The organism is Winogradskyella psychrotolerans (genome assembly GCF_018860565.1).
Classification (GTDB): domain Bacteria; phylum Bacteroidota; class Bacteroidia; order Flavobacteriales; family Flavobacteriaceae; genus Winogradskyella; species Winogradskyella damuponensis.
This window is the reverse complement of sequence record NZ_JAHKPS010000013.1, coordinates 295,426-353,096: the sequence shown is the minus strand read 5'-3', so window position 1 is coordinate 353,096 and position 57,671 is coordinate 295,426. Positions and strand designations below refer to the sequence as shown.

At 32.5% G+C, this 57,671-nt stretch carries 44 protein-coding genes (2 of these 44 only partly in view); 10 read left to right on the top strand and 34 right to left on the bottom strand.

Annotated elements, in window-relative coordinates:
- The 6 genes from KO504_RS06130 to KO504_RS06105 form a co-directional block, all read right to left on the bottom strand.
- Positions 1–4,777, bottom strand: the 5' portion of a protein-coding gene (locus tag KO504_RS06130) for a T9SS type B sorting domain-containing protein (protein ID WP_215925444.1). Its footprint begins 1,724 nt before the window's first position; the window shows 4,777 of its 6,501 coding nt (coding positions 1–4,777); the start codon lies at positions 4,775–4,777; the stop codon falls past the left edge of the window.
- Between the two features lie 165 nt (positions 4,778–4,942).
- Positions 4,943–9,784, bottom strand: coding sequence for a T9SS type B sorting domain-containing protein (locus KO504_RS06125; protein WP_215925443.1), 4,842 nt, complete (start codon positions 9,782–9,784; stop codon positions 4,943–4,945).
- Positions 9,785–10,243: 459 nt separating this feature from the next.
- Complete coding sequence (locus KO504_RS06120; protein WP_252723626.1) at positions 10,244–12,082, bottom strand: gliding motility-associated C-terminal domain-containing protein; 1,839 nt, start codon at positions 12,080–12,082, stop codon at positions 10,244–10,246.
- 37 nt (positions 12,083–12,119) lie between these two features.
- Positions 12,120–15,566: a T9SS type B sorting domain-containing protein gene (locus tag KO504_RS06115; protein ID WP_215925442.1), complete on the bottom strand. Its 3,447-nt coding sequence runs from the start codon at positions 15,564–15,566 to the stop codon at positions 12,120–12,122.
- A 108-nt stretch (positions 15,567–15,674) separates the two neighbouring features.
- Positions 15,675–16,499: an ABC transporter permease subunit gene (locus KO504_RS06110; protein WP_215925441.1), complete on the bottom strand. Its 825-nt coding sequence runs from the start codon at positions 16,497–16,499 to the stop codon at positions 15,675–15,677.
- Positions 16,500–16,563: 64 nt separating this feature from the next.
- Positions 16,564–17,457 (bottom strand): ABC transporter ATP-binding protein, encoded by an 894-nt coding sequence (locus KO504_RS06105; protein ID WP_215925440.1) that lies wholly within the window; start codon positions 17,455–17,457, stop codon positions 16,564–16,566.
- A gap of 182 nt (positions 17,458–17,639) precedes the next feature.
- Between KO504_RS06105 and KO504_RS06100 the strand changes: the two genes are divergently transcribed.
- Positions 17,640–18,701, top strand: coding sequence for a hypothetical protein (locus KO504_RS06100; RefSeq protein WP_215925439.1), 1,062 nt, complete (start codon positions 17,640–17,642; stop codon positions 18,699–18,701).
- 13 nt (positions 18,702–18,714) lie between these two features.
- On the opposite strand, the gene KO504_RS06095 is transcribed toward KO504_RS06100, so the two are convergent.
- The 9 genes from KO504_RS06095 to KO504_RS06055 all read right to left on the bottom strand — a co-directional run bounded on the left by KO504_RS06095 (position 18,715) and on the right by KO504_RS06055 (position 27,732).
- A complete protein-coding gene (locus tag KO504_RS06095) occupies positions 18,715–19,236 on the bottom strand; it encodes a plasmid pRiA4b ORF-3 family protein (protein WP_215925438.1) in 522 nt (173 codons plus the stop codon).
- A 25-nt stretch (positions 19,237–19,261) separates the two neighbouring features.
- On the bottom strand, positions 19,262–20,287 hold the full coding sequence (locus KO504_RS06090) for a COX15/CtaA family protein (protein WP_215925437.1): 1,026 nt from the start codon (positions 20,285–20,287) through the stop codon (positions 19,262–19,264).
- A 50-nt stretch (positions 20,288–20,337) separates the two neighbouring features.
- Positions 20,338–21,762: a CCA tRNA nucleotidyltransferase gene (locus tag KO504_RS06085; RefSeq protein ID WP_215925436.1), complete on the bottom strand. Its 1,425-nt coding sequence runs from the start codon at positions 21,760–21,762 to the stop codon at positions 20,338–20,340.
- 125 nt (positions 21,763–21,887) lie between these two features.
- On the bottom strand, positions 21,888–22,571 hold the full coding sequence (locus tag KO504_RS06080; protein ID WP_215925435.1) for a cytidylyltransferase domain-containing protein: 684 nt from the start codon (positions 22,569–22,571) through the stop codon (positions 21,888–21,890).
- Position 22,572: 1 nt separating this feature from the next.
- Positions 22,573–23,277 (bottom strand): nucleotidyltransferase family protein, encoded by a 705-nt coding sequence (locus KO504_RS06075; RefSeq protein WP_215925434.1) that lies wholly within the window; start codon positions 23,275–23,277, stop codon positions 22,573–22,575.
- Positions 23,278–23,280: 3 nt separating this feature from the next.
- On the bottom strand, positions 23,281–24,495 hold the full coding sequence (locus KO504_RS06070; protein ID WP_215925433.1) for a UDP-N-acetylglucosamine 4,6-dehydratase: 1,215 nt from the start codon (positions 24,493–24,495) through the stop codon (positions 23,281–23,283).
- 58 nt (positions 24,496–24,553) lie between these two features.
- Positions 24,554–25,729: a glycosyltransferase family 4 protein gene (locus KO504_RS06065; RefSeq protein WP_215925432.1), complete on the bottom strand. Its 1,176-nt coding sequence runs from the start codon at positions 25,727–25,729 to the stop codon at positions 24,554–24,556.
- A gap of 2 nt (positions 25,730–25,731) precedes the next feature.
- The gene (locus KO504_RS06060) at positions 25,732–26,838 is read right to left on the bottom strand and encodes a glycosyltransferase family 4 protein (protein WP_215925431.1); all 1,107 of its coding nucleotides are present in this window, start codon (positions 26,836–26,838) and stop codon (positions 25,732–25,734) included.
- 42 nt (positions 26,839–26,880) lie between these two features.
- Positions 26,881–27,732: a glycosyltransferase gene (locus KO504_RS06055; protein WP_215925430.1), complete on the bottom strand. Its 852-nt coding sequence runs from the start codon at positions 27,730–27,732 to the stop codon at positions 26,881–26,883.
- Positions 27,733–27,862: 130 nt separating this feature from the next.
- On the opposite strand from KO504_RS06055, the gene KO504_RS06050 reads away from it, so the two are divergent.
- Entirely contained in the window at positions 27,863–28,636 is a 774-nt protein-coding gene (locus KO504_RS06050; RefSeq protein ID WP_215925429.1) for a lipopolysaccharide kinase InaA family protein, read from the top strand.
- On the opposite strand, the gene KO504_RS06045 is transcribed toward KO504_RS06050, so the two are convergent.
- Positions 28,633–29,391, bottom strand: coding sequence for a glycosyltransferase family 2 protein (locus KO504_RS06045; protein WP_215925428.1), 759 nt, complete (start codon positions 29,389–29,391; stop codon positions 28,633–28,635). The genes KO504_RS06050 and KO504_RS06045 overlap by 4 nt on opposite strands.
- Before the next feature lie 40 nt (positions 29,392–29,431).
- Here KO504_RS06045 and KO504_RS06040 point away from each other — a divergent pair, with 40 nt between their 5' ends.
- Positions 29,432–30,256, top strand: coding sequence for a glycosyltransferase family 2 protein (locus KO504_RS06040; protein WP_215925427.1), 825 nt, complete (start codon positions 29,432–29,434; stop codon positions 30,254–30,256).
- A gap of 3 nt (positions 30,257–30,259) precedes the next feature.
- Positions 30,260–31,081, top strand: a complete 822-nt coding sequence (locus tag KO504_RS06035) for a glycosyltransferase family 2 protein (protein ID WP_215925426.1) — start codon at positions 30,260–30,262, stop codon at positions 31,079–31,081.
- Here KO504_RS06035 and KO504_RS06030 read toward each other — a convergent pair.
- Positions 31,078–32,145: a glycosyltransferase family 9 protein gene (locus tag KO504_RS06030; RefSeq protein WP_215925425.1), complete on the bottom strand. Its 1,068-nt coding sequence runs from the start codon at positions 32,143–32,145 to the stop codon at positions 31,078–31,080. The two genes, KO504_RS06035 and KO504_RS06030, sit on opposite strands and share 4 nt — an antisense overlap.
- Before the next feature lie 88 nt (positions 32,146–32,233).
- On the bottom strand, positions 32,234–33,049 hold the full coding sequence (locus KO504_RS06025) for a 2,3,4,5-tetrahydropyridine-2,6-dicarboxylate N-succinyltransferase (RefSeq protein WP_215925424.1): 816 nt from the start codon (positions 33,047–33,049) through the stop codon (positions 32,234–32,236).
- A gap of 462 nt (positions 33,050–33,511) precedes the next feature.
- Here KO504_RS06025 and ruvX point away from each other — a divergent pair, with 462 nt between their 5' ends.
- The 4 genes from ruvX to mazG all read left to right on the top strand — a co-directional run bounded on the left by ruvX (position 33,512) and on the right by mazG (position 35,861).
- Complete coding sequence (gene ruvX, locus KO504_RS06020; protein ID WP_215925423.1) at positions 33,512–33,922, top strand: Holliday junction resolvase RuvX; 411 nt, start codon at positions 33,512–33,514, stop codon at positions 33,920–33,922.
- A gap of 130 nt (positions 33,923–34,052) precedes the next feature.
- Positions 34,053–34,643: a peptide deformylase gene (def, locus tag KO504_RS06015; protein ID WP_215925422.1), complete on the top strand. Its 591-nt coding sequence runs from the start codon at positions 34,053–34,055 to the stop codon at positions 34,641–34,643.
- Between the two features lie 10 nt (positions 34,644–34,653).
- On the top strand, positions 34,654–35,085 hold the full coding sequence (locus tag KO504_RS06010; RefSeq protein WP_215925421.1) for a DUF5606 family protein: 432 nt from the start codon (positions 34,654–34,656) through the stop codon (positions 35,083–35,085).
- Between the two features lie 2 nt (positions 35,086–35,087).
- Positions 35,088–35,861: a nucleoside triphosphate pyrophosphohydrolase gene (gene mazG, locus KO504_RS06005; protein WP_215925420.1), complete on the top strand. Its 774-nt coding sequence runs from the start codon at positions 35,088–35,090 to the stop codon at positions 35,859–35,861.
- 373 nt (positions 35,862–36,234) lie between these two features.
- Here the strand turns inward: mazG and KO504_RS06000 are convergent, their stop codons facing one another.
- The 15 genes from KO504_RS06000 to KO504_RS05930 form a co-directional block, all read right to left on the bottom strand.
- Positions 36,235–37,110: a T9SS type A sorting domain-containing protein gene (locus tag KO504_RS06000; protein ID WP_215925419.1), complete on the bottom strand. Its 876-nt coding sequence runs from the start codon at positions 37,108–37,110 to the stop codon at positions 36,235–36,237.
- A gap of 160 nt (positions 37,111–37,270) precedes the next feature.
- A complete protein-coding gene (locus KO504_RS05995; RefSeq protein WP_215925418.1) occupies positions 37,271–39,223 on the bottom strand; it encodes a DUF349 domain-containing protein in 1,953 nt (650 codons plus the stop codon).
- 90 nt (positions 39,224–39,313) lie between these two features.
- Positions 39,314–40,075, bottom strand: coding sequence for a shikimate dehydrogenase family protein (locus KO504_RS05990; RefSeq protein WP_215925417.1), 762 nt, complete (start codon positions 40,073–40,075; stop codon positions 39,314–39,316).
- Positions 40,044–41,063 carry a DUF368 domain-containing protein gene (locus KO504_RS05985; protein WP_215925416.1) on the bottom strand — a complete coding sequence of 340 codons (1,020 nt, stop codon included), beginning with the start codon at positions 41,061–41,063 and terminating at the stop codon, positions 40,044–40,046. The genes KO504_RS05990 and KO504_RS05985 overlap by 32 nt, the downstream gene beginning before the upstream one ends.
- Positions 41,063–42,031 carry a DUF368 domain-containing protein gene (locus tag KO504_RS05980; RefSeq protein WP_215925415.1) on the bottom strand — a complete coding sequence of 323 codons (969 nt, stop codon included), beginning with the start codon at positions 42,029–42,031 and terminating at the stop codon, positions 41,063–41,065. The genes KO504_RS05985 and KO504_RS05980 overlap by 1 nt, the downstream gene beginning before the upstream one ends.
- A 38-nt stretch (positions 42,032–42,069) precedes the next feature.
- On the bottom strand, positions 42,070–43,476 hold the full coding sequence (locus tag KO504_RS05975) for a tetratricopeptide repeat protein (protein WP_215925414.1): 1,407 nt from the start codon (positions 43,474–43,476) through the stop codon (positions 42,070–42,072).
- A 161-nt stretch (positions 43,477–43,637) separates the two neighbouring features.
- On the bottom strand, positions 43,638–44,813 hold the full coding sequence (locus KO504_RS05970; RefSeq protein WP_215925413.1) for an aspartate aminotransferase family protein: 1,176 nt from the start codon (positions 44,811–44,813) through the stop codon (positions 43,638–43,640).
- Entirely contained in the window at positions 44,814–46,610 is a 1,797-nt protein-coding gene (locus KO504_RS05965) for an OstA-like protein (RefSeq protein ID WP_215925412.1), read from the bottom strand. It abuts the gene before it with no gap.
- 191 nt (positions 46,611–46,801) lie between these two features.
- On the bottom strand, positions 46,802–48,082 hold the full coding sequence (locus KO504_RS05960; RefSeq protein WP_215925411.1) for an adenylosuccinate synthase: 1,281 nt from the start codon (positions 48,080–48,082) through the stop codon (positions 46,802–46,804).
- A 12-nt stretch (positions 48,083–48,094) separates the two neighbouring features.
- Positions 48,095–48,547, bottom strand: a complete 453-nt coding sequence (locus KO504_RS05955; protein ID WP_215925410.1) for a Fur family transcriptional regulator — start codon at positions 48,545–48,547, stop codon at positions 48,095–48,097.
- Between the two features lie 115 nt (positions 48,548–48,662).
- Positions 48,663–50,870, bottom strand: a complete 2,208-nt coding sequence (locus tag KO504_RS05950) for a RelA/SpoT family protein (RefSeq protein ID WP_215925409.1) — start codon at positions 50,868–50,870, stop codon at positions 48,663–48,665.
- Between the two features lie 295 nt (positions 50,871–51,165).
- Positions 51,166–51,885, bottom strand: a complete 720-nt coding sequence (locus KO504_RS05945; protein ID WP_215925408.1) for a 3-ketoacyl-ACP reductase — start codon at positions 51,883–51,885, stop codon at positions 51,166–51,168.
- A gap of 143 nt (positions 51,886–52,028) precedes the next feature.
- Positions 52,029–52,478 (bottom strand): SET domain-containing protein-lysine N-methyltransferase, encoded by a 450-nt coding sequence (locus tag KO504_RS05940; protein WP_215925407.1) that lies wholly within the window; start codon positions 52,476–52,478, stop codon positions 52,029–52,031.
- Between the two features lie 24 nt (positions 52,479–52,502).
- Complete coding sequence (locus KO504_RS05935) at positions 52,503–53,759, bottom strand: M48 family metallopeptidase (RefSeq protein ID WP_215925406.1); 1,257 nt, start codon at positions 53,757–53,759, stop codon at positions 52,503–52,505.
- A gap of 91 nt (positions 53,760–53,850) precedes the next feature.
- Positions 53,851–54,648: a TrmH family RNA methyltransferase gene (locus tag KO504_RS05930; RefSeq protein WP_215925405.1), complete on the bottom strand. Its 798-nt coding sequence runs from the start codon at positions 54,646–54,648 to the stop codon at positions 53,851–53,853.
- A 47-nt stretch (positions 54,649–54,695) separates the two neighbouring features.
- Between KO504_RS05930 and KO504_RS05925 the strand changes: the two genes are divergently transcribed.
- Together KO504_RS05925 and KO504_RS05920 are read left to right on the top strand one after the other, a co-directional pair.
- On the top strand, positions 54,696–56,462 hold the full coding sequence (locus tag KO504_RS05925; RefSeq protein WP_215925404.1) for a T9SS type A sorting domain-containing protein: 1,767 nt from the start codon (positions 54,696–54,698) through the stop codon (positions 56,460–56,462).
- 105 nt (positions 56,463–56,567) lie between these two features.
- Positions 56,568–57,365 (top strand): DUF6503 family protein, encoded by a 798-nt coding sequence (locus tag KO504_RS05920; RefSeq protein WP_215925403.1) that lies wholly within the window; start codon positions 56,568–56,570, stop codon positions 57,363–57,365.
- 104 nt (positions 57,366–57,469) lie between these two features.
- Here the strand turns inward: KO504_RS05920 and KO504_RS05915 are convergent, their stop codons facing one another.
- Positions 57,470–57,671: the 3' end of an amidohydrolase family protein gene (locus KO504_RS05915; RefSeq protein WP_215925402.1), read on the bottom strand. 1,109 nt of this gene lie beyond the right edge of the window; the window shows 202 of its 1,311 coding nt (coding positions 1,110–1,311); its start codon lies off the right edge, out of view — the gene reads right to left on this strand; its stop codon occupies positions 57,470–57,472.

The window sequence follows — 57,671 nt, the reverse complement described above, 5'->3', positions numbered from 1 at the left end:
TGGTTTGCGCTTCCAAATCAAAAGAAGCTAATCCATCATTAGAGTCGTCATCACAAGCTTCGATGTCGTTGGGTTGATTAGCAATAGGAAGTGGGTTAACCTGAAGGATAAAGTCATAAACATAAAAACAACCTGTATTAGGATCTTCTACACGAATAAAAATATTGTCGTTTATGCTTTGAAATGTGTAGTTCGTAGCTAATGGACTCGTATTGTTTTCTGCATTATTATAAGTTTCAAAATATGAAAGTAAGGCTTGCGTTTCAGGATTTATAATGGCGAATTCTACTTCAGAGAGGTCAAAATTATTTGTTGGGTTATCGCAAATTTCAAACACTTCAAAATCATTGATTGGTGGTGGTAAATTAGTGTTTATTTCTAATGGAACCGTTGTGTAGCAATTAGCAGCATTGTTAAAAACTCTAATGTATAAGGTTTGTGGGTTGCTGAGGTTGGTGTAATTTGTTGGAGACGAAATTTGATTTGTGTTTGCTTCTAAATCGTCTAGTGTTTCAAAATAAGAAATTGAAATGTTACTTGGTATTGTGGGAAATAAATCAGATTCTGCCGTTGTAAGATTAAAGGTGTTTATACCATCATAATTTGTGTCGCAAATAGTTATTGGAGTTGCACTTGAAGGAGCAGGATATACGATGGCATTAAAATTGGTTATAGAAAAACATCCTGTATCTATGTTTGTGACTCTAGCAAAAATGGTTTCATTGTTTTGAGCATTGTAATCTTCTGGTAATGCGTTTTCTCCATTTTCAGCATCTTCTATAGAATTATGATAACTGACTATAAATACAGTTGAGTTTTGCCCTTGAAGAATTGTACTGTTTTGTGTAGTTAAATTAAAAACTTCAAAGGTGTCGTTAGAAGTATCATCACAAGTTTCAATATCATTAGGTTGATTTGCGATAGGTAATGGGTTAATCACAAGTTCAAAAGGATAAGTAATGTAACAACCGGTTGTACTGTAAGCTAATCGTACAACAATATTATGAGATGCTGCCGTATATATATAATTAGTGTCTATTGGGTTTATATTCGCAATAGCGTCTGCATTTGTATTATGATAGCTAAATACGATATTTGTTGTATCATCTACAATCATATGGTTTACTGATAGTAAGTCAAAACTAGACGTGGGATTATCACATATTTCAACGATTTCAAAGTCATTAATTGGTGGCGGTAAATTAATAATTAAATCTAGAGGAACAGTTACAAAACAGTTGCTAATAGTGTTATTTACTTTTATATAAACAGTTTGCGGATTTGTGATATTGGTATAGTTTTCAGGATCTAAAATAGGATTTAAATCGGCTTCTAAATCTTCAATAGTTTCAAAATAAGAAACGACTATATTATCTTGTCTTACATCTAATATGTCTTCTTCTGCAATTGTAATATCCCAAGTTAAAATCCCATCATGGTTATCGTCGCAACGTTCAATAGGTGTTGAAGGATATACAACAGGAGCAGAAATGATATTAATTTCAAAAGCATTAATTCCTTTACAATAATTGCCATTATCTACTCTAGCAAAAAGCTGTTGTGGGTTTGTAGAATTGGTATAAATTAAAGGCACTGCATTAAGGTTGTTATTTGCGTCAAATTCTGAAGGGTGAAATGTAATGGTTAAAGTTTCTGGACTATTCGCTATCATTTCTGCAATGGTTTCATTAAGATCAACGGTTACAAAACCATCATTACTAATATCATCACAAAGGGTAATTGTTTCAGCGGGATTAAAAATAGGAATTGATCCCACTTCTAATTGAAATGAAGAAGTGCCAAAACAATCTGGATCGGATAAGTTTTCTACTCTAACATATATAATTTGAGCGCTAGTAGTATTTTGGTAAACGGAATATTTATCAATAGCATTAATACCAGCAATAGCATCAGCCTCCGTTTCAAAATATAAGACTTGTTTGTTGGGTTGTCCGTTTAGTATTTCAGCATCTTTTAAATAAAAATAAAAGTCAGCAACACCACTAATATCTGCTTCGCAATTTTCGAAATTTGTAATTGGTATAAATTGTGGTATCGTATTAATGTAGACATAAAATCCTGAAAGACTATAACAGCCTGTTGTTTCATTTTCTACTCTTGCATAAATATATTCTGTTAATGTTGTGTAATTGGCTGGATTAGCAATTTCATTTTCTCCTGCAATTGCAAAACTATAATCATTATAAAATGTAATGTCAAAACCAGCTGTTGTGGTTGTGATTTCTGGTATTTTAGAAACTAAATCTACGGTAGAAATACCATCGTCATCGTCGTCGCAAACAATTATAGACTCAGGATACATGATAGTTGGAGCACTAACAACGTTGACTTCTAAGGTAGAAATGTCATAGCATCCTGTTTGTGAATTGGTAACTCTTATATGAAATAATTGCGGATTAGATGTGTTGTAATAATAATTAGGAAGTATATTTTCATTGTTTATGGCGTCTTCCTCTGTAATATAATATTTTACATTTACAGCTGGTACACCTTGAGCAGCAACACTATTAAAAGTTTCCATAATTAAAGTGGTAAACCCATCATTGTCTTCATCACAATAATCTGTACTTTGAGGTGTTAAAACTATTGCTGGAGAAATTTGTAGTACAACATCTACATATTCTATACACTCGCCGTCTACAACAGTTGCATATATTATTGTGCCATTATCTGTAACATTAAAAGGGACGGTTTTATTTAAAACATTTATAGCGTTTTCTCTGTCATTTTCAGTTTCAAAAAAGGTGATTTCAAATTCGTCATAACCATCAGCGAGATCTGTTTCAACGTCATTTAGGTCAAAATCAGCGATACCATCATTAGATTCGTCATCACAAACTATAACGGCTTCATTGGATATCCCTGTTTGAATAATATTAGCATGCAATTCAAGATTGGTAACCGTATAACAACCTGTGGTAGGATCTAAAACACGTATATAAATTAATTGAAAAACAGGTGTTGTATTTTGATAGTTTTCAGGATCAGGTATTGGGTTTAAATTGTTGTGAGCATCGTAAAACGTGGTGTGGTAACTAACGTCTAAGCCAGTAACTCCTTGTAAAACATTGTCGATAACACTAGTTAAATCAAAATCTTCAAAGCCATCTTCGTCTTGCTCACAAGCGTTAATCCACTGATCGTTTAAGTTAATCGGTGGACTATCTTGAAACTCTACAGCAATTGATGTTGTAGAATAACAACCTGTTTCAGCATTGTAAATTCTAACATATAGAGTTTGATTTGTGTTAAAATTTGCATAAGGTGAAAAAATAGGGTAATAACCTAAATCTGCTTCGGGTTGGGAGTAATGATAAGAAATGTATAAATCATTTGCACCATTTAAAATCTGATCATTTGCAATGTTCAAATCCACAAACGTATAGCCATCTAATGTGGGATCTGCACAGGCTATTATGGTATCTGGTTCTACATATTCGGGTTTTTCATTGACAACAATATTAAATGTAGAAAAAGCCAAACATCCGTTTATTGTATCTTCTATGAGGACAAAAATAGCTTGAGGTGAAGTTGTATTTTGTATTGTGCCAATAATTGGGTTGACACCATTTTCAGAATCTTCAAGTGTATAATGATAGCTTATATCATAGTTGGATGGAGGTACAGATGCTAGTACCTCATTGTTTTTTGTAGTGAGATCAAAATCTTCTATACCATCACCATTATCATCGCAAAGAATATAATCTGAAATTTGAGTTGAAGCCTGTTCAGAATCTAGTGTAATTTCTACTGTATCTTCAATAACACAAGAGGTTTCATTGAGCTGAATGGTAATTTCAACTTTATAAGTTCCTGAAGAAACCGCTTGTAAAATAGGATTGTTTTCACCTGTTATAGGAATATCATTTTGAAACCACTGATATGTGGCTTGTGAGTTTTGAATATCACCATTTAAAGTTACAGAATCTCCACAAGTGCTAATATCAGGACCTAAATTTACATTGGCATTAAAACTATTCCCTTCAATAAACACTGCTGAATCAAAATTTTGATCATCTTGATCTGCTATAATAAGTTTTATTTCATATTCTACATTTGGTAGAATTGTAGCAGTAGCAGAAAGTACAACTGTACGACCGTTATAATTTGTATCTCCAACGTTGTAGCCTTCAAAAAAGGTTTCGTTTTCGGCAGCACAAGATCCCGGAATTATAGGATGTATGGTGTTGGTATTTACAGGTATTGAGGTGCCAGGAATTACAGCAATATTTGTAAATGGATCAGAAGAACCCGCTTCTTTTATTAAAAAAGCAAATCCATCAGAATAAAAACAAGGATATTCTTGTTGGTACTCTTCGGACGCTAAAATATAATTGAACTGAATTTGATTAGCGACAGACACAAAGTTAAATTGTACAGAAGTCGCATTTAGGGTTTCATTTATGCCTAATGCATTTTCTAAATCGGTGTCAGTTCCCCAAGATTCATCTCCTTCATTTAAGGGGTTTGTATTCAATACATTTCCTGCGGAATTTACATTTCCTGTAGTTAATAAGATGCCATTTTCAAATGGAAAACTAGAATTGCTACGTTCAAAATAGCCATAACTATTGATGCCATTTAAACCTCCGTTTACATTGGTTGAAATATTTGAAATTTCAACACAATTTTGTCCCAAGTTTTGTTGAATAAGTTGCTCTAAGGGTAGTGAGTCGTCTGTGGTTATTTGCTGAGCATAGAAAGGAATAATACTAATTAAACAAATAAAGGTGGTTAGGGTATACTTTAATTTCATTGCAATATTTTGAGAAATATGCCCTAGCTAAATGAGCAAAATTTAATTGAAAGCAATTTAGGTGAAGAAAAAGTAATTAAAAATCCCCAGTATTGGGGATTTTTTAAGGTAAGTTACTTGTTTAATTGGATGAATGACAATTGTTTAAAATATTTTTTTGAAAATTTATCGTTTTAGGGTGAAATGTCCTTTAACTTGAAATGCAATAGAGCCACGCTGAACATCTGCTACATACCAATAATCATTTGTAGGCATTTTTTCACCATTATAGTTACCATTCCAACCAGGCGTGTTAGAACTCAATTGGGTGATAAGTTTACCATAGCGGTCAAAAACACTAATAGTTGTACCAGGTAAAGTTTCTATTCCTACGATATGCCAAGTGTCATTAGTGCCATCATTGTTAGGTGTAAAGAATTTTGGAATATCAACAACCAAGACTTCTTTAGTAACATTAGAACAACCATTTAGGTCTATAATAGTTACAGTATGATAACCCATAGGTACATTGTCAAAAACATTAGATTCTTGAGGATCTAAATCGTCTAATTGGTATAGGTAATCACCAATTCCGCTAATAGTTACTGTAATATTATTGGGATCTGAAAAATCAATAATTTCAGTGGTTTCAATAGTTGCAGATTCAGATTCAGAAACACCAAAATAACGTGTGTTTTCGCAACCAAATTCTGAGGTTACTTTTACCCAATAACTACCAATATTTGTGATTTCAATTTCTGGTGTAGTTTCTCCAGTTGACCATAAATAAGTGTCTGTAGGGTAATTAGTATTTGCAGAAACTAATAATGGCCCACTATCTAAACAAATTACTTGATCTCTAATATCTATAATAGGAAGTGGGTTTACTATGATAGAAAATTGACCAATACTATAACAACCTGTGGTATTGTTTTCTACACGCGTGTAAATTACTTCACCATCATAAGCCATATAATTGGTGTCTAAAGCAAAATTGTTTTCATTGGCTTTAAGTTCCGTATTATGATAAGTTACTGTAAATAAATTAGGATCTTGACCACCTAAGATACTAGCATTTTGTTGTGATAAATCGAATTCCAAAATACCATCAAAGTCATCATCACAATCTATTAAATCACTTGCTTGATTAGCAATTGGTAAAGGCTGTACTTTTAAATTAAATTGATAATAGGTTGAACAATGCGTAGTGCTATATTCTGTTCTTACAAATAAAGTGTCATAATTTGTCTGATAAGTATAATTTGTGTCTAAAGCATTTGTATTGGCAATGGCATCTGCTTCATTAGAAAAATAACTAAATAGTACATTATAATTAACGTCAGTAGTAATCTCATTGATCTCTGTTAAATCTACACTATTGGTATCATTAGCACATATGATGTATTCTTCAAAATCATTAATAAGTGGAGGTTGATTTACTATTAACTCTATAGGTTGTGTTGTATAACAGTTAGATATAGTATTAGTTACTTTAATGTAAACTGTTTGCGGGTTAGAGGTATTTGTATAGCTTTCAGGATTACTAATTTCGTTGGCATTCGCTTCTGCATCTTCAAAATTCTCATAGTAGTTAATAACAAGATCTTCCTGTCTAATATCTAAAATATTATCTTCTGCACTTGTTAAATCAAATTGAAGTGAGCCATCTGTATCATCATCACATTCTATTATAGGATCTGTAGTTGAAACATTTGGCGTGCTAATTACATTAACAACAAATGATGTAATAGACTGGCAAATAGTACCATTATCTATTTGTACATATATTTGTTGCGGATTTACTGTATTTGTAAATACTAGTGGAATTTCATTAGTGTTATTTATAGCGTCTTCTTCCGATGTGAAGAATTTTACAGTTTGTATATCTGGAATGCCAGCAGACACTTCATCAATTTTACTTGAAAAATCGAATGTTACTGAACCATCAACAGTACTGTCATCACATACAAATATATCTGTAGGTTCATTGTATTCAGGATTGGTACCAACTTCAATAGTAAAAGAAGATGTTGTATAACAAGATTCATCTGTAATATTATCAATTCTTACATAGATTTCTTGTGGATTACTAATGTTTTCATAAACACTTGTTTTGTCTATTGCATTTGTTTTATTATCTGCATCTGCTTGAGTTAGATAATAAGACACTTCTTTTCCAGTTTGCCCACTTAAGGCTTCTGTATCTTTATTTTGGAAAATAAATTCTCCTATACCATCTGAGTTATCTTCACAAAAATTATATTCGTTAACATAATTAGATAAATCTCCAACAAAAGGTAATTTGTTTACTATAATATCTAACTCTTCTATAGAATAACAACCCGTGTTTGTGTTTTCAACACGCATATAAACAATTTCTGTTTGTGCTGAATAATTAAACAAGTCAGTTATTGGGTTTTCATCTAATTGTGCATCACTTAGACTATTGTGAAAAGTAACAGATCTATTAGGTGTTGCTAAAATTGAGTTAGGAATACTGTTATTTAAATTAATAGGAGAAAAACCATCTCTATCTGCATCACAAATGATGATATCTAAAGGTTTTTCGCTTTCGGGTGCTGGTAATACAGTAACCTCAAAAGAGTTGTAGTCGTAACATCCTGTTTGAGTAAATGTAATTCTAGGGAATAAGGTAAACGGATTGGTTAAGTTTGTATATAAGTTAGGTAATGGATTTGTATTATCAATCGCATCTTGTTCTGTTAAAAAGTAAGTTACTCCAAAACCTTCTTGTCCATTGGTAACGTCTGCATTTAAACTTGATAAATCTGTTGTTGTTAATCCGTCTTGGTCCGTGTCACAAACAATTAGGCTTACAACAGATTCAAAAGTTACGATAGGGAATAATATTAAATTAAATTCAGCGACTTCAAAACAAGTTGGGCTTTCTAAAGTTATATATATTGTTTGTGGATTGCTTTGCGAGTTATAGACAACGCTTTTATCAATAGGATTGATTTGATTGTCTCTGTCTGATTCAGTTTCGTAAAAAACAACTTCAACATCTTCTAAATCATTAACAATACCTACTTCAATATTTTCAAAATCAAATTCTTCTGTACCATCATCATCAATATCACATAAGGTGACGTCTCTAATATTTGTGGCGGTTAAAAGTAAATTTGTATGGAGTTCAATAGGAGTAGTAGAAGCACAGCCAGAAGTTCCATTTTCTACTCTAATATATACGATTTGTTCTTCGCTAATAATATTTTGATAGTTTGTATCATTTGCAATAGGGTTAGCACCAGAAAGTGCGTCTTCAGGAGAAACATGAAATGTTACATTAACACCTGTTATGCCTTCTAATACATCAGGAATAATTGCTGTTAAATCAAAATTAGCAAAACCATCATGATCTGCGTCACAGGCATCTATAAGATGAGGTTCCATATTAATTATAGGACTCTCTATAACACTTATATCTAATGTTGTTATTCTAATACAGCCTGTTTCAGGGTTTTGAACACTAACAAATAATTGCTCACTTGGGTTAGTGTTGGTATAAGGCATTGGGTAAGCGTTAATACCAATAGCAGCATCACTTGCAGAGCTATGATAAGTTACTACAAGATTAGTTTGTCCAAGAGTAATTTCGTTATCTTTGAGAAAATTTAAGTCCATTGCAGTACTTCCGTCTGCTATTTGATCATCACAAACTTCTAAAGGTGATGGGTCAGTTATTATTGGTAAACTATTAACGATTAAGTTAAACGTAGAAAATGCTAAACAACCATTAATAGTATCTTCAATTCTTACATGAATGGCTTGTGGGTTTCCTGTATTTTGAATAGGATTTGTTATAGCGTTACTATTACTAACAGCATCTGAGTTGGTGTAATGATATGAAATGGTATAACTAGAAGCAGGCACAGAAGCCAATACTTCTGCATCTTTATTAGATAAGTCAAATGTTTCAATACCATCGCCATTTAAATCATCACATAAGAGATAGTCTGTAATAGGATCTGATGTTTGTGTAGAACTTAAAGTGATATTAATTTCATCTTCGATAACACAAGAGCTTCCTGCTAAAGGAAGTTCGATTTCTACTCTATAATTTCCTGATTGTGATGCTGTTAATGTCGATTGGTTTTCTGAAGGAATTAAAGCATCATCTAAATACCAAGAATATGTTGCGTTTATGTTATCTATATTTCCATCTAGTACAGTACTAGTGGCACATGTTGTAAAATCTTCACCTAAATCTACAGAAGCATCAAAACTATTACCTTCAATAAATACAGCTGAATCATAATTTTTATCATTTTGATCAGCAATTACCAGTTTGATTTGATATTGCACATTAGGTTGAATAGTAGCTGTTGCAGAGAGTACCGTTGTTCTACCATTATAATTTGTGTCACCAAGGTTATAACCTTGAAAATACTCTTCGTTTGAAGCAGGACAAAAGCCTACAATTTCATCGTGAACTGTATTTGTGTTTACAGGAATTGTTGTACCTGGTATTAAAGCAATATTGGTATAAGGGTCGCTCGTTCCAGCTTCTTTAATTAAAAAGGCGAATCCATCAGAATATTCACATGGAAAGTTTCCAAAGTATTCTTCAGAAGCGAGGATATAATTAAATTGTATTTGATTTGAAATAGAAGTAAATTCAAATTCTATAGATGTTGCATTTACTGTTCCTGAGATACCTAAAGCAGTTTCAAGGTCACTGTCTGTGAGCCAGGTAGCATCTCCTTCGTTTAATATGGTATTGTTTTGTCCATTACCGGCTGAGTTGGCATTACCTGTGGTTAAAACAATTCCGTTTTCGAAAGGGAAATTTGAAGCAGCGCGTTCAAAATATCCAAAACTGCCTATGCCAATAGACGATCCGTTTGAGGGTGATGAAATATTTGAGACTTCTACACAGCCTTGAATTAGTGTGTTTTGTATTAAGTCTTGGGGTGAAACTGAATTATTTACGGTAACTTGTTGTGCAAATGAAAAACTACAAATTAAGCCTATAAATAAGCAGAGGGAGCGGTTAAAATAAGTCATTAGTTTCGGTTGAGTTTAAATTTTTAGTGTAGGGTAGATTTGGGGCTAACGCTAACACGTACTTTAATATGGGCGAAATGTAAAGTTAAAAAAGTTGAAATGCAATAAAATACGTTGAAATGCACAAAATGTTAACATTTTGTGCGTATAAACTTACTTTTAAAAATAAGAAAGGCCTCTAAAGAGGCCCTTCTTCCCAAATTGAATTAAAAAATTCTAACCGTAATGTATTAGAAGTAGCTTAACCCGAAACTCTTATGACTATGGTTTTACCTAATTAAAAAATCTAACTTATAGACTTTTAATTTAAGTACTATTATCGAGGGAAATATTAATAAAATGAAGAGGGAATTAACAGTGAAACTTGTTAACGGATATAAAATTAAATGAAGTAATTCGTTATTGCAAAAAAATAAGACGAAAGGGCTAAAACTTTAACAAATTAAAAAAAGGCACATTTTAGTAGTTTACATAGACCCAACCCATAAACGGTTGGTAGTTAGAATCATTCAAGTTTAAGAGGTAGAAATAGGTGCCAACAGGCACTTTATTACCTATATTATTAAGACCTCTATTTATCTTTCCAAACCAAGGTTTACTATTATTACCTTCATAAATAAGAACTCCGTAGCGGTTATATATTTTTAAGTTGTGTTCTGTAAATATATCGTATAAGCCTTGAATATTAAACCAATCGTTATGCATGTCGTTATTAGGTGAAAAGCCTTGAGGTATAAAAGGTGGACAGTTTTCGGTGTTTAAATTAAACTGAAAAATTTCATAACAGGGCAGACTTACCATACGCATGTAAATAGTTTGAGAGTTTGACGTATTAGTATAGTTACTAGGTATTAATATAGGGCTAGATTCTGTTTCTAAATCTTCTAAAGAGTGGTAAAAAGCTACATTTTCTTCAGTATAACTTAAAGTATTAAGTGCCTCATATAAATTATAAGTAGATTTTTTAAAACCCTCATTACATCCTAAAAGACTAGGGAGAATTGTTGTTTCAGGAATGAGCAGCAATTCAATATCAATAAATGTACTATTGTTATTTTCATTAGTTTCAGTAACAATTCCATCTAATGTACCATCATCATCTACGATTGCTAAAATGTTTACATTAGGATTTGTGCTTTCAGGAATATTAAGCATAATGGAATTACTTTCACTAGCATTTATTGCGATATCATTTATAGTTTGGCTTTCACCAATAAGTAGACCATCACTATAAAAGGCTATAGGAGTATTAGCAGGTAAAATGTCTGTAGAGTTAAAGTTGTTTACGGTATAATTGACTTCAATATTAAAATCATTACAATAGACGAAATAATTATCTAAGGTAATTGTAGCATCTGGTAACTGACTATTGAGAACAGTGATGATATTATTGATAATAATGAGGTCGGCTTGAAATAGACCATTTGTATCATAATCACCAGTAGTAAGTTTAATAGAAACAGAAGTGTCTCCAATAGCAATATTGTTTTCTATGCTATAAACATCTAAATCTCCATTGAAAAAAGTGTTAGAATTGGTAAATGTATTAGTACCATTAAAAGCATTGTCGGCAAGATTTAATGGAGGATTAGAAATTAAATTATTATTAATAGAAAGTGATTCGCCATAATTTAAAGCGTTATCTCCTTCCCACGCTAGAAAACCTATTCTTGCTCCATCATTATCTAAAACATTAATATCTGATAATGTCATATCCAGTTCGGGGACATTTCTACTAATAATTTCTAGACCTTGAAATAAACTAATTTGATTTAAAGGTAGAGTATTGTCTTCATATATGACATAAATGCTCCAACCTCCAAAATTGGTTCTGTTTCCGCAATATCCAGGATTTGATAAGATTGAAGTATTAATATCTGCATTAGCAAATTGATAGTTTACATTACCTTCTGTTATAATTTGTTCTGTGATATCGGCATAGCATGAAAAGTAACTAAGTTCACCAAAAGTTGTATCATCGTAAAACACATTATAGGTATGGTCTGCAATAATTGCTGTGTCATTTAAAGTTACTTCTGTATCTCCAAGTCCAGATCCTGCCCAATAAAGGTAGGCTTTAACAACCGTAAAATTAGGGTCTAAAGCTAGTGTTGCACTGGAGGTGTCTAAAATACTGCAAAACGAAGACGTATTATTTTCGCTTGGATTTAGCGTATTACCAATAGCCGTATAATCATATCTACCATTGAATTGCTGAAATAATGAAATATCTTGTGCAACTAATGGAAATGATATACTTAATAGAAATAAGTATAATATATAATATGTGCTTTTCAAGGTATTAGATTGGTAGGACTAAAATACAATAATTAAATTACCGTTTCAAAGTAAAATGACTAGTAAAGGTTCTGCCATCTTCTAAAGTTACTTTAAACCAGTAATCGTTAGTAGGCATATTTTCACCGTTATACCTGCCATCCCAACCAATACTTAAGGGATCGAGTTCTTTTAGTAGCTTACCGTATCTATCAAAAATATAGATTGTTGAATTGGCCTGAAACGCTTCCGTAATCCCACGAACTTGCCAATAATTATTGTCATAATCATCATTAGGTGTGAAAAATTTAGGGAAACCTATAACCGAAATTAAATCTTCTACAATACCACATTCGTTTTTATCGCGTACGTAAACGGTGTATAATCCTGGTTGAACATTACTAAATGTGTTAGAGTCTTGGTAAGGACCATAAATATCATCTAATGCATATTCGTAATCTCCTTCACCTGTCACAAATACTGAAATTGAATTGTTTTGTGTAGCATCAATGACTTCAATATTTAAAACTGTTGCGATATTAGATGGTAACACGGTAATGGTTCGGTCTTTAAAGCAACCGTTGGTGTTTGTCACTCTTACGTTGTAGGTGCCTGGAGTGTTAATTTCTATTTCTGTAGTATTTTCACCTGTAGACCATTCGTAATAATAGTTACTTGGAGAATCACTTATAACTCCACCATTTAATATAAGTGTTTCAGGGAATGAGTTTAAACAATATAGTGTTTCAAATGTTGTTTCAATATTGGGTAACTCTAAAACAGTGAGTTCAATTTCGCTTATGCCATAACATGCGCTTGCGTTTTCTACACGTCCGTAAATTGTTTGGTTATACGGAATGGTATTGGTAAATGTAGTCCCAATAGGATTTGTTTCTACCAAAGCATCTTCATAGGTTTCGTAATAAATTAAATCTAAACCACTAGGTGTATTGGCTAAAATGATGTCATTGGTTTCTGTTAAGTCAAAGGTCATAAAACCATCTTCAGTTCCATCTGTATCACACAATGCTATGCTTGCGTTGTTAGAAGAAGTAGTGCTTACTTCTAAAGAAATTTCACTATAATTATAACAGGCAGAATCTGTATTTGTTACTCTTGCATATATGATTTGAGGATTGAAGAAATTATTGAAAGCATCACCATTTATTTCATTTTCTTGATTTTCAGCATCTAATAACGATAAATAAAATTCAATGCTATTATTTGAGATGTCATCTGTAATATCTTCTAAATAATTATTAATATTAAAGGTGGTAAAGCCTTCAGGAATACCGTCTTCGTCACATTGTAAAATAGAAATGTTATTTGCAACAGGAATAGGATTTACTACGAATTCAAAACTAGCTGTAGTAAAACAATCTGTATTTGCTGTATTTTCAATTCGGGTAAAGATAGTTTCATTAAAAGCATCACTGTTTGTATAGCTTAATGGTAAAGGGTTTAAATTATCATTTGCATCGTCTTGTGAGGTATGAAACGTAATGCTCGTTTCATTTTCATCTTGTGTTCCTCTTATTGTTGGTTTTAAATCTTCTAAATTTACTGTAGCAATACCATCTAATTCATCACCTAGGTTATCGCAAATCTCAATAGTGTTTAATACGGGGACTTGTGGTGTTGAAAAGACTTCAAGCTCAAAGGAGTTAATGTCGTAACAATTGGTGTTTTCAATGTTATTTACACGAACAAAAATCCTTTGTGGATTACTAATATTGGTGTAAGGAAACGCAATTTTATTGTCACCAGAATTGGCATCAGCTAGTGTTTCAAAATAATTAACCTCATACAGTAAGGGATCTTGAGTTAAAAGGGCTTCAGAGTTCTTATCTGTAAAATCGAAAGAAAATAGACCATCATTATCAGTGGTATCACAAACCTCTACTCTTGCAAGTGAATTTGCTACAGGAATATCAAAAATACCAACAACAGCAGTTCCTTCTATTGGGCAATCACCATTATTAGGTTCTATGTACACTTCGTAAAATCCAGGAGTATCTACAAACAATTGTGATGAGGTTTCAGGTATAATTAAGCCATTATAAGACCAAACATAATCTGCACCAACAATATCTGTAGCTTGCAGCGTGTAATTGTCTCCTGTACAAAGTTTTAGTTCTGAGGTGCTAATACCATTTTGAATAATATCAATTTCAGAATTAAACAAAGATTGAATAAAAGGAGGTAAGCCTATCTGACTTCTATTAGTTGGTGGTCCGCCGACATCAAGAAGCACACCTTGTGCGTCGTAAATAACATCTTGCCAATCTGCTTCTGGGTTGGTAATAACTCCGAGATATGTGCCTGAATTACTTTGATTATTAAAATCAAATTGTGCTCTGTAAATTTTTCCATCAATTCCTAGTTGAATGGCTGCTGCACTATATTGATTAGCGTTTGGAGTACTAATGGTTCCTCTAGAGTTGGTGATGTGGTCATTATCGCCATCTAAATCCCATTGCATGATTTCACTTGAGCCAGAACCGGCAGCTCCTATACCAATGGTGGCATATACTTTTTTATTATTTGCAGAAAACTCAACACCATACGGACTATTGCCTTCAGAAGGACTGTAAAGTTCTAAAGGATTAGAGATTAAGCCAGAATCGTTGTCAAAATCAAATAAATAAACACCGCCAGGCGCATCATTTCCCGCTTGCGTATCTTCAAAACCATGATGTGCAACAACTAATTTAGTGCCATCAGGCGAGGCTTTTATATAGCCTAATGCATTTTTGCGATAGCCACTAGCGGGTACAATAAGATTATCACCATCACTAGTGTCAAATGTAGAAATTACAGGACCTATATTTACACCATTTTCGTCAATAGAAACACCATTTTCAGTAACCTTAAAGGCATAAAAAGAATCTACAAAATGTGTAATTACCCAAAAAGAGGTACAATCATCTGCTTTTACGGCTGTAATTTTTTCTGAACATTTAAGTTCCGATTCTAATGGATTTGTAGGGTCATAAGTTATAAGTGGTACGTTTTTCTCAATAGCATCAACAGCTCCTAAACCACCATCTTCATTCATATTTATTTTGGTATACATTAAACCATCATTTACGCCATCTCCATCTGTTTGTCCTGAAAAAGCAGGATTAGACGTGTTAAAATGATGTGGCTCATCTACCGTAAAAATGTAATAAATATTAGGGTCTTGTGGTTTGGGTACAATTAAACCAGAAGAGGTACTAGATGGGTCTCCTTTTAAACCTGTACCATTTTGCATTATAGCATGCTGACTGTTCCAAACAGTTATACCGTCAGAATAGAATAATAAGTTGCCATCAGTATCGGATATTGAAGTACAGCCTTCTAAAGTATTAATTTCTCCGTCATTTACAGCTGTAACAGTATTACTAGAGGCATCAAAACGCAAACCCGCATTTCTTCCAAAATACCAAAATGAGGCTTCATTTTGTGCAAAAAGTTGGATACTTGTACATAGTAAGAGGATAATAAAAAGAGTCTTTTTCATAATAACTTTGGTGTATTGCTAACACACTAATCAATACTATATAACAATTAGAACTGTAAAAGCCCTAGTATAGTGTTGAGTTTATTATAGCAATTGCTATCAAAGGTATTATAAATCTCTCTTTTTTAGTAATCGGTATGATAAAAAGATAAAAATGGCAGTCCAACCTAGTACGATAGCTATTTCATACCAATGCACAGCGTAATCATACATAATGTCTGCTTTTTCTGGGAACTTTGTCATTACAATTCTCTGAATAGGTTGGTTAATCAAATTCCACATAGATTGTAAAGGCATGAAATTGTAAATTCCATCTGCAACGGTTTCATTAAGTTTCCATTTCATTAAGCCATAAGTAATACTTTCTGTAATAAATAGTAGGAATAAGAATCCTAATGCAAATGCAGATCGTTTTAATAGCATACCTAAGAATAAACACAAACTAAAGAACCCAACAAGTTTTACAAAATAAGCAAGTAAAAATTCTACTTCTCTAAAAATAATGGAAGCTTCTGTATAACTTGAATAATATAAGCCAATTAAGAATGTTGCTAAGCCAATTAATAGCGTAGCACACAATGAGAAAAATACAATAGTATAAAATTTAGATAGTATAAATTCCTTTTTACTAAGCCCATCAATAAGGTTTTGTTTTAGCGTTTTGTTACTGTATTCATTACCAATCATGCTTACGACAACTATAGCAAAGAAAAATTTGAATTGTGCCGCAAAGAAGGTTGTAATATGCCAAATTATTGGGAAATTAAAAATACCTAACTCACCTAATTCTAAAGTAAAAAAACCAAAGAAGTTAATTTTTATTGAAGACAAAATTAATACCGTAAATGGTAAAATAAATGAGATAATTATTAAAACTCTACTCGCTTTATTAAGCCAAAGTTTTTGTAATTCGAGTTGTATAAGACGTAACATATATTGGTTGGTTTTACATCCTTCTTAAAAGATAAGAAGGGTGCTGTTTTTTTTGATTGATTTATTAATGGTCTGTTAATTGTAAAAATTGTTCTTCTAAACTTTCTTTTCGTTTTACAAGATGTGATAGAAAAATACCTTTTTCAAACATTAATTTATTAAAATCAGAAGCAGACATTGGTTCGTTTAAAAAAGCCGTAATCAATTCGTCCTCTACTGTTACGTTGCCAATGTTGGGGTGTGATTCTAATATGGCTATTAACTCTTGGTGTTTTTCGGCCTTTAATTCAAAAAAACCATGACTGTTAATCATTTCATCTACACGACCAGAATACAATTTTTCTCCTTTACGTAAAACAACCACATGCGAGCAAACTTTTTCAACTTCGTCTAAAAGATGCGAAGCTAAAAGAATGGTAGTGCCTTTGGCTGCAATTTCTTTTATAATTTGACGTATTTGATGAATTCCTTGAGGATCTAAACCATTAGTAGGTTCATCTAATATTAAAATTTCAGGATCGTTAAGTAGGGCAGAAGCAATGGCTAAACGTTGTTTCATTCCTAAAGAATAAGTTCTAAACTTATGGTTTTTTCTATCTAATAAACCAACGACTTCAAGTTTTTCGTCTATTTTACTATGCTCAACTCCTTTTATTTTACAAACGAGCTTTAAGTTTTGTTCTGCCGTCATATAAGGATAAAAGTTTGGTCGCTCAATAATAGCTCCAACTTGTTTTAAAGCATTGTGTGTAGTGGTATTGCCATCAAACCAATGAAAATCGCCTTGTGTTTTGTTTACTACATTTAAAACAATACCTAATGTGGTAGATTTACCACTTCCATTTGGTCCTAAAATGCCATAAACATTGCCTTTGTTAATTGTGAAACTCAAATTTTTCACAGCTGTTAAATGACCAAATTTTTTTGTGAGATTATTGATGGTAAGGATTGGCTCCAAAATGATTGATTTTTAAAATATCAAAATGACACCTCAAATAGCTTAGTGTGACAAATTAGATATTGGTTGGTTATAAAGGTAAGACGATTAAGACTTTTAATTGTTACAATTATTTTTGTTTTATATAAAATAACTTCATTATAGGTGCTAATAAATTTATTAAAAACACTTAAATTTAACACATGAGCAGCGATTTAAAAATATCAAAGAAGAAACCAACCTATCCTATTTCAGAGAAACTAGATGCTTATTTGTTTAAGTATAGAAGAAATATAGATTTACCTATTTTATACTCAGATTTATTACGCTTTCAGGGGTCAATAGTTGTTTATGATAAAAATGATGTTGATACGCTTTGGGTACGTGTATTTTACAATGAATTTGAGCGCGAAGAAATTGACAGTAGTTTAAAACAAGTCTATTCTAGTTTAATCTCAGATGGAGGAACATGGATTTTAAAATATTTGAATGTAGATGCGATTGATTTTTGCACGTTTGGAAATTCGAAACCCTTCAGAATTAAAGTTAGAAATATTCTCAATGATAATTTTACTCATTTTTATGTTAAAACAGCAGATGCATCAAGGGTTTATGGGCTAGAGTTAGAACAGATGCTATCACCATATCAAATTAATTTTTTGGTATGTAAAGACACATTAATTGAAGAGCATATTGCAGGTATTCCTGGTGATGAGTTTATGAAAAATATGTTGCCAGATTGCAGTCCGTCAGAGAAAGCACAAATAGCCAAAGAATTTGTAAAGTTTAATGAACGTTGTTTAATTAGGCTTTTGGGAGATATGCGTTCTTATAATTATGTGATAGTACCAACGCACGATTTTGACCATGTGGTTTTTAAAATTAGGGCCATTGATTTTGATCAACAATCTTTTGAAGGTAATCTAAAAATTTATAGACCTCAGTTTTTTAAAGAGAATTTTAAGATGGTTGAGTTGGTGCGTCAAAAAATTCAACACGAATCAATCGATCAATATAAGATTGAAGAGCGTTCTATAGTTGCCAAACGAATGCTAAGTTATCATACGCGCTTAAATGCCTTGTTAGATTGCATGGAGGCAGATGAAATCTCACTTCCAAAACATATAGAAAGGCTTAAAGAAGATATCTATAATTATACCATGGATTTAAACTTTAGAAAGAGTAAAAACATGGGAGAAATACTTAAAAATGCACTCGATTTTGTAAGACGGAATTACGAGGATGTTAGTTTAAAGCGGTTTTAATTATACCAGCTTTTTAATTCCAATTTTCATCAAAATTCAAATTATCGTAATCATTAGGATCTAAGTCGTCTTCAAACTCATTGTAAAGGTCATCTTCATCTTCATCGGCTTTAAATGTTTTCTCAGGTGCTTGATCTGGAATTTGGCCATGAACATACATTAAGTTTGGGTAGTCTGTTCCTTCTGCTTCTTCAACAATTTCACCTAATTCTACATAGAATGTCCACATATTCATAAAATCGTAGAGATAGATTAAGCGTGTAGATGCTTCATGAATCATATCTTTAATGATGGTGGTACTCATCATTTTTACTTCGTTACCAGCTTCACTCATATCCATCATCGCAATTTCTTCTCCTTGATTCCACTGCTCATCACTCATATAAAATGAAGCCATTTCCATACCGTCAAATCCAAAAGATTGTGTAATAACATTATGCAAATCTTCCATGGTATCCGTTTCGCGGATTTCTATATCGCGGAATACATCATCTTCGGTATCGTTATCTAGTATAATTCTAAATCTATAAATCATGCTGCAAAGTTAAATCATTTTTTAATTATTTCGTAAAGCGATGTAAGGTAAATGTCATAGCACTTAACAAAATAAATGCACCTACTTGATGTAAGACACCTAGCCATACAGGAACGGCTAATATTAATGTAAAAACACCTAGTAAAAACTGAACACCAACCATTACTAAAAGCGTATTAACACCTTTTGTTTGCCATGTGGTTAATTGCATACGATTAGCTTTATACCAAATAGCTAAAATAAATATTACCACAACATACGCTAGAGTTCTGTGTACAAACTGAACTCCACTTTTACCTTCTAAAAAGTTGAGGTAAGTTGGGGTTTGTTCAATAAAAACGGTTTCGTGAATCCATTTACCTTCACTCATTAATGGCCAGTGGTTATGAATCCATCCGGCATCTAAACCTGCCACAAAAGCTCCATAAATAATTTGAAGTATAAGAACGGCTAAACCAATTCTTATAAAATTTCTAAATTTTTTATCAATGACTTTCTTGTCAGGGAACATGAGATCTAAAGCCACCCAAAAGGTGTAAGCAAAGGTTAAAAATGCTGTGGTTAAGTGTGCCGCTAATCTAAAATGACTGACGTTAGGCTCGTCTACTAAACCAGATTTTACCATATACCAGCCTAGAAAACCTTGAAAACCTCCTAAAATAAGAAGTATTACGGATTTTTTTATAGTGGATTTTGAAAGGCGTTTTTTAATTAAGAAATAAATAAAAGGAATGATAAAAACCAAACCAATAAAACGTCCAATAACTCTATGAATCCATTCCCAGAAGTAAATGTCTTTAAATTCTTCTAAACCAAAGTGGTTATGTAATTTTTGATATTCAGGGTATTGTTTGTAAAGTTCAAAGGCTTCATTCCATTCTACTTCATTCATTGGAGGTATAGTACCAGAAATTAATTTGTAGTTTGAAATAGATAAGCCCGAATGTGTCAGTCTAGTGATACCACCAACAATCACCATGATAAAGATTAAAACACAACCTGTCAATAACCAATATATAACTGCTTTGTTTCCTTTTGTTTGATGAGCCATAAATACAAGAATTAATATTATTTTACTGCTTACTGCTTACTGCTTACTGCTTACTGCTTACTGCTTACTGCTTCAAGTCCTAGTTTTTTACCTTTCGCCAACATCAACTCAAAAGCGGCATCATGTTCATTAGGAATTTCTCCTTCTAAAATGGCTTCCTTTATTGCTTCTTTAATTATTCCAATTTCTCTAGACGGTTTTAAATTAAAGGTTTTCATAATTTCTTCTCCAGAGACTGGTGGTTGAAAATTTCTGACCTGATCGCGTTCCTCTACTTCAATAATTTTATCTCTTACCTTCTGAAAGTTGTTGTGATATTTTTTAAACTTTTTAGGATTTTTTGTTGTGATATCAGCTTCACAAAGTGTCATTAAGTCTTCAACATAGTCACCTGCATCGAACACCAAACGTCTAACGGCAGAATCGGTTACATCTGAAGCTAATACAATTGGTCGCGAACTCATAAATACCATTTTCTGAACAAATTTCATTTTATCATTCAAGGGCATTTTTAGTCGCTTAAAGAGTTTATAAACCATTTTAGAGCCTACAAATTCGTGCGCATGAAACGTCCACCCAATTTTTTTGTGAAATTTCTTAGTTGGTGCTTTTCCTATATCGTGTAATAACGCAGCCCAACGTAACCATAAGTTGTCTGTAGTTCTAGCGATATTATCTACAACTTCTAAGGTGTGATAAAAATTATCTTTATGACGTTGACCTTCAATTTCATCAATACCTTTAAGTGCTGTTAGTTCAGGAAGAATATATTGTAAAAGGCCTGTTTTTTCTAAATGAATAAAACCAATAGACGGAGTTTTACTTTCTAGAATTTTATTGAGTTCAACAACAATACGTTCTTTGGTAATAATTTTTATACGCTCTTTATTATCGGTAATTGCTTTAAGAGAGGCATCTTCAATTTTAAAATTTAGTTGCGTTGCAAAACGAATAGCACGCATCATACGTAATGGGTCGTCGCTGTAGGTAATGTTAGGTTCTAAGGGTGTCCGAATAATACCTTCATCTAAATCTTCAAGGCCATTAAACGGATCCAAAAGCTCGCCAAAATTGTTTTCATTTAAACTTAAAGCTAACGCATTAATCGTAAAATCGCGTCTATTTTGGTCGTCTTCTAAAGTACCATTTTCAACAATTGGATTTCTGCTGTCTTCATTATAGCTTTCTTTCCGAGCACCAACAAATTCAATTTCAATATCGTCAAAACGTAACATCGCTGTTCCGTAGGTTTTAAAAACCTGAACTTTAGGTTGGTTAGGTAGGTTTTTTGCTACTTGTTTTGCCAATTCAATACCACTTCCAACAGCTACGACATCAATATCTTTAGCATCACCACGGTCTAGGAGATAATCGCGAACAAAACCACCTATAACATAACTTTCTACCTGTAATTCTTTAGCAGATTTTGAAATGTACTTAAAAATATTGTGCGTTAACGCTTGTTTGTGGTTCATAAGCTAATTGAAACAACAGAAATTCTATAAATAGATTGAAGACATATCTGTTTTTTTTGCTGTGCAAAGATACGACACAGCACTAACCTTTAAAAATGAAAACTAAGCTTTTTAAGGTGTAATATTTATTTGGAATCTTGAAGATAGAATTCTGCGATTTTCCAATCTAAAGGAGTGTCAATATCAATAGAAGTTTCTTCAGACATGATATATTTTTTAACTTTACTAAATGCTTTTATTTTTTGTGTTCTCAAAGCTGTTGAGTTGATAACATAGATGGCTCCATTTAGTTCCCAAACATCAGGGCAATCTTGTCGTCTGGTATAGTTTCCTTCTTTTGAGGGCTTTAAAAAACCATTGTTTTCTTCGTATAAATTATAATAAGGATTTGCAGATGCTTGCTTTGCAGATACAACCATGTCTATAGAATTATCATAGCGGTTTATACAGTCTTGAACTTGCTCTAAAGTTCTAAACGGCGAGGTTGGTTGTAAGAGTACAATAGCATCGTAAGTTTTATTATTTAGTTTTTCGTAGGCTTCTAAACCATGTAAAATAACATCTTGAGAATTGGAGGTGTCAGTTGCTAATTCTGCTGGGCGTTTAAACGGAATTTCTAAACCAAGCTTTTGGGCAACCTCAATAATTTCATCGTTGTCGGTTGTAAAACAAATGTCTTTTTTATCTGCAATTTTTTTAGCAATATCAATACTATACTGAATTAAAGGTTTACCGTTTAAAAGTTTAATGTTTTTTTTAGGAATGCCTTTGCTTCCGCCACGAGCTGTTATTACAACGAGATAATTCATATTACAATTTTATGTGTTTTATGTCTTCTTGTGCTTTTTCAAAATCTTCAGGTTTGCCAATGTCTAACCAGTATGTTAAAATTGGATAATTGATGATTTTTTTATTCTTAGATAGTAAAACCTCAATTAAATCAGTGGCATCGAAAAAAATATTTTCAGGAATAAAATTTAAACATTCTTTTTTAAACATATAAATACCAGCATTAGAGTAATAAGTATAAGAGGGTTTTTCTTTTAAGTCGGTAACATAACCCGCTTTGGTTTCTACAACACCATGTGGGATATTTACTTTATAAGGTATAGTTGCTATTAAAGCATCCCCTTTTTTTGAAATAAAATTATTAAAAATAGCTTCAAAATTTGCATTAGTGAGCAAATCTGCATTCATCACTAATATGTAATCTTTTTTTAAGTTTTTGTTTAGTTTTAATGCTCCAATAGTTCCTAAAAACTTGGGTTCTTTTATAAAATTGAAATCAATTTGATGCGGATTATTCTTTTGAAAATAAGCGATAATTTGATCACTTAAATAATTAACAGTTATATTAATGTGTTTAATTCCGTATGAAGCAAGAAGGTCTGTATTGTACTCAATTATGGGTTTGTTACCTACTTTTAAAAGAGGCTTTGGTGTGTTTGCTGTTAATGGCATTAAACGTTTGCCTTTGCCACCAGCCATAATTACAACATCTATTTTATTAAGCATCAGCTACATTTTATGATCTAAATATTTACCAGTTTCTTTGTGGTTAAAGTTCGGTAATATTTTATGAAATAATTGAGTTATATCTGCCTTTGTCCAAGATTTTTTTGCTCTTAGGTTATTTATTTCATTAGAAAATAATTTGTGTTGATCTTTAGTATTTGTGTTGGGCTTGTTTTTTATAATTCCAATAGCATTATAACGTTCTATGTCTAAGGTTTCATTTTCTGTAAAAAACACTTCAAAATCTTTTTCGCCAGTCGTGTCTGTTTTAGTAAATAAGCAAGGCCATTTTCCGGTTTGAGGTAGGGTTTTTGCTAGTTGTCTAGCTTCATTTTCATCTTTACATAGATAAGGTTCGTAACCTAAGTGTTTAATATATTTTACAGCAATATTAGCAAAACTAACAAGTTGTAGGTTTGTATTCAGTTTAGGAAAAAAAATATCATTATTCTCTCCAAATATACAGGACATTAAACAGAGTTCTCCAGATTCTTTTGGTGTAATAAAGTACCTTTCAATATCGTTTGGAGCAACTATGGGTTGCTGTTGTTTAAAGCGTTGCTCAAAGCTATGTAATAAAGACCCATCAGAAAAAGCAACATTTGCAAAACGTGCTGTAGAAATATTAATTTTTTTACTTTTTTCCATTAAAAAAAGTTCCATAATGCGTTTAGATGCTCCCATCATGTTTACAGGATCTGAGGCTTTATCTGTAGATACGCAAAAATATTTTTTTACATTATTTTCAATGCATTGTTGAACTGTTTTTTCGGTGTTTAAGATGTTAACATTAACCATGCGCATTAATGTAAATGGATCTTCTTCGCTTCTTACATGTTTTAAGGCAGAAAGATTTAGAACATAATCATAATTACCGTCTGAAGCTATAAATGCATCGTATTCAATAGAACCAATATCTAAAGCAAAAGTTTTAAAATCTCCATTGCTATAGCCAAAAGAACTTCTAATATCTCTTACCAATTCTACCAAGTTATTCTCACTAATATCTACAACATGAAGTTTTTTAGGATTGCGTTTAAAAATTTCTTTGGTCACTGCTAGACCAATAGTGCCTGCTCCACCAAGGACTAGAAATTTAGAGGATGAAATGATTGTATTTAATTCGTTATGGTAAGTGTGAATCTCTTTTTCAAACAATTGATGCTCTCTTCCAATGAGATACAATAGGTTTGATTTTATGTATGGATTGTGGTTCATTCAAGTTAAAGATAAATTATATGTCTTGTATTATCATAAACTACTGTGTTAATATTAATCAGTTTTTTTTACTCAAAATTTCATTATAATAAGATAATGTGTCTGCTGTCATTTTCTCTTTAGTATACAAAGAAAGCACTTTTTGGCGTGCTTGTTTTTCTAAAGTTTTATAGTCTTGAGGATTTTTAAAAACCTCTAAAACTAAATTTTTAAAGTCGTCGTTATTTTTTGCTATAAAGCCATCTTTGCCATGGTTAATGATTTCTTTAGCAACTGGAATATTAGAAACAATCGTTACTTTTTCTAAAGCCATGGCTTCAATAATTGTAAAACCAAAGGTTTCCCCTTTAGATGGAACCGCGATGATCGAGGCTTCTGATAATTTTATTGGAATTTTAGAGAATGTAATGTGACTATGATATGTAGTGTTTTTTAGAGCTTGTTCAGAAAACACTTCGGCTTTTAAATATTCCCAATATTTTTCTCCTCTTCCAATGAGGTGTAGGGTAGCATTGGGCTCTTCTTTTATTATAGCATTAAATATTTTAGCCAAATCTTTCACTCCCTTAGCTTCTGAGAGCGTTCCTATATAAAACAATGATTTAGGTATGTTGACTACGTTTTTTGGAGAAAAATGATTAGTGTCAATTCCGTTAGGAATTACAGCATCGACATCAACGTCGTAATAGTTTTTTATGAATTTTTTAGAAAAAGAACTATTGGCAACTGAGTATGGTGTTGCTAAAAGTGCTTTTTTTTCCATTTTAATTTTTAATGTTTCATTTTTTTTACCGAGATAATAATGCCAAAAGCCTCTAGAGCCATGAAATCTTGTAACAAGAGGTATACTATTGTCCCAATATGCCGTAAAACCATTAAAGGTAAATGATTGAATAATGTCGATGTTGTTTTTTAAGGCATAAGATTTTAATTTTTTCATTAAAAAAAGACGTTCCTTTTTTAACCAATATTCAGTTACCGAAGGCTGGTTTAAACTTGAGCTTAAAGAGCGCATCAGTTCTGATAAAGGTTTGGTTTTAGAGTATTGTTTAAAGAATTTAATCTTAATATTACCATCGTTTAAATCATATTTTTTTTTAGAAAACCCGTATATATGTACTTGGTGTCCTTTATCCACTAACTCTTTAGAAATAGTTTTAAAAAATGTGCCAACCCCTCCATTTGCTGGTAACTCAGGATGCGAATACTCGTTAGTAAAAAATAGAATTTTCATATTTATTTTAATTCATGTTTAACCAATTCGTCAAACATCTTTTTAGAAATTACCGATTTAGTAAAATTATCTAAAAGGTATTGGTATCCATTGGTTGTAAATTTATCTTGAAGCGCTTTATCATGCATTAATATCGTTACTTTTTTAGCAAAATCGGTTGCATTACCAACTTTTGCCAAAAGGCCAGTTTCGCCATCTACAATAACTTCTGATATGCCACCTGCATCAGCAGCAACAATAGGTACTTTGCAGGCATAGGATTCTAATAACACACCACCTGTAGGTTCATTATTAGATGTAAATAGAAATAAATCAAGCTCAGGTAATAGTTCTGGAACATCACGTCTAAAACCTGTAAAGATAATATGTTCTGTTAACCCTTTTTCATTAACATAATTGCGTATATCTTGTTCCATACTACCTTTTCCAACTAAGATATATTTGGCTTTAATTTTATTTTCTTTTACTAAAATTTCAACCGTATCAACCCAAGTATAATGGTCTTTAAAACCTGTGAACTCTGCAATATTTCCTATGAGTTTGTAATCTTCAGGAATTTTAAATTCTTTATGCAGCATTCCTGTAGGAGCTTGTTTTTTAAATTTATTAATGTCAGTCACACTTCCTATAACGGTAAATCGGCTATGGTCTTTTACAGCAAACTTTAAAGATTCAACTACAGGTTGCGACACACATATAATTTTTTTAATCCCTTTGTAGTTGTATTTCCACTTTCTAAAAAAGTTAGTATCTACACGTTTTATAAGTGTTCTACAAAGCACTAAAGGCACTTTCATGCCATAAATAAAATGCGATAGTACAGCTAAAGTATGTGCTTTACTACTATGAATAAAAATAACAGATGCTTTCTTCTCTTTGGCGAGTTTTTTAAATGCCTTAGCATAAGATAAACTGTATTCCGATTTGTATTCAAACGGAATCACTTGCATGCCTTTTTCTGTTGCAATGCGATACAATTCTGAATCTATAGGACAAACAATCCATTGGTCTTCAACATAGCCTTCCGCTTTAAAAGCTTCATATAAATAAATGATTTTTTGTTCGTGTCCACGCCAACCATTTGAAGCTGTAAATTGTATTAATCGCATTTAAGAGAAGTTTGATTTTTGGTAAAAATAGGAATTATAAGCTTACTTAATTTTATAAAGTCCTACGGCTTTTTTTAATTTCTTACTCATTAAGACATAGTTGACATAAAGTTTATTTTTAAAACTTAAATAGCGCCATTCTTTATGAGGAATGATGTGTTTTGAAACCTTTGTGTTAATTTTATCAGAAACAATAAAGTCGGTTTTTATGGCATCCCAACTTACGTTGTCATAACCATCAAACTCGTTGACTTTATTTTTTTCGTGAATAATAGACATCCATAAGCGTTGATTGGCTATTTCAACACGTCTCGATTCTTTTTTCCACATATTATGGTCACTAAACCATACTGTTTTTGGTGTGTCGTTTTTTTCAATCAGGCTTATAAAAGGATTAAAAATATGCTCTTTCTTTCCTAGCATAATATCTGGTGAAACTTGTAGCGAGTAGCCTTTTAAAATATCAATAGCCATAAAATCCTGCGATTTAAATTGCTGTTGAATTGTTGCTATATAGTCTTTACGAATACAATCGTCGTTATCAATTCGCGATGTAATAATATAAGGACTGTCTTTGCTGTCTTCTGCTATATATGATTTAATAGACGAATGAAAAGCGTCCATGCCATCAATGTAAAAAGCCTTAAAATGTGGATAAGGTTTTAAAAGCGCTTCAATTTCTGTTTTAAAATCGGCATCGGTTGTCGTGTCAAAAAATAACAACCATTGGAAATCTGTATTGGTTTGGCTAGCAACTGAGGGTAAACAGAAATTACTAAACAAACCAATTCTATGTGTCATCCACTCTCTAGTTAATAATGTTTCGTTATTCTTTGTAACGTCCCAATTTTTATTTTTGAGATTAAAGCGAGTGATGAGATAGTGTTTAAACATAGGAGATTATTAGATGACACAAATTTACAGAAATATTTGGAAGTCTTTCAGCTATAATTGAAGCGGCTTTTAATCTTTTGTCCAAAGAATTAAATACCTACTTTTGCAGTCAAAGATTACTATTATTTATATGTCAGTAACTGTAAAAATTCATGATAATTCTGCACTAACTAAAGATCAGTTAATGAGTGCCATTAAAAATTTTGACCAGCAAGGTGAAATGATTGGTAATGGTTATAGGAATGTTATAAAAATACTGACTATTGGTGGAGAACGCTACAATATAAAAGAATTTAAAGTCCCTAATTTAGTTAATAAAATTGTCTATAAATTTTTTAGAAAAAGTAAAGCAGAGCGTTCGTTCTTATATGCAACACGTTTGCTTAAAGCAGGTATTTTAACCCCATCACCAGAAGCTTTTGTTGAATATAAGTCGGCATTTACTTTTGGTAGTAGTTATTATATCAGTAAGCAATTAACATACGATTTTACAATACGAAAGCTTATTGATGAGCCAGAATGTGATGATTATGATAATATTTTAAGGCAGTTTACACAATTCACTTACAGGTTGCACGAAAATGGTATTCATTTTTTAGATCATTCGCCAGGTAACACATTGATAAAAAAAGAAGATGGAGTTTATAAATTTTATTTGGTAGACCTTAATCGAATGGATTTTAAAACCTTGAGTTATGATGAACGATTAGCAAATTTTGCACGCTTATCTCCTAAGGATTATATGCTGGATATTATTAGCGATGAATATGCTAAGTTAATCGGGAAGCCGCATGATGAAGTTAGAGAACGTATGTATATCTTCTCTCAAAAATTTTCATCAAGTTTTAAAAAGAAAGAAGCGTTTAAACGAAAGTATTATTTCTGGAGAAAGAAAAAACGTTAGGGTTTTTTATCTAACTCACGCAATTTAGAATACTTTAAAAATGTAATATTTGCGGTTTGTACACAAATAACAAATCCATTAAACCCATCTAAAAAACCTAATCTTAGAACATAAGATTTAAAAAAGGCCCAAGTAGGATTGCATATAATTTTCCAAAGAGGAGCTTTTTTTCCTTTATCCATATAAGCTTTAGCTGCAATCGTTGAGAAGTATTCTGTTTTTTGATTAAACTCGGAATACGTTTGATATGTTTTGTGTAAAATATCACCTTTTAAGTGGCCTGTTTTAGCGTTGGTATCAAAAAGTTGCACATTATCGTGCGGATTAATGCCTTGCCATTCCGCTTTTCTTCTATCAAAAATCCTAAGTTTTTTATTTGGGTACCAATCCGAATGTTTAATCCATTGTCCGCAGAAATTATTAAAACGATTGGCATAATAACCGTCAAATTTCCAGTTCGATTTTAGATTTATAATCGATTTTTGAAGGGGTTCAGATAAGGCTTCATCTCCATCTAAAGAGACCACATAATCATAATTTGCTTGAGATAAAGCAAAATTCTTTTGTTCTATATAGCCTAAGAATTTTTGTTCAATAAAAACTACGTTAAACTGTTTGCAAATAGCCTTGGTGTTATCTGTAGAAAAAGAATCTACCACCACAATTTCATCAACAACACCTACTAAAGACTGCAAACATTGCTCAATGTTGCGTTCTTCGTTATACGTAATAATGACTCCAGATAGTTTTAACATTGTATTAATTTCTCAGTTGTAAAAATAGTATTTTTGTGCTATGCAATCTAATTCACAAGCATCTGTAATTATTAGTACCTACAATCAACCAGAATGGTTAGCTCTGGTATTGTATAGTTATAGTATTCAAACGGAAAATAATTTTGAAATTATCATCGCAGATGATGGTTCTGATGAGCGAACAAAAGCTGTAATAGATAAATGTTCTTCAGAGACAGAATTAAAAATCACTCATGTTTGGCATGAAGATAATGGTTTTCAGAAAACAAAAATTTTGAATAAAGCGATTGTAGCATCACACTCAGACTATCTTATTTTTACGGATGGAGATTGTATTGCTAGGCAAGATTTTGTAGAAACACATCTTAGATTACGCAGACCTAACTATGCCCTTTCAGGTGGCTATTTTAAATTGGTAGCGTCTATTTCAAATGCCATAACTAAGACTATTATTTCTACGCAAAAGTGTTTTGATAAAGATTGGTTAATTGCTGAAGGACAACCTAAAAGTTTTAAATTCAACAAATTAACTAAGTCTAAATCTAAAGCAAACATTTTAAATAAAATAACACCAACTAAAGCCACTTTTGATGGTATGAATGTCTCTTGTTTTAAATCTGACATTTTAGCTGTTAATGGTTTTGATGAACGTATGCAATACGGAGGAGAAGATAGAGAAGTAGGTGAACGGATGATGAATAATGGTGTTAGGTTTATACAAGTACGTTACAGTACTATTTGTGTACATTTGCATCATGAGAGGCCTTATAAAAATGAAGAAGCAAGAGCTTTGAATGAACAAATAAGGAAAGAAACAAAACAAAAGAAAGTAACCTATACCAGTTTTGGTATTAAAAAAACATAGACAATGGCACTACCTAAAATAACAGTGATTATTGCAACCTATAATAAAATAGATTGGTTAGAGAAAGTCCTTTACGGTTATAGCGTTCAGACTTATAAAGATTTTGATATCATTATTGCAGACGATGGTTCTACCAGTGAAACCAAAGATCTAATCGATAGATTTAAAGCAAATTATCCCGTAAATATAACACATGCTTGGCATGAAGATAAAGGGTATAGACGTCAAAAAATATTGAATGAAGCCATTGTTATGGCTAAAAATGAATATATTTTATTCACTGATGGAGATTGTATTCCGCGTAAGGATTTTGTAGAAACGCATGCTAGATTTGCTGAAAAAGGGTATTTCTTATCTGGTGGTTACTGTAAGCTTAATATGGATTTAAGTGAAACCATTTCTGAAAATGATATTACGTCTCACAATTGTTTTGATGTCAAATGGTTAAAATCTAAAGGTGAATTAGGGAGTAAAAACACTCTGAAATTATCGGTTAAAGACGGGTTAGCTAGCTTTTTAGACGTGGTAACTCCAACAGGAGCGACCTTTAATAACTGTAATTCTTCTGCTTGGAAATCAGATTTAATTGCCATTAATGGTTACGATGAGCGTATGCAATATGGTGGGCCAGACAGAGAATTGGGAGAGCGCTTAGTGAATTTTGGAATGAAGACGAAGCAAATACGTTATAAAGCAATCGTTTTACATTTAGATCATGCTAGAGGCTATAAGACACAAGAATCTTTAGATCGAAATTTAGCAATTAGAGCTAAAGTGAAAAAAGAAAATTTAAAATGGACACCATTCGGAATTAAAAAAGATTAGTGCAACCGTTTTAAAAAAGCCTTTAAATTACTTTCAAAAAAAGCGGGCTTAAAATCTAAATACAATTCTGTAGCTTTTGATTTTAATACTTTAGGGTGTTCAATATTTAGATATGGTTTATTGTCATAATCTTTAAGATGAACAGAAACGTATTTTATATTGTCGTCAAACATATTCCAAGCCTCTTTCTTAATCCAAGGTGAGAATATGGTAAATGTTGGAATATAAAGTGCTTTTGCCATATTTATGGCTCCGCCTTCATTGCCAATTAAGGCGTCACAATGCGAGGTTATAGCCAAAAAATCTCTTAAAGATTTTCCAAAGACATCAAAATAAATATGTTTTTGAGTTTCTGGCGAGCATAATTCTAAAATAGCTTTAGCATCTGCTTCCTGTTTTGGAATGTAATTGAATAAAATCTGACTAGTGGGTTGTTCTAATACGATTTGGTCAATCACCTTTGCCATATATTCAAAAGGGTAGGTTTTGTTGTGGCCGCTACCTAAGACACCAATCATAAATAGGGGGTTTTCCAAATCAATAGCCCTAGATTCTAAAAATTGTTTAGCGTTATTTTTTTCATCTTCTGTGAGATGTATTTTTGGTCGTACAATTTTTAAAGCATTAATGTCTAAAGGTTTTAACAGTTGTAAACGATTTTCAATCGCTAGACCAGCATTTGTATGTGCTTTGCTTTTATGTTTAAAGGTGTGAGTATAGATAAACGATTTTTTCCCTTTATCGATAGAGATTTTAGTTTTTGCTTTAGATAAAAAAGTCATGAGTTTACTCGATAATTTAGAGTAAACATCAATAACGACATCAAAATTTTGTTTGTTTAAATCTTTAGCAAATTTATAAAGTTGGAATTTACTCTTTTCGTGTTCCGGAGTGAAAAAATGAAAATAATCAATAAAAGGATTGTTTTTAACCACAGGAAAAGTGTGCGAATTAATCACATAGTGTAATTCTGCTTTAGGATATTTATGTTTTATAGCTTCAAATAAAATACTTGTAGCCAAAACATCACCAATCATTTTTTGTTGAATAACTAAAATTTTCATTCTTCAAGTTACAAGAAATCCAACTGAAAATCAATAGCTCTCAGTTGGATTGTTATAGGTTTATTTTTTTTAGAGCTCATATAACCAGTTAAACAGCTACATCATACTCACGTAAAGCGTCATTTAAAGATGTTTTCTTATTTGTACTCTCTTTACGCTTACCAATTATTAAAGCACAAGGAACTTGGTATTGGCCAGCAGCAAATTTTTTGGTGTAGCTGCCAGGAATAACTACAGAGCGTGCAGGAACAACACCTTTAGTTTCTATAGGCTCATCACCAGTTACATCTATAATTTTTGTACTCATTGTTAATACTACATTAGCACCTAAAACAGCTTCTTTTTCTACACGTACGCCTTCAACAACAATACAACGAGAACCAATAAACGCACCATCTTCAATAATAACAGGAGCAGCTTGTAAAGGCTCTAACACACCACCAATACCAACACCACCAGAAAGGTGAACGTTTTTACCAATTTGTGCACAACTACCAACCGTTGCCCATGTATCTACCATAGTACCTTCATCAACATAAGCACCAATATTTACATAACTTGGCATTAAAATAGTACCAGAAGAAATGTAAGCTCCATGTCTAGCTACGGCATGTGGTACAACTCTAATTCCTTTTTCGGCATAACCACGTTTTAGTGGAATTTTATCATGATATTCAAAAATTCCAACTTCAAATGTTTCCATTTTCTGAATTGGAAAATATAAAACAACTGCTTTTTTTACCCATTCGTTTACTTGCCATCCATCATCAGTTGGTTCTGCGACACGTAAGGTGCCCGCATCAACAAGATCTACGACGCTTTTTATCGCTTCAATAGTAACGTTGTTAGTTAAGAGAGAACGATCGTCCCAAGCATTTTCTATTACAGATTGTAGTTGTTTCATATGTATCTATTTTATTGTTTTATTAAAGTCACATGCTGTTGGCTATTTATTATTTATCATGATAATTAAGCTTATACATGCTCATTTCTGTAGAAAAAATTAAGTTCAAAGATAAGTCCATAAACATCCATCAAAAAATATTTTTTTAATAAATGTGACCTATTCAAAATACAAGTGTCTTATAGAATATTAAATGAAGGGTAATTTATTTTATAACTTTTATCTGATAATTTAATTAATAGCTAGTATAGAAAACCCCTTTCCCCGTAATTTAAGGGGTTTTCTTTTTTTTAGGAAGATATATGTGACTTAAGTAAAAATGAAGTGTCTTATGTATACATTGATAAAGTGATTTATTTTTTGAGGGAATAAAATCATAACATTGGTTTGATTAGATTGGTTATCTATGGAAACGCTTCTTTTTTTAAGGAAGCGTTTTTTAATTACTGTATCTTTGCAGTTATGGGAAGAATTTTAGCCATTGATTTTGGTACAAAACGAACAGGTTTAGCGGTTACAGACGAAATGCAAATTATTGCTTCTGGTTTAACCACAGTTGATACTAAGGAGTTACTACAATTTTTAAAACATTATGTTTCTACTGAAAAAGTTGAGAGATTTGTAGTTGGCTTACCTAAGCAAATGGATAATACAGCTTCAGAAAGTGAAGTTTATATTCAGAAGTTTTTAGAAAAATTAAGTAAAAGCATTCCTGAAATTCCTGTAGATCGAGTTGATGAGCGTTTTACATCTAAAATGGCTTTTCAAACGATGATTGATAGTGGGTTGAAGAAAAAGCAGCGACAAAATAAAGCCTTAATTGATGAGATTAGTGCAACACTTATTTTGCAGAGTTACCTTTCTAGTATTTAGTAAATAAATGTAAAGTGTTGAAAATTTGAGTCTTTGCTACTTGGCGAGAACGTCTCTGGGAATTTAGTTTTTGAAATTTGAAATTATATTCTTTAAAATTGATACTTTTGCACTCGAAAATAAACGAATTATGATTTTACCAATCGTTGCCTATGGAGATGCTGTTTTAAAGAAAAAAGCAAAAACCATTGATAAAGATTATCCAAAGCTAAATGAGCTAATTGAAAACATGTACGAAACCATGTATGGTGCGTATGGTGTTGGTTTAGCGGCACCTCAAATAGGATTAGCTATTCGTATGTTTTTAGTTGATGCGAGTCCCTTTGCTGACGACGACAGTCTTTCAGAAGAAGAGCAAGAACAACTTAAAGGTTTCAAAAAAACATTTATAAATGCTCAGATTCTAGAAGAAGAAGGAGAGGAATGGGCTTTTAACGAAGGCTGTTTAAGTATTCCAGATGTAAGAGAAGATGTTTTTAGAAAACCTAAGATTAAAATTCAATATCAAGATGAGAATTTTGATACTCATGTTGAAACGTACGACGGTTTAATTGCAAGAGTAATTCAACACGAATATGATCATATTGAAGGTGTTTTGTTTACTGATAAATTGTCGTCATTTAAAAAGCGTTTAATAAAAGGGAGATTGACTAATATTTCAAAAGGTAAAATTAAAATTGATTACAGAATGCGTTTTCCTGCAATGAGCAAGAAACGTTAATACAATATATATGAGCTTAGACAAAATTTTATCCATTTCTGGAAAACCAGGTTTATACCAAATCGTAACACAGACTAGAACAGGTGCTGTTGTAGAATCTTTAATAGACAAAAAAAGGATCACAGTTGGTGCACATAGTAATATTAGCATTCTTAGTGAAATTGCAATTTATACGCTAGCAGAAGAAGTGCCTTTAAAAGATGTGCTTAAAAAAGTAAAAGACAAAGAGAATGGACAGCCAACATCTATCAGTCATAAAGATGGAAAAGATGTTTTAGAAGAATTTTTCTTTGAAGTATTGCCAGATTATGATGAAGATCGTGTGTATCCTTCTGACATAAAAAAAGTAGTACAGTGGTATAATTTACTTCAAAAGAATGATCTTTTAGATGCGCTTGAAGAATCTAAAACCAACAACGATACTTCTGAGGAAGAAGAATAAACATGCCTGATAAAACAGCTCAATTAAAAGCCTTTGAACGTTTGTTACATATCATGGACGAGTTGCGAGAGCAATGTCCTTGGGATAAGAAGCAAACCATGGAATCTTTACGTCATTTAACTATCGAAGAAGTTTATGAGCTTGGCGATGCTATTCTTGATAACGACTTAGAAGAGGTTAAAAAAGAATTGGGCGATGTTTTACTTCATATTGTGTTTTATTCTAAAATAGGGAGTGAAACCAATACCTTTGATATTGCTGATGTTTGTCATAGTATTTGTGATAAGCTTATAGATCGTCATCCTCATATATATGGTGATGTGGTTGTAAAAGATGAAGAAGAAGTAAAACGTAATTGGGAACAATTAAAGCTTAAAGAAGGCAAAACAAGTGTGCTTGAAGGTGTCCCAAAAAGTTTACCAGCTATGGTAAAAGCAAGTCGGATACAAGATAAAGTTGCAGGAGTAGGATTTGATTGGGAAACACCTGAACAAGTCTTTGAAAAAGTAGAAGAGGAGCTAGCCGAACTAAAAGTTGAAATTTTAAAAGGCGATCAGGATGCTATTGAAAGTGAGTTTGGAGACGTTATGTTTTCAATGATAAATTACGCACGTTTCCTTAACGTAAATCCTGAAAATGCTTTGGAGCGCACTAATAAAAAATTCATTAAACGCTTTCAATATCTAGAAAGCAAAGCCAAAGCCTTAGGTAAGTCTTTAAAAGACATGACACTTTCTGAAATGGATGTGTTTTGGGAAGAGGCAAAACTGTTATAAAATTCCTGATAATTTAAGAATTCCTGTAACAAATTAGAGACGTTTAGCCTCTGTTTACGCCGTCTAAAACAGTAAAATACTGTGTCTTACTATCTAAATCATAAAATTTTCTAAAAATTTAAAATAGAAACATCCAAAACTAATTTCTGTGCGTAAATACTTTATATAAAAACAAAAAACGTTTTTATAATCTTAGTAGGAGATCTTAATTATTATTTTAAGCGGTTATAATTAAGGTTAATTTAGTTTAGTTAGGGCAAAACCCATCTGTAGAGACAGATGGGTTTTGATATTTTATGGGTTTTGGTCAACATTCGGTTTTGTCAGATATATGTCGACTTTAGTTTTAACATATAGATACTGAGAATGCCTACTAATTTTTTATTAGTTTTTCTCTAAAGATACCTCCATTGGCATTTTTAATTTCAACTATATAATTACCACTATTTAAATCTTGGATGTTTATTTCCTGATTTAATTTAGAACGCCCTTGTTTTACCGTTCTTCCTAATAAATCAATAATACCATAGGTAATGTCTTCCGTAACGTTTTCGTTACTAGTAACAGTAATAGCATCACTCGTTGGGTTAGGAAATAATTTTAATTCAGGCTTTATTTCAAAAGTTGGTGTGCTTAACGTTTGATCTTCAGCCATAATATTATCAATATCTAATATGGCATCTATAGGTTCTGATTCCCACGAAGGAACAGCATTGTGTAATATTCTCATTTCTTCAACTCCTTGACTTCCACTCCCGAAAGTAACCGCATAACTGAAGGTGTCTGAGAGTGCTGTTATGTTTTCTTCAAGTATAGAAAATGAAATGCGTTTCCATCCTTCGTTTGGTAAAACAGCTATAGCATTAGTAGTACTACAACGATAAATAAGACCATAATCAGTTTGAAAAGAAAGTCTCAAAAAAATAACATTAGAACCAGAGTTTCTAACATCCATTGATATATATTTTACGCGACTTGAAAGATTACCTTGATAGTAATTGCCCTGCCACTGCGCAGTGTTTTTAGTCATTAATTCGAGGTCTGTACCAGAGCCACTAGACGTGACACGTAAAAAATTATCATCGTCACCTAAAGGTCCTCCGTTGTAAATGTTTTCATTTGGTATGGAACTGTTTTTTGTCCAATTGCCCATTGTGTAGTCTTCAAAGTCATCAACTTGATTTAACGCAACTTGTGATAATACTACGGTAGGTAAGCATAATAGTAAAAAGGGTAATAATTTTCTCATAATTTTTCTGGGTGTTAATATTTAGTTTTTCTTTTTAATGGACTATGCTATAAAAAAATTACAGCACTACTTTTTACTTTAGCATTAAAGCAAAAGCTTCTGGCTCATGACAAAATCAACGGTCATAAGTTGAAGCGCTCTGTTTATGTTAATTGTGATTTTAACTATACATCCCACGAACTTTAGTCAGCTTAGCTTTCCAAGTGTCTAATTCTTTCTTGTGGTTTGCAATGTTCTTATGCACATCTTTAACTAATGGGTTATCTGATTTTACATTAGAGAAAAACTGTAAATTATTTTCCAATTGATTAATTTCAGATTTTATCTCGCTCATTCGTTTTTTGATAAAGTTGTATTCGTTATCAAGTAATCTTGTATCATCAGGATTTGCTAAGTTTTCAAGCTTGCTTTCAAACTTAATCATGTCTAATTTAGACTTATCCATTTTTAGCTTATCAAAAGCATCATCTATTGCTTTGTAGAATTTACCATCAATGTAACGTTTGGTTTGTGGTACATGACCAATTTCTTTCCATTCAGAAATTTTAGCTTTTAAAACGTCAATATCGGCTTTAGGGTCATCTGTAAGCTCTAAGGTTTTTAAAGCATCTAGAAGCTTAACTTTTTTGTCGAAAGCATCATATAAGTGTTGGTCTTGTGCTTTACGCTCTGCATGCATTCTGTCAAAATAATGGTTACAAGCTCCTTTAAACTGCTTCCAAATTTTATCGCTATCTTTTCTTGGGACATGACCTATTTTTTTCCATTCATTCTGAATTTTCTTCATCAATGGAGTTACCGTTTTAAAGTCGTCACTGTCTTTATGCTCTTCTGCAATTTGAATTAAATCCTTTTTCTTTTTAAGGTTATCGTATTGATCTTTCTTTAACTCTTTGTAGAAGTTATTTTTACCACGATTAAAAGTTCTTACAGCATCTTTAAACTTTGCCCAAGTTTGTTCGTTTACTTTTAGTGGTACTTTTCCAGCTTTAAAAAAAGCATCTCTTAAAACTTCAATGTCTTTAATTTTTTTCTGCCACGCACTATGAGAATTACCTTTGTCTTCAGCAATTTTTACTATTAGTGCTATAATTTCTTCTTTGCGTTCAAGATTTTTTTCGTGGGCTTTATCCATATCAGCATAATAAGCTTGACGCTTATCGTGTATGGCTTTTGTGGCATTACTGAAACGTTCCCAAATAGCTTCTCTGTGTTCTTTACTAACAGGTCCAAGCTCTTCTTTCCATAATTTATGTAAGACTTGTAATTCTCTAAATGAACGATTGGTGTTTTCGTCTTGTGCTAATTCTTCAGCACGTTCTATGATTTTTAATTTTTGATCATAGTTGTGCTTAAAGTCCATATCTCTCAAATCATTATTGAGGTGTAGAAAGTCATAGAAACGTTCTACATGATGATGGTAAGTATTCCAAGCGTTATTGTATTTATCTCTAGGAATTGGACCAGCATTACGCCATTTTTCTTGTAATTCTTTAAAATGTTTATAGGTTGTGCCCATGTTTTCTTCAACACTAAGCAAGCCTTTTATGTCTTCTATAATTTGTAGTCTATCATCTAGGTTTTGCTTGAGGTTTTGCTCACGCTCCTTATAATAGGCATTTATTGTTTGTTTGTATTCTTTATAAAGTGAATTGAAACGTTTTTTTGTGTCGTTGGTATAATAGAAATCTATTTCATTACCACCTTCTGCAATAAACTCTTCTTTTTTCTCGTCTAAAAGTTCACTGAATTTAGCATTGAATTCAGTTTTAATTTCATTAACGTGCTTTGAAATGGTCTGAATTTTATGATTTTTTAGGAGTCTGCTGATTTCGGTTGTCAGCTCATCCATAGTCATGGCATGATAATCTTTTTCTTCAACTTCATGACGTTCTGCATTAGATTCGTCTTCGGCATCTTCAGCATTTGAAGCTTCTATTTCTTCAACGTGATTGTCTTTGGTTGAATCCGTTTTTGTTTCAACTTCTAGTGCCTCGTCAGTTGAGGTTATTTCTGTTTCAACGTTAGAAGTTGTTTCTTGTGTTGGAGTAGTTTCGTTAGATACTACTTCTTTTTTTCCATCTGCTTCTTGCAGGTTATCATTCTCAGACATGTGTCAAATTTTTTATATAGGAGGTTAAAGATACTAACTAGTAGCTGAATTACAAAGGGATTTGCTGATTGTAGTTATATTATTGAGCGTTTAGGACTTATTCCATATTTTCCAGGATTTTTCGGCTTGTAATCTTAACATTTCTAAACCATTGATGGTTGTGGCTCCTTTAAGTTCTCCACATTGTAAAAATTTGGTTTGTTCAGGGTTGTAAATAAGGTCATATAAAATATGCTTATTTGTAATGGCATCATAAGGAATATCTGGACATTGATTAACTTTAGGAAAAGTACCAATAGGTGTACAATTGATTATAATTGTATACTTAGAAATAATGTCACTAGTTAATTCTGAATACAAAAAAGTGACGTTTTCTTTTTGAGAGCGCGAAACAAAATCATACTTAATTCTAAGTTTTTTAAGAGCGTAGGCAATGGCTTTAGAAGCACCTCCAGTGCCAAGAATTAATGCTTTTTTGTGATGTGATTTTAAATATGGCTTTATAGAGTTTTTAAATCCATAAAAATCGGTATTATAGCCTATTATTTTGTTGTTTTTTGTAAATCGAATTGTGTTAACAGCTCCAATGGCTAATGCTTTTTTATTTAGCTTATCTAGTAATGGAATTACTTCTTCTTTATAAGGAATAGTAACGTTAATTCCTTTTAAATTTGAGGTGTTCTTTATGATTTCTGAAAGTTCATCTATAGATTGTAAATCAAAATTCACATAAGAATACTGTAAGTTTTCAGTTTCAAATTTACTTTTAAAATAACTTCTAGAAAAAGAGTAGGAGATATCTTTTCCTACGAGTCCGAATTTAAGTTTTGAGTTGTCTTGTGCGTTGTCCATACCATTCTAATCCTAAAACTATGAGGATTCCTAGGGCAATATAAGCAATTGCAATGTAAGTTTGTGTATTCAATTCTGGTAAATAACGTTGGTAGTTAGCAATGATTTGTTTTCCAGTAGAATCCAAAATAACTGTGCCTTCAGAATTTGTTTTATACATTGTTTCTTTCCATGGCCAAACGACTCCGAGTGAGCCAATTATAAACCCCATTATAGTTGCTAAAGTAATGTTTTTATAATGTTTTAGAATATAGTTTAGGATATGAGAAAAGGTGACTAAACCAACAACAGAACCCAAAGTAAAAACAGCTAAAACTTTTAGCATTCGTATTCTTACGGCATTGTGTATAAATTCAAAATTACCACTAAAAATATCAAATACAGTATCGTAAAGTGCATTTACAGAATCGACTAAGAGCAATACATAATTGCCTAATAAAATAAGAATAAAAGACCCAGAAAATCCTGGTAATGTCATGCCGGAAACGCTTATAATTCCACAGAAAAACACAAAAAAGAGATTGTCGTTTTCTTTAGCAGGGTCTAAGAAGCTAATGCTAATTCCTGCTATAGCACCGAGTGTTAGCGCTAAAATAGTGGTTCTATTCCATTCTTTAAAATCTTTACTTATGTAGTAAATGGAACCTAGAATCATTCCAAAAAAAGTACTCCAAACATAGAGTTCGTAATGTACAATGAGGTAATCTAATAGTTTAGAAACGCTAAAATAGCTTACTATCATACCTAAGAATAATAGGCTTAAAAATTTACCATTGATGTAACGATAAAAGCTTTTAAATCTTCCGTTAAGTAATAGTCTAAAAGCTGTTTTGTTAACACGTTGTAGTGAGTAGATAAATTCTTCGTAAAAACCGGCGACAAAAGCAACCACTCCTCCAGAAACACCAGGAACTTTGTTTGCAGCTCCCATAGCCAAACCTTTAATGACCAGGAATATACGATCTTTAAGGGCTCTTGTGCTTTGCATTACACGTTGTCTTTTTGTTTTCCTAAAGTTTCTAAAACAAGAATTGCAGCAAAACCAATAATAATAAATACAATAGCCATTACTATCTCATTATCTCCACTATAGGAAGACGGTAAAATACTTTTGTCTAGTAAGGTTACTACTTCTCCTTCAGAATTTACGCGTGTTTTTAAAACCTCTTTCCAAGGCCATATTTTGTTTAAAGACCCAATCATAAAACCAGTTAAGATGGCTAATGTTAGGTTTTTATGGTGCTTAAACATCCAGTTTAGCGCTTTAGAAAAAACTTTAAGTCCAATGACAGCACCAACGGCAAGTAATACAAATTTAAAAAGAGCATCTTTAAAAAGTTCCATGTTACCATTAAGTAAACCATCTCTTAAATTGTTAATTGTATCTATTGCTGTTTGGTAAGCTCCAAGAATAAGTAAAATAAAAGCACCAGAAACACCGGGTAATATCATAGCTATTATGGCAATAAAACCACAAAACAATAAATAGAATGGACTGTCTGGAGAAGCAAACGGTTCTGCTAGTGTAATGTAAAATGATAAAATAGAAGTAATAATAATTGCAATTACTAATTTTAACGACCAACCATTGATTTGTTTAGCGATGTAAAGAATACTTGCTAAAACAAGTCCAAAAAAGAAAGACCAAAGTAAAATAGGTTCATTGTGTAGTAGCCATTTTATCAGTTTTGCTAAGGATAAAATGCTAATAGCAATTCCTGAAAATAGAGCTAATAAAAAATTACCGTTAATAGAATTCCAAGCGGTTTTAAAGCCATCTTGTTTCCAAACTTTAAAAACATTTAGATTTACTTTGTCTATACTTTCTATAAGTTCTTCGTAAATACCAGAAATAAAAGCAATGGTTCCTCCAGAAACACCTGGAACAACATCTGCAGCTCCCATAGCAATACCTTTAAAAGTGATGGCTAAATAATCTATAAATCGTCTTTGCATTCTTTTGTAAAATAAGAGCTGCTAAGGTAAGATTTTTTTTAGTTTGATGTCTTTTTAGCTTCTGAAATTATAGCCTTAATTAAAGGTCTGTCTGTGAGTTGAGGAAATAATTCTGAAATAATAAAACTATAGTCAATATTAAGACATGTGGCGTTTTTTAGATGGAAACGGCCTTCTTCAGGTTGATATACCATAAAATAGAGTCCTGCTAAACGATACTCAACTTCAGGGCTTTCTGGATAGAATTCTGTCGTTTGTAATAAATTGAAAATAGCAGCTTGGTACTCGCCAAGTTCAATTAAGATATCTGTTCTGTTTAACCAAGTATCTAATTCGTAATTTCCTAGTTCTAAAGCGCGTTTGTAACCTTGTTCTGCTTCTTCAAGAAAATTTAAATGTTTGTTTACTGTGGCATACAATTTCCAATATAACACATTGTCTCCGTCAATTGCAACGGCTTTTTTTATGTAATCAAGTGCGTTATGGTAATCGTGACGTTTGAGGTAAAATTTAGTAATTGCAATCCAACCTTTATCTAGTAAAGCATCTTCATCAATCGTTTTTTTGAAAAACTGAATAGCTAAATCACTCTGTCCAAGTTTTGAATAACAATAGCCAATTCTCAAAAGCGCAAAAGAAGTAGGATCGTCTAAAGCTAAGGTGATTTTATAATTTTCAATCGCTTCTTCGTACTTTTTTAGTTTTTCTAAAACTTTACCTTTTTCAATATAAGCTCCGACAAAAGTATCATCAGAAATAATTGCAAAATCAAAAGCTGCACTTGCTTTGGCATATTCTTTAATAGCAAAATATTGTCTGCCTAATTGATGCCAGGCAACTTCACAATAAGGATTAGTATCTAGGAATTCATTCAGGTATTCTATTGCTTCAGAATTTTTATTTAAAAAATCGTAGCAGTAAATTATATTATGAAGTGCAGAATAATCTGTAACATCACTTTCTAGACATTTTTTAAAATAGATAATAGCATCATCAAACTGATCTAGGAATAAATATTCCATACCTACCAAAGCGTATAAATCTGCATCATCTTCTGGTGAGTTAGACATGTCAATGGCAATAAGCAATGTATTTATTGCTTTTTGATGCTCATCTTGCTTAGATAATACATTTGCTTTTTGAATAAAAATCTCTTCGTTAGTGGGTTCTAAATTATGAAGTTTATCGAGAAGTTCATTGGCTTCTGCAAACTTATTCTCAATAACCAATATTTCTACTTGAAATAACCTGAGGTTAATAGATGTAGGGTGTTGTTCTAAACCTAATTTTATAGCACGTTTAGACAAAGCAATTTTACCATTTTCAAGATAATGATGAATAATGTTCTCAAATTCGGCCGAATCAAAGAACAATATATTATTGGTCTTTAACATCGATTCAAATCGAGTAAGTGGAAAATTTTCGTCTTCGTGACTGTACTGCATATATGGATTAATATTTCACCGAAATAAAATTACAGTTATCCTTTAGTCTACATTGCTTTTTGAGCGAATGTTTTTAACAAAGTAGTTAACATTAAAACCACACTTTATTTGTTGTGGCTTAAAAATCTGGGATTTAGTAACTTGTGTGTTGAAGAATATGTTTAGATACTGTCTAATATTGACGTAATAATACGACAGCCTTCAATTATTTCTTCATTTGAGATGGTTAATGGAGGTGTAATCCGGATAGCTTTTGGTTCAAAAAGTAACCAAAATAGGATTAATCCTTGGTTTTGAGCTTCTAAAATAACCTGACTTGTAAGGTCTGCACTTTCTGTTAAAGCGGCTAACATTAATCCACGACCTCTAATTTCTTTGATGTGTTTATGCTGAAGGTGTTTTCTTATTAATGCTTCTTTTTTTAAGGTTTCAGCGATGAGATTAGACGCTGTTATTTCTTTTAAAGTAGCTAAAGCAGCAGCAGCAATTACAGGATTGCCTCCAAAGGTTGTGATATGTCCAAGTTTAGGATTGTCGCTTAAAGTACTCATCATTTCTGTTGAGGCGGTAAAAGCTCCAATGGGTAAACCGCCACCTAAACCTTTGCCTGTAACAACAATATCTGGTTGACAGTTGTAGTTTTCAAATCCAAATAGCTTTCCCGTTCTGCCAATTCCTGGTTGAATTTCGTCAAGAATAAATACAGCTCCGACGGCATTGCAACGTTCTTGAACTTTAGCTAAATAATTATTAGTAGGTTCAATAAAGCCTGCTCCTCCTTGAATGGTTTCTAAAATAACTGCAGCTGTGTTTTCTGTAATTTGAATTAAATCGCTTTCTGAGTTAAATTCAATATGTTTTATGTCTGGAATTAGTGGTAGAAAAGGGTGTTTACGTTCTTCGTAATCCATTAAACTTAATGAGCCTAATGTGTTGCCATGATAGGCATTTTTTGCAGCAATTATTTCTGAACGCTGTGTATAACGTCTTGCTAATTTTAGGCTACCTTCAATAGCTTCTGTACCAGAATTAACTAAATAGGTAGATTCTAATGGTTTTGGCAAATGTGCAGCGATGAGTTTAGATAATTCAACAGCAGGTGCTTGAATATATTCACCATATACCATGACATGAAGGTATTTGTCCAATTGCGTTTTTACAGCGTCAATGACTTTAGGGTGTGCATGTCCTAGGCTACAAGCAGAAACACCTGCAACAAAATCTAGATACGCTTTAGCGTTGGTATCATAAATATAAGAGCCTTTAGCATGGCTTATTTCCATGGCTAATGGATGTGGTGTTGTCTGGGCTTGATATTTAAAAAAGTCTGTTTTCAATTAGTCTTTTTCTTTTTTTGATTGTAACGGCTTTTCTTTTTTTAACGTTGCTTTTAAAGGAGCCGTCGTTGTTTTTTTAGGTAAATTCCGAGCTGCTTTGTTGTCTTTTTTTGGTGTTGCTTTTCCGGCTTCTTCAACACGTTTGGTGGTGTTGTCGTCAATAAATTCTTCGGCAGGAACGTAATCTTCTAAGCCTTTAATTATTGGCAAATCTAATGGAGGATCGTCTTTAAATAAATCTTCAACTGAGAGAGGGCGTTCTTCGCCTCGCCAATCAAAACCTCTTAATTGTCTTGCGCTTTTAGGGAAATCTGTCTCAGGAAAAATATCTCCATCAATTTGGTTAATAAAGCGTACTTCCTCAACAGCTTGGTCAATAATTTTAACATTAATACTGCCAGATTTTGACTTTTGAATACCAATTAATTCATTGTCGTCATTCCGTAAATAGCGAATGGTTTCTGCATTTTTTAGTACATCAACATTGTATAGTTCATTGTCTTTAAATAAACCAATTAGTTGTTGTCCTTTTATTTGGTTGAAGCCATCTTTGCTTATAGTGTCTTTGCTAACTAAAAAAGCATTGTTGAATACTTTTAACGAATCGAGTTGTTCCGTTTTAACGTTAGAAATTAAATGAATAGTGTCTCCTGTCATTTGATTTTCTATATTCCAGAGTACTGGTTTGCGTTGTATTGCAAATGCATCTGTAGAGCTAAATCGGCTGAGATTTATCATTTGTGTCAATCCCGTTTTGTGATCTACGTGAATAGAGTCTGATTTACCTGCTAAGTCGCTTTTGTATAATTTTACATTGTAAAAAGCTCTTGTGATTCTGTGATCTTCTTTACCTGTAACCAATAAGGTGTCTGCGTGCATATAAACAGAATCTTTTTCTTGAACGGTTATGGCTAGAGCTCTTTTGGTAATATACATAGAGTCTTTTTCGCGCCAGACTTCAGCATAATGGCCTTTTACAATACTTTTATTTAAAGTGTCTGTTACAGTAATATTATTAGTGGCTGAAGCAAAATTTTTGTTTCTATCAAAATATAAGCTGTCTCCTTCTACGGTTCTGTTTTCATAATCGATTTTAGCATTACGCTGAAAATGACCAGTATCGTTATTGGTGTTGTAAAAGCCGCGTTCGCAATAGACCTTACTGGTTTCTCCAACAATAGTTGATGGTCCAAAAAGGTAAGCGTGTCCATTTTCTGTATAAAAATCGAGACGCTCTGTATTGAGTGTATATTGAGGGTTTACAAGTACTACATCTTTTACAAATTGATATTTACTTGTATTCATGTAGTAACGGCCAATTTGACTTGTAATGGTTCCTGAAGAATCTCTTACAACCGTTCCTCCTGTATTGTAATATGCTTGTTGTCTGGTTCTATTAAACCAAAGTGTATCTGTTTTTAGTGTTGATTGTGGTTCGGTTAAAACAACATCTCCACTTGCAAAAGCTAATTGTGTTTTTCCGCTATACTCTACATATTTGGCAACCATATTAATAGAGTCTCCTTGTTTCATTACAACATTACTAAAAGCTTCAATGAAATCTTGATCTTGATAATAAATAGCTTTGTCGCACCACATATTTACTCCTTCATGGATAAAGTGGATTTGTTGTGATTTGTCTCTAAGAAAGACTATGGCGCCATCTTCAACTTCTGGAGCGGTTGAAGCATTACCAGCGTATTTAATGGTAATACGTTGTTTTTCTTGAGCAAAACTAAGGCATACAAAGGAAAAGCAAATGAGAAATAATAAATTCTTAAAACGTTTCAAAGGCATATATTTTTTACAAAATAACACTTATTAGATTTGCTTTAGTATGTGTTAACGTTTTTTTTAACAGAAATGTGTAGCTTACCAAGCTTAATAGTAGATAAAAATATTGGTTTTTCTGAGAAATAGTTTAAAGTTAAGACACTATATCTTTACCATAAATTTCACAAAAAAACCAATATTTTATTTAAGTCTAATTATATCTTCTTACGAATGATAGTCTGTTTACGATCAGGACCCACAGATACAATTGTAATAGGAATATTTAATTCGTTTTCTAAGAATTCAACATAACCATTTAAATTTTCAGGTAGTTGTGACGCTTCAGTCATTCCTGTTAAATCTGCAGCCCAACCTTTTACTTCTGTATAAATAGGAGTAATGTTTTCTTCTTCGATGTTATATGGTAAATGCGTAATGGTTTCACCTTTATACTTATAAGCAGTACATACTTTAAGGGTTTTAAAACCAGAAAGCACATCTCCTTTCATCATTATTAATTGTGTAACACCGTTAACTTGACAAGCATAACGTAAAGCGACTAAATCTAACCAACCACAACGTCTTGGGCGACCTGTAGTAGCTCCAAATTCGTTTCCAACCTTGGCCATAGTTGCGCCATCTTCATCAAATAATTCTGTTGGAAATGGTCCAGAACCCACACGAGTAGTATAAGCTTTAAAAATTCCGAAGACTTCTCCAATTTGGTTTGGTGCAACTCCTAAACCTGTACAAGCACCTGCCGCAGTGGTATTAGACGATGTTACAAAAGGATACGTTCCAAAATCAATATCTAATAAAGAGCCTTGAGCCCCTTCTGCTAATATCGATTTTCCAGATTGTTGTGCTTGATAAATGTATTCTTCAGAGTCAATAAACTGTAATGATTTTAAAGTTTCGATAGCTTCAAAGAAATCGGCTTCTAATTCTTTTAGGTTGTATTGAATATCTACGTTGTAAAATTCAATCATTGCTTCGTGCTTGTCTGCTAAAGCTCTGTATTTGTCTTTCCAATCGGCTAATTCAATATCTCCAACTCTAATTCCATTTCTACCAGTTTTGTCCATGTACGTTGGACCAATACCTTTTAATGTAGACCCTATTTTAGCTTTGCCTTTAGACGCTTCACTTGCGGCATCTAATAAACGATGCGTAGGTAAAATAATATGTGCTTTACGAGAAATGCAAAGGGATTTTTTATAATCTACGTTTTGTTCTTTTAACTTATCTAGTTCTTTCTTGAAAATAACAGGATCGATAACAACACCATTACCGACGAGATTCACTTTGTTCTCGTGAAAAATACCTGATGGAATTGTGTGCAATACATGTTTTTTGCCGTTAAATACCAAAGTATGACCTGCATTTGGCCCACCTTGAAAGCGTGCAATAATATCGTAGTTAGAGGTAAATACATCGACAATTTTTCCTTTGCCTTCATCTCCCCATTGTAATCCAAGTAGTAAATCTACTGCCATTTTAAAATTGAGTTAGTCGTCTTTTTTACGATTACCGTAAAAATATAGTGAATGATTAGTTATCTGAATATCAAAAACCTCTTCAATGGTTTTTTTTATGGATTGAATGCGTGGATCACAGAATTCTATAACCTCTCCTGTGTCTGTAAGAATAACATGATCGTGATTTTTGTCGAAATAGGATTTTTCGTAATGTGCTTGACTTTTTCCAAATTGGTGTTTGCGAACCAAAGCACATTCTAACAATAATTCAATCGTATTATAAAGCGTGGCTCTACTTACACGGTAGTTTTTGTTTTTCATTTTAATATAAAGAGACTCTATATCAAAATGATCTTCGCTGTCATAAATTTCTTGAAGTATAGCGTAACGCTCAGGTGTTTTTCTGTGACCTTTATCTTCTAGGAATTGTGTAAACACGCGTTTTACAATTTCTTGGTTGCTTTCTTCTGTAGTTGCATTCATAATTAAGGAGCAAATTTAAGCAAATTTTAAATGATATAAATTGTAAAAACTAGGATTTAAAAGGAAAAGAAATGAACATGTTTTTAATAACTTTTTAAAAGTTTAAAAAAACGAGTTATACTCTAGTAACTTTATCAATGCCATTAATTTTTTTAAGCTTTTCAATTACCTTTTTTAGCATAGTTTGGTTTTTGACTTCCACTGTTATTTTCCCTGTGAATACACCGTCATCACTAGAAAAACTTAGGCTTTTCATATTTACGTGCATATTCTCGGAAATTAATTTTGTAATATGATTCACCAGTCCCATATCATCAATACCAGATAATGTAATCTGTGAGGTGTACACTTGCTGTGACGAATCTATCCATTTTGCTTGTAAAATTCTGTATGCGTAATTAGATTGTAAGCTTACAGCATTAGGGCAATTTTTCTTGTGCACTTTTATGCCTTCATTAATGGTTACAAAGCCAAATACTTTGTCGCCAGGAATTGGATTACAGCAATTTGCTAATGTATAGTTGAGTTTTTCTTCCTCTTTACCAAAAACCAACATGTCATATTTAGAAGTAATTTCTTCTTTATGAATATCTTTTGGAACCGATGGTTTGTATATTTTGTTTTTAAAATAACTAACAAATGCATTGCTGCGAGAAGAGGCAAATGCTTTTAATTTGCTGTTGTCAATAGTACCAATACCAACACGATAAAATAAATCTAAAGACGTATTTAGTTTAAAATAACTAACCAATTCATTAATGGAACTTTCATTTAAAGTTATTTTTAATTGCTTTAATTTTCGTCTTAAAATCTCTTTTCCTTCTTCTGCGATAAGTTTGGTGCCTTCGTTTAATGCCGATTTAATTTTACTTCTAGCTCTTGCTGTAGTAGCATAATCTAGCCAATTGGCGTTTGGTTTGGCATTTTCTGAAGTCATAATCTCAACACGATCGCCACTTTGTAGTTCATGACTTAAAGGCACTAATTTTCCATTCACTTTGGCACCGCGAGTTTTCATACCAACTTCTGTATGAATACTAAATGCAAAATCGAGTGGAGTTGCCCCTTTTGGAAGCGATTTTAAATCACCTTTGGGTGAAAAGACAAAAATTTCTTTAGAATATAAGTTGAGTTTAAATTGTTCTACAAAGTCTACAGCATCAGCTTCATTGTTTTCTAAGGCTTCTTGTAAACGGTTAATCCACAAGTCTAAATTGTCTTCTTTGGCGTCTGCATTTTTATATTTATAGTGAGCAGCATAGCCTTTTTCGGCAATTTCATTCATGCGCTCACTACGTATTTGAACTTCAACCCAGCGGCTTTTTGGACCAACAACTGTAATATGAAGCGCTTCATAACCTGTAGATTTTGGTGACGAAATCCAATCTCTAAGTCTAATTGGATTTGGCGTAAAATGATCGGTTACGATAGAATATATTTTCCAAGCTAAGAATTTTTCGTTAGCTAAATCTGATTTATAAATAATACGAACCGCAAACTTATCGTACACTTCTTCAAAAGAGACTCCTTGTTTTACCATTTTTCTACGAATGCTAAAAATAGATTTTGGCCGTCCTTTAATTTCGTAGTTTAGACCTTCGGTATTTAAAGAGTCTTCAATAACTTTAGAGAATGCTTTGATATATGCATCTTGCTCTTCTTTGCTATCTTTAATTTTTTCTAAAATATCATTATAGACCTCAGGTTCAGTGTATTTTAATCCTAAATCTTCGAGTTCGGTTTTAATATTGTAAAGCCCAATTCTATGAGCTAGAGGTGCGTATATGTATAGTGTTTCAGATGCAATCTTGACTTGCTTGTCTGAACGCATAGAATCCATGGTTTGCATATTGTGCAAACGGTCTGCGATTTTAATAATAATAACTCTTACATCGTCATTTAAGGTCAGAAGCATTTTTCTGAAATTCTCGGCTTGCAAAGACACATCCATGTCTTTTTTTAACGATGAGATCTTGGTGAGGCCATCAACAATTCTCGCAACAGTTTCTCCAAACAGCCGTTCCATATCGTCAATGGTATATTCTGGGTTGTCCTCAACCACATCATGAAGTAAAGCTGCAGCAATAGATGTGGCGTCTAAACCAATTTCTTGAGCTACAATTTTAGCAACAGCAATAGGGTGAAAGATATAAGCTTCTCCAGATTTACGACGTTGATCTTTGTGCGCATCTACAGCGACATCAAAAGCATGACGGATTAATTTTTTATCCTCATCTGTTAACGTCTGATAGCTTACTTTTAGTAATTCTTTGTAAGCTTTTGCAATGGCCTTATTTTCTTTTTCTATAGCTTCCTCAGTCATAGAACTAAAGTAGTGAAAGGATTTCTAATTGGCAATTGTTTTTTTAAATGAAATTTGAATAAACTTTGATTTTTTAAGATAATAGTGTCACCCTTACAGGTAACAATAGAAAAATTAAGAGCTGTATTTGTTACTGTGTAAGATTAAAAAAAATGTTATGGTTGTTTTTATTCTAGTCGATATTAAAGTTTTAATTAGAACGATTTAGAAATCAATAATATAAATACTTGTAAATAAAAAATAGCAGAACCCACAAATAAGTGGGTTCTATTATAATTTTATTTCAAATTGAGATTTATGGATTAGTAGACCACAACGACGCGTTAGCCATCATAGCGCGTCTAGGTAATTTTAAACCAGAAACAATTAGTTCTGCAAAATCTTCGGGCTGTAATACGCTGTCTTCAGAATCTTTAGTGGCTATACCTAGCTCTATAGACATATCAGAAGCAATAGTACTTGGGGTTAATGTACACACTCTAATGTTATTTTTTCTAACTTCTTTCATTAAGGATTGTGACATTCCGATAACCGCAAATTTTGAAGCTGAATATGCAGAAGTCGTAGCATTACCTGTTAAGCCTGCTGTAGAAGAGATATTTATAATATCACCTTCGTTTTTAGCTATTAAATGTGGTAAAACCTCTTTGGTGACGTAATACATTCCCATGACATTGGTTTGTATAATTTGGCTCCATTGATTCACTTCCATATCGTTTAAAGATCCAAAAGCAGCAATACCGGCATTGTTCACTAAAATATCAATAGAGCCTAAAGTTTCAATTAAAGTTTTAATGCTTGCTTGTACTTCCTCGTAATTACTGACATCAAATACAGCATATATAGCGTTAACTCCAAATGTTTTTAATTCTGAAACGGTTTCTTTTAAAACGGCTTCATTTCTACCTGTAATAGCCACATCAATACCTTCTTTAGCAAAAGCGATAGCTGTTGCTTTTCCTAAACCTCTTCCGCCTCCTGTAATTATTGCTTTTCTATTTTTTAAATCTGTCATTATATTATGTTTCTTTTTGTTCAAAGTTATAAAAATTGTGGGTTAGTCATGTTATAATAATGTGAACTTACAACCTTAAATTCTTAATGCGTTCTAAAAGTGTGAGATGCGTTTTTTTGACAAGTATTGAGTGTTAGAAAATGTTATTTCCCGTGCTTTTTCCAATACGATTTACCGTAGCTGCAAAATACTTCTTCACCATAGTTTATGTCTTTTATTGCTTTGATGCAGACATTATTATCATCATCTAAAGTAATTGCGGCATTATTTTTAAAATTACTTTGCGATAAGCCTTCTGCATCATTAGCGTATTTGGCAAAGCACTGGGTATGCATACTGTCCATAATAGTGCCATTTAGCAAGTTAATAAAATACCTATCTTGGTGTTGTGCTGCTCGTTTTGCGGCTTCTTTGTTATCGATAATTTCCCCTTTAAACAACGCAATGATTTCATCTTTATAAATGTCAACTGCCGTAAATAAACCTTGTCCAGCATGTTTAATTTGTGAAGGCTGAATAAACAAGTAGTCTGATTCTGGAGCTTCAATAGTATTTGTACTTGTATAATGGTCTTCTGTATTGGAGGCGTTCAAGGTTTATAAGATATGTTAAGGTTGTTAGTTGCTAGGATTTAACCCGCTTTTATTTTTCAAGTTATTTACGCGTTCTAAAAGCGTAGGATGCGAATAATGCATAAACACATAGGCTTTATGAGGGGTTAAATTACTCAAGCTATTTTTAGATAATTTCTTTAATGAGGTGATTAAAGGTTCGGCTTTATATGTTGCTTTAGCATAATCATCCGCTTGGTATTCAAAAACGCGCGAAACGTAATTCATTATTAAACCTGTGACTTCAGAAATAGGCGAGTAGAGTAGTCCAAAAGCAATTAAGCCAACATGAAAACTCGGCGTTTCAACTCCAATAGCATTAGATAATAACGGATTTGATATAAAGATGGATAAAATGAATAGTGTTAATCCTGTAAGTAGAATAGAGGTTACTAAATTAAAAATGATGTGTTTCTTTTTGTAATGTCCTACTTCATGTGCTAAAATAGCAACGATTTCTTCATCGTCTAAATCGTTGATTAAAGTATCGTAAAGTGTTACGCGTTTTTCACTGCCAAATCCCGAAAAATAAGCATTGGCTTTGGTGCTTCGTTTTGAACCATCGATGATGAATATTTTCTCGAGATTAAAACCAACAGATGCTGCATAGGCTGAAATTTTGGTTCTCAATTCGCCGTCTTCTAAAGGAGTTTGTTTATTGAATAGTGGTACAATAAGTTTGGAATAAAACATATTCATAAACACAGTGAAAGCGGTTACAATGCCCCAAGCGTATAGCCAGAACTGATTTCCTGTAACTTGATAAAACCAAACAATAAGTGCAATGATGCCTCCGCCGAGAAGTACGGTCATTAGCAAACCTTTTAATTTATCTAAAATAAAGGTCTTTTTAGTCGTTTTGTTGAAGCCGAATTTTTCTTCAATTACAAAGGTTTTGTAATAGCCAAATGGTGTTGTAATTATATCGCTAGCAATCATAATAATGCCAAAGAAAATTAAGGCAATTAGTATTGGGTTATCAGAATAACGTCTAGCGAAATTGTCAACGTATTCAAAGCCATCTAGAAGTAAGAAGCCTAAGGTTAATATAAAAGAAAACAAGGAGGTTATAAGTCCAAATTTATAATTCACAGTTTTGTAAGCTTGTGATTTTTTATATTCCTCTGCGTCATACACATCGTCTAATACTTCAGGAATTGGATCGTTATAATGTTTTGCGTTTATAGCATCGAGCACTTTATCGATTATAAAGTTGATGACAATAATAGCGATGATGATATAGAATAGGGTTTGTGCTGTCATTAATATATTTTTTTGTCACCTAGAGTTCAGGTGAAAGGTTTTAGAATACTATTAAAATAGGTTTCGACTGCGCTCAACCAGACAAATTAGGTTATTTAAAATTGCGTTGGCGTTTGGCTTCAAAAATAAGAATTCCAGCAGCAACAGACACATTCATGGAGTCAATTTCACCTTGCATTGGTATACTTATATTTTTTGATGCAGCTTTGCGCCATTCTTCGGTTAAACCTGTCGCTTCTGTACCCACTACAATGGCTGTTGGTAAGGTGTAATCTTGTGAATGGTAAGGTTCTGATTCTTGTAAGATAGCGGAGAAAATATTAAAGTTGTATTTCTTTAAAAAGTCAATAGCTTCATCAGAACTGGCCATAGCAATTTCAGTCGTAAATACGCAGCCAACACTAGAACGAATGATATTAGGATTGTATAAATCAGATTTTGGATTCGCAATAATAACGGCATCAACATTTGCGGCATCAGCTGTTCTAAGCAAGGCACCAATATTACCAGGTTTTTCAGGGGCTTCGGCCACTAAAATTAGTGGGTTTTTAGATTTAAATTTTAAATCTTCCAATGTATGATGTTTTGAATTCACAACAGCAATAACCCCTTCAGTAGTATCGCGATGTGCTAATTTCTGAAAGACCTCTTTTGATATTTCAATACTCTCAATATCGTATTGTGACATCGCTTGAGCTTCGCTTTCAGAAAATAATTCTGGATAAAACAACAAGGTGTTAACATTATAGCCACCTTTTATAGCTAATGATAATTCACGTTTTCCTTCAATTAAAAACAGTCCTGTTTTTTTGCGTTGTCTCGCTTTTTCTTTGAGCAGAACAAGTTGTTTTATAAATGAATTTTGAACGCTAGAGATGGATTTACTCATTACTATATTATTTAATCTATATTTGAGAGATACAAATTTAACTTATTATGAAACAAAAACTACTTAACCTATTTCTATTCTTAACAATCAGTACAATTTCATTTGCTCAGGTGGCGAATCAACCAAACGATTACGTGGTTTGCGATGATGACAATGATGGTTTTGCTTTATTCGATTTAACTTATGCAGATGCCCAAGTTTTAGGAAGCCAACAAAGTGCCGTAGATTATACGGTAACGTATCACGAAACAATGAGTGATGCAATCAATGGAGTTTATGCGATTAATTATCCTTATGTTAATATTACCAGCTGGTTACAAATCATATATGTACGATTAGAAGCTAATGCTACTGGGAATTATGCGCTTACTGAATTAGCCTTAGTTGTAAATCCAATACCTATTGTTACTGGAGCAATATCCATGATGTTATGTGATGATGATGCCGATGAGACTGCTGTATTTGATTTAACAGTAAACAATTTAGAAATCACACAAGGTAATACTGATTGGACGGTAGCGTATTATGAAACGCAATCGGATGCTCAGGCTCAGATGAATATGATATCTAATTCAATAGCTTATACAAATACCTCAAATCCGCAGACATTATTTGCAGCAGTTACGGATACCAATACGGGTTGTGTAGGTATAACTCCATTAACCATACGTGTATTACCAAATCCTTCTGGTGCTATGGGAACTCCAAGTGATATTATGCTTTGCGATGATGATAATGATGGAATTACCGATTTTGATCTAACACTAAACGAGGGTGAAATAAATCCGTCAGGAGAGCCCTTTACGCTATCTTATTTTATAAATGAAGCTGATGCCTTGGGTAATTTTGCTCCATTAGATCCAACTAATTTTACAAACCTAGTTAACCCTCAAACTATTTATGTTAGAGTTGAAACTCTAGACGGCTGCTTTGCGCTTACTAATTTTGATATTTATGTAAATACGTTGCCAGAAATATATATGGAAAGTAATTATAGCTTTTGCACAGGCAGCACTTTGGTATTGGAAACAGGATTGTCTGTTTTTGATTATTATTTTGAATGGGATTTTAATGGGAATACTATACAAGGCGCAAACCTACCTTCACTTACGGCAAGTCAATCAGGTTTTTATGAAGTTTATGTAACTTCCTCATTAGGTTGTGGATCAGTTACTACAATGATTAACGTGGAGGAAGTGGTTTGTACAGATACCGATGAAGATGGGGTTATTGATAGCGATGAAGATTTGAATGATAACGGTGATTTAGAAGATGATGATACCGATGGTGATGACATTCCGAATTATTTAGACAGTGATGATGACGGAGATAACGTTGCAACTATAGATGAAATTAATATTGTTTTAGGACGAAATACGATGAATCTATTTGTGGATACCGATAATGATACTATTGAAAATTATTTAGATAACGATGATGATGGCGATGGCGTATTAACTATTGATGAAGATTATAATAACAACGGCGATCCAACAGATGATGATACGAATACCAATACTATTCCTGATTATCTTGAAAGTGCTGTTGCTTTAGGAGTTGATGATTATAGTGCTGTAAATTTTAAACTGTTCCCAAATCCAACAAAAAATGAGGTGAATATACAGTTGGCAACATCTAATTTTGGTGCTGGAAATATAAACATTTACAACATTCAAGGAAAAGCAATTTTTAAACAAATAACATTTGAAGAGAATACGTCAACTATAGATATTTCAAGTTTAGAAAGTGGCTTGTATTTTGTAGAATTAACTATAGGAAATACAGCAACCGTTCAGAAGCTAATCGTAAATTAAATTTAACTTTGTTTAATAATTTAAGAAGCTTCAGAATTTATCTGAAGCTTTTTTTGTAATGTATTGTATTTATTCACGTCGAAAGAATCTAATTAAAACCATATCATGAAAAAAATAGGACAAACTCTACTCTTAGCAATTTTAATTACAGCTTGTAAAAACGAACCAAAACAAGAATCTACAGTTGTTGACGAGGTAAAACAAGAGCAAATTATTACAAGTATTTATCCAGAATCTATAACTAAAGTGTTTGATGCGCACGGAGGTATTGATAATTGGAATAAAATGCAAACGCTTTCTTTTTCTATTGAAAAACCAACGGGAAAAGAAATCATTACAGAGAATTTAAAAACAAGAGCCGAATTAATTGAGACACCAAGCTATACGCAAGGATTTGATAGTGAAACACTTTGGATTAATGAAAAGGGAGGCAAAGCATATAAAGGCAACGCTACATTTTATAAAGGACTAATGTTTTATTTCTACGCAATGCCATTTGTTTTAGGTGATGAAGGTATAACATACGAAGATACAGACCCATTGATTTTTGAAGGAGAGACTTATCCTGGAATCTTAATTACTTTTGAAGCAGGTGTTGGAGAATCTTCAAATGATCAGTATAAGGTTTTTTACAATACTGAATCTGGTCAGATGGAGTGGTTAGCTTATACGGTAACCTTTGGAAGAACAGAAGGAAGTCCTGATTTTCATTTTATAAGATATAATAATTGGCAAACGGTTAATGGACTTGTAGTACCTAAAAGTGTAGACTGGTACAACTATAAAGATAATTTGCCAACAGAAAAACGAAATACGGTTGAGTTTAGTGATGTTGTAATTTCTGAAAATGCACCAGATAATGCGATATTTTCAAAACCAGAAGGAGCAAAGGTGATTGAGTAATTAATTAGACCTGTCAGGTTTTTAAAACCTGACAGGTCTAAGTGATTGAATAATCAGCATATATAAAAGCAAAAAAAGCGAGCCAATTGGCTCGCTTTTTTTAATTAATCTTCTTGTATAGGTTTCTCTGAAAACCGTTTCCAAAGTTCTGTTTGGTGGGTTTCTAAGCTTAAATTTCTACCATCAATAAAAGCATGTGTTAATTGATTGGTGCGCATATCTAAGGCATCACCTTCACTAATAAATAGTGTTGCGCTTTTACCAACTTCTAAAGTGCCATACATATCATCAATACCCATAATTTTT

Bases quoted from the DNA above. Each gene is read 5' to 3' on its own strand.
- KO504_RS06030 (WP_215925425.1), bottom strand. From the start codon at position 32,145: ATGAAAATTTTAGTTATTCAACAAAAAATGATTGGTGATGTTTTGGCT.
- KO504_RS05955 (WP_215925410.1), bottom strand. From the start codon at position 48,547: ATGAATGCAACTACAGAAGAAAGCAACCAAGAAATTGTAAAACGCGTG.
- KO504_RS05985 (WP_215925416.1), bottom strand. From the start codon at position 41,063: ATGCAAAGCACAAGAGCCCTTAAAGATCGTATATTCCTGGTCATTAAA.
- KO504_RS06125 (WP_215925443.1), bottom strand. From the start codon at position 9,784: ATGACTTATTTTAACCGCTCCCTCTGCTTATTTATAGGCTTAATTTGT.
- KO504_RS06090 (WP_215925437.1), bottom strand. From the start codon at position 20,287: ATGGCTCATCAAACAAAAGGAAACAAAGCAGTTATATATTGGTTATTG.
- mazG (WP_215925420.1), top strand. From the start codon at position 35,088: ATGCCTGATAAAACAGCTCAATTAAAAGCCTTTGAACGTTTGTTACAT.
- KO504_RS06055 (WP_215925430.1), bottom strand. From the start codon at position 27,732: ATGTTTAAACACTATCTCATCACTCGCTTTAATCTCAAAAATAAAAAT.
- KO504_RS05925 (WP_215925404.1), top strand. From the start codon at position 54,696: ATGAAACAAAAACTACTTAACCTATTTCTATTCTTAACAATCAGTACA.
- KO504_RS05980 (WP_215925415.1), bottom strand. From the start codon at position 42,031: ATGCAAAGACGATTTATAGATTATTTAGCCATCACTTTTAAAGGTATT.
- KO504_RS05950 (WP_215925409.1), bottom strand. From the start codon at position 50,870: ATGACTGAGGAAGCTATAGAAAAAGAAAATAAGGCCATTGCAAAAGCT.
- KO504_RS06040 (WP_215925427.1), top strand. From the start codon at position 29,432: ATGCAATCTAATTCACAAGCATCTGTAATTATTAGTACCTACAATCAA.
- KO504_RS06110 (WP_215925441.1), bottom strand. From the start codon at position 16,499: ATGTTACGTCTTATACAACTCGAATTACAAAAACTTTGGCTTAATAAA.
- KO504_RS06065 (WP_215925432.1), bottom strand. From the start codon at position 25,729: ATGAAAATTCTATTTTTTACTAACGAGTATTCGCATCCTGAGTTACCA.
- KO504_RS05975 (WP_215925414.1), bottom strand. From the start codon at position 43,476: ATGCAGTACAGTCACGAAGACGAAAATTTTCCACTTACTCGATTTGAA.
- KO504_RS05935 (WP_215925406.1), bottom strand. From the start codon at position 53,759: ATGACAGCACAAACCCTATTCTATATCATCATCGCTATTATTGTCATC.
- KO504_RS05930 (WP_215925405.1), bottom strand. From the start codon at position 54,648: ATGAGTAAATCCATCTCTAGCGTTCAAAATTCATTTATAAAACAACTT.
- KO504_RS06000 (WP_215925419.1), bottom strand. From the start codon at position 37,110: ATGAGAAAATTATTACCCTTTTTACTATTATGCTTACCTACCGTAGTA.
- def (WP_215925422.1), top strand. From the start codon at position 34,053: ATGATTTTACCAATCGTTGCCTATGGAGATGCTGTTTTAAAGAAAAAA.
- KO504_RS05920 (WP_215925403.1), top strand. From the start codon at position 56,568: ATGAAAAAAATAGGACAAACTCTACTCTTAGCAATTTTAATTACAGCT.
- KO504_RS05995 (WP_215925418.1), bottom strand. From the start codon at position 39,223: ATGTCTGAGAATGATAACCTGCAAGAAGCAGATGGAAAAAAAGAAGTA.
- KO504_RS05960 (WP_215925411.1), bottom strand. From the start codon at position 48,082: ATGGCAGTAGATTTACTACTTGGATTACAATGGGGAGATGAAGGCAAA.
- KO504_RS06070 (WP_215925433.1), bottom strand. From the start codon at position 24,495: ATGAACCACAATCCATACATAAAATCAAACCTATTGTATCTCATTGGA.
- KO504_RS05965 (WP_215925412.1), bottom strand. From the start codon at position 46,610: ATGCCTTTGAAACGTTTTAAGAATTTATTATTTCTCATTTGCTTTTCC.
- KO504_RS06035 (WP_215925426.1), top strand. From the start codon at position 30,260: ATGGCACTACCTAAAATAACAGTGATTATTGCAACCTATAATAAAATA.
- KO504_RS06115 (WP_215925442.1), bottom strand. From the start codon at position 15,566: ATGAAAAAGACTCTTTTTATTATCCTCTTACTATGTACAAGTATCCAA.
- KO504_RS06075 (WP_215925434.1), bottom strand. From the start codon at position 23,277: ATGCTTAATAAAATAGATGTTGTAATTATGGCTGGTGGCAAAGGCAAA.
- KO504_RS05945 (WP_215925408.1), bottom strand. From the start codon at position 51,885: ATGACAGATTTAAAAAATAGAAAAGCAATAATTACAGGAGGCGGAAGA.
- KO504_RS06100 (WP_215925439.1), top strand. From the start codon at position 17,640: ATGAGCAGCGATTTAAAAATATCAAAGAAGAAACCAACCTATCCTATT.
- KO504_RS05990 (WP_215925417.1), bottom strand. From the start codon at position 40,075: ATGGACAACGCACAAGACAACTCAAAACTTAAATTCGGACTCGTAGGA.
- KO504_RS06025 (WP_215925424.1), bottom strand. From the start codon at position 33,049: ATGAAACAACTACAATCTGTAATAGAAAATGCTTGGGACGATCGTTCT.
- KO504_RS06045 (WP_215925428.1), bottom strand. From the start codon at position 29,391: ATGTTAAAACTATCTGGAGTCATTATTACGTATAACGAAGAACGCAAC.
- KO504_RS06095 (WP_215925438.1), bottom strand. From the start codon at position 19,236: ATGATTTATAGATTTAGAATTATACTAGATAACGATACCGAAGATGAT.
- KO504_RS06085 (WP_215925436.1), bottom strand. From the start codon at position 21,762: ATGAACCACAAACAAGCGTTAACGCACAATATTTTTAAGTACATTTCA.
- KO504_RS06050 (WP_215925429.1), top strand. From the start codon at position 27,863: ATGTCAGTAACTGTAAAAATTCATGATAATTCTGCACTAACTAAAGAT.
- KO504_RS06080 (WP_215925435.1), bottom strand. From the start codon at position 22,571: ATGAATTATCTCGTTGTAATAACAGCTCGTGGCGGAAGCAAAGGCATT.
- ruvX (WP_215925423.1), top strand. From the start codon at position 33,512: ATGGGAAGAATTTTAGCCATTGATTTTGGTACAAAACGAACAGGTTTA.
- KO504_RS06010 (WP_215925421.1), top strand. From the start codon at position 34,654: ATGAGCTTAGACAAAATTTTATCCATTTCTGGAAAACCAGGTTTATAC.
- KO504_RS06060 (WP_215925431.1), bottom strand. From the start codon at position 26,838: ATGCGATTAATACAATTTACAGCTTCAAATGGTTGGCGTGGACACGAA.